Below are 55,536 nucleotides of genomic sequence, written 5' to 3'. Positions count from 1 at the left end.
CCGTGGTTTCGCCACGTTGTGGCTCAGCCGCGAACAAAAGAACAACGCCTTCAACGCCGAGATGATCCGCGAACTGATCATCGCCCTGGATCAGGTCCAGAGTGACACGAGCCTGCGTTTTCTGCTGGTGCGCGGGCGCGGCAAGCATTTCAGCGCCGGCGCCGATCTGGCCTGGATGCAGCAGTCGGCCGAACTCGACTATCACACCAACCTCGACGACGCCCGCGAGCTCGCAGAGCTGATGTACAACCTGGCCAAGCTGAAGATCCCGACCCTGGCGGTAGTGCAAGGCGCGGCCTTTGGCGGTGCGCTCGGCTTGATCAGTTGCTGCGACATGGCTATCGGTACTGACGATGCGCAGTTCTGTCTCTCGGAAGTGCGCATCGGCCTGGCGCCGGCGGTGATCAGTCCGTTCGTGGTCCAGGCCATCGGCGAGCGCGCGGCGCGGCGCTATGCCCTGACCGCCGAACGTTTCGGTGGGCAACGGGCACGGGAAATAGGCTTGCTTGCCGAAAGCTATCCGGCCGCCGAGCTTGAGCAACAGGTCGAGCTCTGGATCAACAACCTGCTGCTCAATAGCCCCTGCGCCATGCGCGCCAGCAAAGACTTGCTGCGCGAAGTCGGCCACGGTGCGCTGACCCCGGCACTGCGCCGCTACACCGAAAACGCCATTGCGCGGATCCGCGTCAGCCCCGAAGGTCAGGAAGGCCTGCGCGCCTTCCTGCAAAAACGTCCGCCAAGCTGGCAGCCCGACACGACCACCAAGGAGCCGCGTTGATGAGCGCCCCTCTTCTTACCACCCTGCTGGTGGCCAACCGCGGCGAAATCGCCTGCCGCGTGATGCGCACCGCCAAGGCCCTGGGCCTGACCACCGTTGCGGTGCACAGCGCCACCGACCGCGATGCACGGCACAGTCGCGAAGCCGATATCCGCGTCGACCTGGGCGGCAGCAAAGCCGCTGACAGCTACCTGCAGATCGACAAACTGATCGCCGCTGCCAACGCCAGCGGCGCCCAGGCCATTCACCCCGGTTACGGTTTCCTCTCGGAAAACGCCGGGTTCGCCCGCGCCATCGAAGCCGCGGGTTTGATCTTCCTCGGCCCGCCCGCGTCGGCCATCGACGCCATGGGTAGCAAATCCGCCGCCAAGGCCCTGATGGAAGCCGCTGGCGTGCCGTTGGTACCCGGTTACCACGGCGAAGCCCAGGATCTGGAAACCTTCCGTGACGCCTGCGAGCGCATCGGCTATCCAGTGCTGCTCAAGGCCACGGCCGGTGGCGGCGGTAAAGGCATGAAAGTGGTCGAGGATGTCAGCCAGCTGGCCGAAGCCCTGGCCTCGGCTCAGCGTGAAGCGCAATCCTCGTTCGGCAATTCGCAGATGCTGGTGGAGAAATACCTGCTCAAGCCTCGCCATGTGGAAATCCAGGTGTTCGCCGATCAGCATGGCAACTGCCTGTACCTCAACGAACGCGACTGCTCGATCCAGCGCCGCCACCAGAAAGTCGTCGAGGAAGCGCCGGCGCCGGGTCTGAGTCCCGAACTGCGCCAGGCCATGGGTGAGTCTGCCGTGCGCGCGGCTCAGGCGATTGGTTATGTCGGCGCGGGCACCGTGGAATTTTTGCTGGATTCGCGCGGCGAGTTCTTCTTCATGGAGATGAACACGCGCTTGCAGGTCGAGCATCCGGTCACCGAAGCCATTACTGGCCTCGACCTGGTGGCCTGGCAGATTCGCGTCGCTCAAGGCGAAGCGCTGCCAATGACTCAGGAACAGGTCCCGTTACGGGGCCACGCCATCGAAGTGCGGTTGTATGCCGAAGATCCGGGCAATGATTTCTTGCCGGCCACTGGCCGTCTTGATCTGTATCGCGAATCGGCAGCAGGCCCGGGACGTCGCGTCGACAGCGGCGTGGAAGAAGGTGACATTGTTTCGCCGTTTTACGACCCGATGCTCGGCAAGCTGATCGCCTGGGGCGAGAACCGTGAGCAGGCGCGTTTAAGGTTACTGAGCATGCTCGATGAGTTCGCCATCGGCGGGCTGAAAACCAACATCAGCTTCCTGCGACGTATCGTTGGCCACCCGGCCTTCGCGGCGGCGGAACTCGATACCGGGTTTATTCCGCGCTATCAGGAACAACTGCTGCCCGCACCGAACGAGCTGAACGATGAGTTCTGGCAAGCCGCGGCTCAAGCCTTTGCTCAAAGCCTGCCGGACACCGTGCGTGAAGATGACCGTAGTTCGCCGTGGGCGATTGCCAGCGGTTTGCGTTTCGGGTTGCCGGCACAAACCACCCTGCATTTGACTTGTGAGGGGCAGGACAAAGCGGTCACCCTGGACATTGCCGGCACTCGCTCTGCCGAGCTTTCGGGCGAGCAGTTACTGATCGAGCGCGACGGCCTGCGTCGCCAACATCGGGCAATACGCCATAGCGATACGCTCTATCTGCACTGGGAAGGCGATCTGCGCAGCATCAAGCCTTACGATCCGATTGTCGAGGTCGAGGCCAGCCACAGCCATCACGCTGGCCTCACAGCACCGATGAACGGCAGTATCGTGCGAGTGCTGGTGGAGGCCGGCCAAACCGTCGAAGCCGGCGCGCAATTGGTGGTACTGGAAGCCATGAAGATGGAACACAGCATTCGCGCACCCCATGCCGGAGTGATCAAAGCGCTGTATTGCCTGGAAGGCGAGATGGTCAGCGAAGGCAGTGCGTTGGTGGAATTGGAGGAGTAAGCGCGGTGAAGTGATCGGTCCGACGCGTTGCGCAGGACCGATCAGGCTAGAACTTCATCGTGGCTTGCATCACCACGCCGATGATTCGGCATTCATCGGTGTAGAGGGTTTTCGGATAAGTCGGGTTGAGCGGGACGAGATAACGTTGTCCGCTCTCCTCCATCAACTTGCGAAAGGTCGCTTCAGCGCTGCCCGGCCAGCGAGCAATAACCAGTTTGCCTGGCACCGCTTCAACGGCCGGATCGACCAGAATCAGCATATCTTGCGCAATACTGATGCCGCTCGGGGCGGTCATCGCGTCCCCGACCACTACCAGCCAGAACGCCGCGCCCCGAGCATGATAATCGGACAGCTCGTAGCGCCCGCTGGAATAGCCCGCAGGCTCAGTCTCGCGCGCTTCGCACGCACCTTGCCAATCACTGACCGGATAGCGGAAATACGGGTTGTACTTATCTGCCAGTGAAAGTTCGTAGCCCTCGTGCCCGCCCTCCTCATTATTCGAGTCTGAGGGTTCCTTGATTACCAGCGCCACTTCCAGAAACCCCAACCCCAGCTCCTGAAGAACACGGTTCATGTCTTCAATCTTGGGTTGGCGACGTTTGCTCAGCCAGTGGCCGACGCCGCCCTGGGACATTCCGAGGCGCTCTGCGAGTTTCTCTTGAGTGATCTTCAGATCACTCATTTTGGCCTTGACCAATTCGATCCATTTATCCATGGCCGGAACAATACTTTGTGTACTCGGGCTCTCAATACACATATTGTAGTATTTAAATTATCGTCACAAATACACTATGTACTAGTCTTGGATCTACTGACTTGACCCATCATTAGAGCACCCGCAATCATGATCAAACCCAGCAATGACTCGTCGGAAATGGAAACAGATGTCGCCTTCACCTCGTTCAAGGGCAACGCCGCAGCGCAGCGCGCCCTGGACTATTACTTGAAACCAGCTGTTTCAGAGTCCGAAGTCGAGGAAAAACTCTTTGATGTCAAACGCGGTATCAGCAGCGAAGAAGCCATGGTCCACGCCTCGGGCCTGTTGCGTTGCGCAGCGGCAACCGCTTATGAATCCGCGGAAAACCTCTGTGGCACACACCGCGATCTGGCGTTCTCGGTGGTGCATATGATTGATTTGGCCAAAGCCATGGTGGACAGATCGCTGGATGGAAACCTCGCCGATTGAATAGCGTAGCCGGCACCGTCAACGAAATGACGACGTGATGGATTCAATGCGCAGGCGCATTGGAGCGGACAGGAAAGAGATTTCCAATAAGGCGAGGGAAAACATTTGACTTGCAAATGATAATGATTATTATTGCATGCAGCTGGTCGCGAGATCAGTCGATAGCCCAAGAGACCTTAGGTCGGACTCCTGGAATATCTCCTCATCAGGCTAATCACGGTTTTTGACCCGGCTTTTGCCGGGTCTTTTTTTGCCAGTTTTTCTGGCTTGGCTTCAGGCTAATGAAGTCTGGGTACTGCGCTGTTCGAAGGCGGCGATGATATCAAAAGAACATCGCTTTGCAAGAGAGCCTTTCCCCGGCAACGCCGGGAAAATCCGCCAAAAATTAACACTTGAGAACCCACCACACAGTCACTAAGCTGCTGCTGCGTCAAGGACGACGCCCCCCCTTCTTTTTCCCGAAATTGCCCCCTGTTTCCTCCCCCCTTGCGTGTAAAGTAGCCGTCATAAAAATCATACCCAGGTATCCAGACTATGGCCGCGGTTCAAGGCTCATTTCAAATTACTGCCAACTTCGACAGCGGCAACATCCAGGTGCTGGACACCAGCAATCCGCTGCAAGTGCTGCTGGCTATCAAGCCAGACACTCGCAGCCCGCACTTCCAATGGTTCCACTTCAAAGCCAGCGGCCTGCATGTGGGTCAGGAACATTGGTTCCGTCTGAGCAACGCGAGCAAATCGTCCTATAACAAAGCATGGGACGGTTACCAGGCCGTCGCCTCCTACGATCACGTCAACTGGTTTCGTGTGCCGACGATTTTCGAGGGCGACACCTTGCGCTTCAGCCTTGAAGCCAGCGCAACGCATGCCTGGTTCGCGTATTTCGAGCCCTATAGCCGTGGACGCCACGACTGGTTGATCGAGCAGGCGCTGACCAAGGCCGGCACCGAGCTGCTTGCTACCGGCAAAAGCGTCGAAGGCCGCGACATTCAACTGTTGCGCAAAGGCTCCGGCGCCGAAGGTCAACGCAAGGTCTGGATCATCGCTCAACAGCACCCCGGCGAGCATATGGCCGAGTGGTTCATGGAAGGCGTGATCGAGCGCCTGCAGTTGCGTGAAGATCGCGCGATGAAAAAACTCCTGGCCAGCGCCGACCTCTACCTGGTGCCCAACATGAACCCGGATGGCGCTTTCCATGGCCATCTGCGGACCAACGCCATGGGCCAGGACCTCAATCGCGCCTGGCAGAGTGCGAGCCAGGAAATCAGCCCTGAAGTGTTCTTCGTTCAGCAGCAAATGGAAAAGTACGGTGTCGACCTGTTCCTCGATATCCACGGCGACGAAGAAATCCCCTATGTCTTTACCGCCGGCTGCGAAGGCAATCCTGGCTACACGCCACGGATCGAGAATCTCGAAAACCATTTCCGCAGCCACCTGAAACACCTGACCCGCGATTTTCAGACCACCCACGGTTACGCCCGTGACAAACCGGGCAAAGCCAATATGACTCTGGCCTGCAACAGCGTCGGCGAGAAATTCGATTGCCTGTCGTTGACCCTGGAAATGCCGTTCAAGGACAACAATGATGCGCCGAATGCGCTGACCGGTTGGTCGGGCAAGCGTTCAATGGACTTGGGTAAGGATGTATTGAGTACGATTGCGGATATGGTCGAAATATTGCGCTAAGCCTGCTTTTGGACTGCATGCCATCAACAGAGGGCTCGCAGTCCACTCACTCCACCGCCACCCGCCGACAATCCTCAGGCCCCAACAACCGCCCATCTTCAGCGCGCAACTCCAGGCGCCGCACCGGTTGCCCATTCTCTCGGTCGACCACTAGCGAATGCGGCTCCCCCGCCTCATAGAAAAACGCCTCGCCCCACTGCCGCAAACCGATGATCAGGTTGAACAGGCCTTTGCCCTTCTCCGTCAGCACGTACTCCTGATAAGCACTGCCGTCGGATGCCGGTACCACTTCGAAAATCCCGTGGGCCACGAGCGTACGCAAGCGCGCCGAGAGGATGTTCCTGGCCATGCCGAGGCTGCGCTGGAACTCTCCGAAGCGGCGAATGCCATCGAAGGCATCACGAATGATCAGTAACGACCACCAGTCGCCAATGGCGTCCAGTGAGCGGGCGACCGGGCACTCGGCGCCCGCAAGACTTGTGCGTTGGACCATGGTTGAACTCGCAGATCGAAGAACAGGAAAGTGGTTGCAATATAAAACCAGCCTCACTACCGTACAACTGGTTTTATTACGAAACTACTTTCCAGGAGTCAGGCATGGAGCTTGAATCACCGATCCGTCACCCTTCTACGCAGCCACGCCTGAACAGTGGCGTGGTGTTGCTGTTCGCCGTTGCCTGCGGGCTAGCGGTCGGCAATGTCTATTACGCGCAGCCTTTGCTTGATGCCATGGCTCAGGCCTTCGCCATGGACCCGGCAACCATTGGCATCGTCGTGACCCTGACCCAGGTCGGTTACGGGTTGGGCTTGCTGCTGTTGGTACCCCTGGGAGACTTGCTCAACCGCAGGCGTTTGATTGTCGGTCAGACGCTACTGTCGACACTCGCACTGGTAATGATCGCCCTCGCACCGAACAGTCTCTGGCTGCTGATCGGCATGGCGCTGACCGGCCTGTTGGCGGTGGTGACTCAAGTGCTGGTGGCCTATGCGGCGACCCTGGCGCTGCCGACTGAACGTGGCCGGGTGGTGGGCGTAGTCACCAGCGGCATCGTTATCGGCATCCTGCTGGCGCGCACGGTAGCGGGGAGCATGGCCGACCTTGCTGGTTGGCGTTCGGTCTATCTGCTTTCAGCGGGACTGACATTACTGATGGCCCTGTTGCTGTTTCGTGTGCTTCCGGGGAGCGAACACGCGAAGCCAGCCAGTTCCTATGTTCAGTTGATTGGCTCGGTATTTACCCTGTTCAAGGAAGAGAAAATCCTGCGTGATCGAGCGGTCATCGCCATGCTGATTTTCGCTGCGGGCACGGTGCTGTGGACCCCCATGGTCCTGCCCCTGAGCGCACCACCGCTGTCGCTGTCACACACCGAGATCGGCTTGTTCGGCCTCGCCGGTGCCTTTGGCGCGCTCGGCGCAGCACGCGCCGGACATCTGGCAGACCGCGGTCTGGCCCAATGGACCAGCGGCCTGGCACTTTCGCTGATGCTGGTCTCCTGGCTGGCCATCGCCTTCACTCAGTCATCATTGTGGGCACTGTTGCTCGGTGTGATTACGTTCGACCTGGGCTTGCAAGCGGTACACGTCACCAGCCAGAGCATGATCTACAGCGTGCGCCCCGAGGCCCAAAGCCGGTTGGCCGCGGGCTACATGCTGTTCTATTCGATCGGTAGCGCGTTGGGTTCGATCAGCTCAACAGCAATCTATGCCTGGTCAGGCTGGATCGGTGTTTGCCTGCTGGGTGCAGGGATCAACGCCGTGGCCTTGGGGTATTGGCTGTTGACCCTGAAAGGCGGCGTGTTCCAACAATGCGCCGCAGAGACCTGATGCGAGGAACAGCACACCTGCATAGCAGCTGGCGTAGCCTGCTCGCGTCAGGGTTCAGCTGTGATCCTTGCCGAATAACATGCTCTGCAATACCCCATCACGACGCACCCAACCATGGAACAGCGCCGCCGCCAGATGCAGCAGCACGGTCAAGAACAGCAGGTACGCCAGATAACCGTGGGCTTTGCGCAGGAAAGCAAAGGTCTGCGCATTGGCCGGCACTATCGACGGCAGTTGCAGCGAACTGCTAAGCATCACCGGATCACCGGCCGCCGAGATCATCGTCCAGCCTAACAGCGGCAGTATCAGCATCAAGGCGTACAGCAACACATGGGACGCCTTGGCCGCCAGCGCCTGCCATCCTGGCAGGTCAGCCGGCAGCGGTGGTTGCCGGGTCGAGAAGCGCACGGCCAGACGCACGATGACCAGCAGCAGAATCGCCACACCCAAAGGTTTGTGGATATGGATCAGCCATTCGTGACGCTCGGACACCGAGGCCACCATGCCCGCGCCGATAAACAGCATGGCGATGACCATCAGCGCCATCAGCCAGTGCAGCAGCCGCGCCAGGGGAGCGAAATGATTCGGTTGGGCGCTCATGGGTGCGACTCCTGTGTAGCGGCGGGCAATTGGCTGACTTCACTGGTGCGACGCAGATAGGACTTGGCGTACGCCGCAGAGCGGGCGGCCAGCAATGGGTCGTCGGAACCTTCGATGCCACTCGGCAAAATCAGCGGGTCGTAGTTGATGTCGCGGCACTCGCCGTTGCTTTGCGGCTGGGTGCTCTCAAGCACCAGCGTGCCGGCATTCAGTACTTTTCTATCGTTAGGCCAGGCTTTGCTGGCGTCATTGGCGGGATCACCGGGATTGGCCAGGGTGATGTTCAGCTGCCAACGCAACGGTCCGGCGGCCAGTCGCTGGACCAGATCTTTCTCTAGAAAATCACCGCCTTCAGGTGCGCTGGCTCCGGCCGCATCCTGACTCAGCGGTATCACGCCCCAACGCACGGCCTGACGCTGACCGGCAGCATTCACCAGATAAAACGCGTTGATACTGTTGTAGGTTTCGGTGGCATAGCTGGCCGACGGTTTAGCGGTCTTGACCCACTGCAGGAACGGCGCGGTTTCCGGATGCGCGGCAAAGAACGCCGCAGGGCCCGCAGGATTCGGCTTGCCGGTGGCCGGGTCCGGAGAACTGGCCTGTTGCAGTTGATAGAAGGCTTCGGGCGTGCCCACCGGGAACACCGGCATGCTGTTCATACCCGTGCGCCACTGTTGACCATTGGCCTGAGTGAAACGCAGCGCCAGACTACGGATCGGAACGCTGTTGTCCGGCGCATAAGGATTGCCGCCGGGCAACGCGAACCGCCCCACCACTGGCGTACGCGCCTCGCTGAACACCTGTGCGCTGGAAAACTCACGGACCTGGCCGCTGCTCTCGAAGTAACCGGCCACGCACACGCCTTTGGCGTGATTGCGCCGGAACCCCGGATGCGCTCCATTGTTTTTCTCCAGCACATCGACCAGCGCGTTGGGCGTCAGGCGCTGTGGGTCGAAGGTACCGTGAACATAGGCAAACGCCCCGGCAATACCCGCGACCACCACGGCAATACCCGCCAGGCGTACGGTCAGGCTCATGGCACTCAGCCCAGGCCTGATTGGCCGCGCAGGCGGCGGTGAGCGATCAACCATGAAAAACTCCAGGGCCGTGGGCCGCAGGTGAGAAGGATCAATCAGACGAAGCCCGGAAAGGTTTATTCCATCGCTCGGTATTTATTTTTACAGGCGTGGAATACCCTTCAATGCCGGGCGTCTTCCTAGTCCCAAGCGTAGTGACTAGCCAGCATTTCATGAACGATCTCGACGAACAGTTACGCGAACTCATCCCAAGGCTTCGGCGGTTTGCCGTGTCGTTGACCCGTAACCCGAGCAGCGCTGACGATCTGCTGCAATCGTGCCTTGAGCGAGCGCTGTCGAGTTGGGCCGATAAACGTCCCGAGGGCGATCTGCGTGCCTGGCTGTTCTCGATTCTCTATCGGCAGTTTCTCGACGCCCATCGGCGCTCGCGGCGCTATGCGCGGATGCTGGAATTCTTCACCGGCCGCGATGATGCACAGCCCTCGGTCGAACGCACGGTGATCGCCCAGTCGACCCTCCAGGCGTTCGATCGACTGACCGCCGAGCAGCGCGCGCTGCTGCTCTGGGTCTCGGTGGAAGGCTTGAGCTACAAGGAAGTCGCCGAGATTCTCGACGTTCCCACCGGCACCGTGATGTCTCGCCTGTCCCGCGCCCGCCAGGCCTTGCGCCAGTTCAGCGACGGCGAAATCACCAGCCCTTCTCTGCGGATACTCAAATGATCAGCATGCCCCCAAGCGTCAGCGACCTGCACGCCTACGTCGACCATCAGCTCAGCGATGCCGATCGGCGCCTGGTCGAGACTTATCTGGCGGCTCAGCCTGAAGTCGCGGCGCAAGTCGAAGCCTGGCAGCAGGATGCACAACAATTGCGCGCGGCATTGAGCGGCGCCTTGCAGCAACCGGCCAACCCGAATCTCGACCCGGCCGTTATTCGTCAGCGCCTCAAGCGTCAGTCGCGACGCAATCTGACCAGCGCCGCCGTGCTGTTGATCGCCGTCAGTGTGGGTGGGTTGAGCGGCTGGCAAGCACGGGAAATGACCATGGTCGGCGCACCACCGCCGATGACCGACGCCATGCAGGCGTACCGGATGTTCGCCCAGCAAGGCATCCTTCCAGCCGATTTTAAAGTGCAGGGCAACGGCGACATGCAATCCTGGCTAGACCGCTATTTCACCCAGGCCAACCGTATGCCCGACCTGCAGAACGCCGGATTCAAAGCGGTCAGCGGACGCTTGTTAAGCACCGAACAAGGGCCAGCGGCGATGGTGCTATATGAGGATCAGAATGGGCGGAAGGTCAGCTTCTACATTCGCCCACCGGGACCGAAAAACAACCTGCTGCCGCGAGGCAGTCGACGGGACGGCGAGTTGCAGGCCGAGTATTGGTCAGGTGCCGGATACAACTACGCGATGGTCAGCCCGGCGGATTCATCGGTCGCGCAGATGTTGCAGCAGACGATAAGGTTTTAAAGCCGCGATCTTTTGGGGCACCCAATGCTTCATTGACGGACACCAGCCTCCATCACTCCACCTGTCCAAATACCTGCGAAGGCCGGCGCAGCAGCGGGTCGAACGGGTTGATCCGCGGGCCGATCGCGGCGGCTTCGCGCTTGAGCATTTCCACCACTGTAGGCAGGCGGTCCGGCCCCAGTCGATCACTGATGGTCGCCACGCTCAAGGCCGCCACTGCCCGGCCTTCACGGTCGAGAATCGGCACCGCGACTCCGGCCATGCCCTGCAGTACGCCGGTGTTGCGCCCGGCATACCCGAGGCTGCGGACATTCTCGACTTCCGAGCGTAAAAACACCTCGTCATACAGATGGAAGTCCTTGAGGCGCGGCAGGTTGTAGCGGATCACCGTTTCGCGCTCGTCTTCGGGCAGGAAGGCGAGAATCGCCAGGCTGCCCTGACCTACGCCCAGCGCCACCCTTCCGCCGATATCCCCTGTAAAGGTCCGGATCGGAAATGGCCCTTCGCTGCGGTCCAGACAGATCGCGTCGAACCCGCTGCGCGCCAGCAAAAATAGCGAGTCGCCCAACGACGCCGACAGCCGCAACAACGCCGGGCGCACCAGTTCACGCAGATTGCCGGTGTTCCCGGCGCGGGCCGCCAGGGCGAAGAACTCCAGGCTCAGGCGATAGCGTTTGCTGCGCGCGTCCTGCTCGACCATGCCCTCCTCCATCAGGCTGCGCAGTAAACGGTGGGTGGTCGGCTGCGACAGACCGATACGCTGGGCCAATTGCGTGACCCGCTCACCACCCTGCGCAGTGTCACCCAGGCTGCGGAGCACGGCGAACAGTCTTGAGACCGCACCTACACCGACTTCATTTTTATTTTCGTTCCGCTCAGTGGAATTCATAACGATTTTTCTCGACGATAAATTTACTCACTGAATTAAATTGAAAATAGTCGTTCTTTCAGTGAAATAGGCCATTGAGCCCATCCTAGTCTTCGTCCTAATCTGCGTCCATACAGGGGCGATTCGAACAACAGCGGCAGCCGACTCAAATCGAGCGCCAACGCACCTGGTGGCCTGTGTGGCTAGTTCTGTTAGCCGTACAGGCCACTGACCTCTTTTCGTATCTGCCCATTACAAAAAAGCGCGCCTCGGTGCGCATAACAATCACAGGTGGAACGCAGTTATGGCCTTTGTGCAACTTGAAGGACTATGCAAACGCTATGGCGAGATCGATGCGGTCGTCGCCACACATCTCTCGGTGGAAAAAGGCGAATTCGTCTCGCTGCTCGGTCCCTCCGGTTGCGGCAAGACCACTACCCTGCAAATGATCGCCGGCTTCGTCGAAGTCACCCGCGGGCGGATCCTGCTCGACGGTCGCGACATCACCCACGCCAAACCCAGCAGCCGCGGCCTGGGCGTAGTGTTCCAGAGTTACGCGCTGTTCCCGCATATGAGCGTGCAGGACAACGTCGCCTTCGGCCTGCGCATGCGCAAGGTGCCGAGCGCCGAGGTGCAAAAACGTGTGGCCGCCGTGCTGCAACTGGTACGCCTGACCCAGCATGCCGAACGCTACCCACGGGAGCTGTCCGGTGGCCAGCGTCAGCGCGTCGCCTTGGCCCGGGCGCTGGTGATCGAGCCGCCGGTATTGCTGCTCGACGAACCGCTGTCCAACCTCGACGCCAACCTGCGCGAGGAGATGCAGTTCGAGATCCGCCGTATTCAGCGCGAAGTCGGCATCACTACGCTGATGGTCACCCACGATCAGGCCGAAGCGCTGTCCATCAGCGACCGCGTGGTGGTGATGCAGGCCGGGCGCATCACGCAGATCGACGAGCCCTACAAACTCTACGAACACCCGCGCACCGAGTTCATTTCCGGTTTTGTCGGCAAGGCCAATCTGCTGCCGGGCGAACGTGACAGCGCCGGTATCGCCCAGGTTCGAGGCAGTCGTGGCCAGGGCGAACTGACCTTGAGCCTGCGCCCGGAAAAAATCGATGTGTTGTCAGCAGGTGAAGGTCGTCTGCAAGGCAAACTCCTCAGCCGGTTCTTCCTCGGCAGCCAGTGGCTGTACCGCGTTGACACCGCCCTCGGCGAGATCACGGTAGTACGGCGCAACGACGGCTCGGCGCCCTTGGCCGAGGGCACTGCGGTCGGCCTGGACTGGTCGCCGGGACTGTTGCGGGTGCTCAGCGTCGACGAGGTGCCGGCATGATCCTGCTCGCGGCCATGAAACAAGGGCGCCATGGCTATCTGCTGTCCGCGCCGGCCCTGGCCTTGTACCTCGGTTTGCTGATCCTGCCGCTGGGTCTGAACCTGGTGCTGTCGTTCAACGTCTTCGACTACGGCAGCGGGATAAAAAACGACGCCTACACCCTCAAGCACTACAGCAGCCTGCTCAGTGACTCGTACTTCTACGAGATCTTCTTGCGGACCTTCTGGATCAGCGGCCTGACCACCCTGCTCTGCGTGCTGATCGGTGTACCCGAGGCCTACATCCTCAGCCGGATGGGCACGCCCTGGCGCTCGATTTTCCTGATTCTGATCCTCACTCCGCTGCTGATCTCGGTGGTGGTCCGGGCCTTCGGCTGGAGCTTGCTGCTGGGCGCCGACGGGCTGGTCAACCAGACCCTGCAAGCCCTCGGCGCCGCGCCGATGAAACTGCTCTACACGCCGTTCGCCGTGGTGATCGCACTGGTGCATGTGATGTTGCCGTTCATGATCATTCCGGTCTGGACCTCGCTGCAGAAACTTGACCCCGCCGCCGAGCAGGCCGCTCTTTCGCTGGGTGCCAGCCACGCCAGGGTCATGCGTCTGGTGGTATTGCCGCAGATCATGCCCGGCGTGCTGTCCGGCACCTTGATTGTCTTCGGCTTATCGGCCAGTTCCTTCGCCATCCCCGGTCTACTCGGCGGCCGGCGCCTGAAAATGGTCGCCACGCTGATCTATGACCAATACCTCTCGGAACTCAACTGGCCCATGGGCGCGGCGATTGCCATGGCGCTGCTGCTGATCAATCTGGCGATCATGCTCTCGTGGAACCGGATGATCGAAGGCCGCTACAAGAAGTCATTGGGATAATTCGACATGTCTAGAAACGGTCCTTTCGCCCTGTTGTTCCATGCCCTGGTGGTGCTGTTCATGCTCGCGCCGCTGGCGGTGGTCTGCCTCGTCGCCTTCACCCCGGAAAACACCCTGAGCCTGCCGACCACGGACTTTTCCCTGCGCTGGTTTCGCGCGGTGTTCGAGCGCGCGGACTTTGTCGACGCGTTCTACAACAGCCTGATTCTGGCGTTTTCGGCGGCGAGCCTGGCCACGCTGATCGCGGTGCCCGCCGCCCTGGCCATGACCCGTCATCAGTTTCCGGGACGGGACTTTCTCAATGGTTTGTTCCTCTCGCCGATCATCATTCCGCACCTGGTGCTGGGGGTGGCGCTGCTGCGGTTGTTCGCCTTGATGGGGGTCAATGGCAGTTTCAGCTGGCTGATCTTCGCCCACGTGCTGGTGATCACCCCCTATGTACTGCGTCTGGTGCTGGCGGCGGCCATCGGCCTGGACCGCAGCGCCGAACAGGCCGCCGAGTCCCTCGGTGCCGGGCGTTTCACGCTGTTTCGCCAGATCACCCTGCCGATGATCCTGCCCGGCGTCGCTGGCGGTTGGCTGCTGGCGTTCATCAACAGTTTCGACGAGGTCACGCTGTCGATCTTCGTCACCTCGCCGGCCACCCAGACCTTGCCGGTACGGATGTACGTGTACGCCACCGAATCCATCGATCCGATGATGGCGGCGGTGTCGGCACTGGTGATTACGCTGACCGCGCTGACCATGATTCTGCTCGACCGGGTCTACGGCCTGGATCGGGTTCTGGTGGGTAAACAATGAGGCTGCCATGGCTCTGCTGAAACGACTGGCCGAAGGCGACCGCCCGGCCCTGAACTTTACCCTCGATGGCCAACCGGCCAGCGGCTTGCTCGGCGACACCTTGCTGACCGCCGTCCTGACGAGCGGCGAACACCTGCGCGGCAGCGACTTCAGCGCCGAACCCCGCGCCGGGTTCTGCCTGATGGGCGCCTGTCAGGATTGCTGGGTTCGCTTGGGCGACGGCCGCCGGGTGCGCGCCTGCTCGACGCTGCTCGAAGCCGGGCAAAGCGTCAGCCGTGAACCGGGGCGCAGGTCATGAAGACGCCTGCTGTGGTCATCGTCGGTGCCGGTCCGGCGGGCATTCGTGCCGCGCAAACCCTGGTCGCCCATGGCCTGCGTCCTTGTCTGCTGGATGAGGCAACACGCGGCGGCGGGCAGATCTATCGGCGTCAGCCGGAAAACTTCAAACGCTCGGCAGCCATGCTCTATGGCTTTGAAGCGCGCAAGGCGATCGCCCTGCATGACACCCTCGACGGGCTGCGCGAACAGCTCGACTATCGCCCCGACACACTGGTCTGGAATGCCGAAGCCGGCGCCCTCGATACTCTGCGTCAGGGCCGCGCCGGACACATCGAATATTCCCGGGTGATCGTCGCCACCGGCGCCACCGACCGCATTCTGCCGGTGCCCGGCTGGACGCTGCCCGGGGTCTACAGCCTTGGTGCAGCGCAGATCGCGCTGAAGTTCCAGGGCTGCGCCATTGGTGAGCGTGTAGTGTTCGCTGGCAGCGGACCCTTGTTGTACCTGGTCGCCTACCAGTACGCCAAGGCTGGCGCCAAAGTGCTCGCGGTACTCGACAGTTCGCCCTTCAGCGCTCAGGTTCGGGCCCTGCCCGGCTTGCTCGGGCAACCGACGACCCTGGCCAAAGGCATCTATTACCGATCCTGGCTGACCGCTCACGGCATTGCGGTTCATCAAGGTGCAACCCTCGAACGAATCGACGGCGAGCGAGGGGTGCACTCCCTGACCTGGCGCAACGCCCAGGGTGAACGGCGTCTGGACTGTGACGCCGTGGCATTTGCCCATGGCCTGCGCAGCGAAACCCAGCTCGCCGATCTGCTGGGTTGCGAGTTCAGCTGGAACCCGTTGAACCGCGCCTGGCTACCGCAGCGCGACGCCAGCGGACGCAGCAGCATCGCCGAGGTCTACCTGGCCGGCGACAGTGCCGCAATCATGGGTGCCGAGGCAGCGGAAATGGCCGGCGAACGGGCCGCCCTGGCGGTACTGGAAGACATTGGTTACCCCATCGATCCGGAGCGCTCTGCCGACCTGGAAAAATCCCTGAAACGCATCGGCCGGTTCCGCGAAGGTCTGGAGCAGGCCTTCGTGTTTCCCGAACACTGGGCCAAGGGAGCCACGGATGAGCTGATGGTCTGCCGCTGCGAGGAGGTGCGCGCCGGTGAGTTGCGCAGCGTGGTCCGCGAAGGTCATTGGGAAATCAATCGGGTCAAGGCCCATTGCCGGGTTGGCATGGGCCGCTGTCAGGGCCGGATGTGCGGCGCGGCGGCGGCGGAAATCATCGCCCGGGAAAGCGGTCGCGAGTTGCACGCCATCGGCCGCTTGCGCGCGCAGGCGCCGATCAAGCCGCTGCCTTTCGGTCTGGAGGCAGAGCAATGAACGAAGTCGATGCGGTGATTATTGGCGGCGGTATCGTCGGCACCTCGGCAGCCCTGGCGCTTTGTCGCTCCGGGCGTAGCGTGGTGCTGCTGGAACGGGATTTCTGCGGCTCGCATTCCAGTGGCGTGAATTACGGCGGCGTACGCCGTCAGGGCCGCCCGCTCTCGCAATTGCCGCTGTCGCAACGGGCCCATGAAATCTGGGCCAGGCTACCGGAGTTGATCGGAATCGATGGCGAGTATCAGCGCAGCGGCCATCTCAAACTGGCCAGAAGCTTTCGCGACATGGTCGCCTTGCAGGATTACGCCGACAACAGCCGCGGCTTCGGCCTTGGGTTGCAGGTACTCGATCGCGGGCAATTGCGCGCGCGTTTCCCTTGGGTCGGCGATGTCGCGGTGGGCGCCTCGTTGTGCCCGGACGACGGCCATGCCAATCCGCGTCTGGTATCGCCAGCCTTTGCCCGTGCGGCACGGCAACTGGGCACACAGATTCATGAACAGAGCGCCGTCACTGACGTGTCTCATGACGGACAACGGTTTGAGGTCCGGACTGCAGGCGGGTTAAAAGTCCGCGCACCCTGGCTGCTCAATTGCGCCGGAGCTTGGGCCGACAGCCTCGCGGCGCAATTCGGCGAGCCAGTGCCAATGCATTCCGGCCACCCGGCAATGTTGGTCACCGAACCGCTACCAATGGTGATGGATGTCAGCACCGGGGTCGAAGGCGGCGGCATTTACGCCCGACAAGTTGCCCGGGGTAACTGCGTACTCGGTGGCGGCCAAGGCTTTGCGCTCGACACCGCACGGGCGCGGCCAGGACAAAGCGCGGTACTGGAGATTCTGCGTCAGGCCGTCGAGCTCTACCCGTTTCTCGAAGGTGCCCAGGCCATCCGAACCTGGAGCGGCACCGAAGGCTACTTGCCGGATCGCCAGCCGGTGATCGGCCCCAGTTCCACCCAGCCTGGTCTGTTGCACGCCTTCGGCTTTGCCGGGGCGGGCTTTCAGATCGGTCCTGCGGTCGGCGAGGTGCTGGCCGAAATGGTCTGCACCGGCGCTTCGTCAACACCGCTCGAAGCGTTTTCCATCACCCGGTTTCACTCCATCCCAGTTGTTTGATAGAGGAAGGTCGCGCCAATGAACCACGCCAAACGCAAAGCACTGATCGGATTGTCCTGCCTGCCCCTGACCGCTCTGCTCGCCGCCGCCCCGGCTCAGGCCGAGCCGACACTTTATCTGGGCATGAACGGCGGGACTATGGAGCGCCTGTATGCCGACAAGGTGCTGCCGCCCTTTGAGAAGACCAACAACGTCAAAGTGGTGATCGTCCCGGGCACCTCGGCTGACATTCTGGCCAAGGTCCAGGCCAGCAAGGACAACCCGCAGATGCACGTGATCTTCCTCGACGACGGCATCATGTACCGCGCCATCTCCATGGGCCTGTGCGACAAACTCCAGGACAGCGCGCCACTGGCGCAGATCCCGGCCAAGGGGCGGATCAAGGACCAGGCGGTGGCTGTCAGCCTGGGCGTCACCGGTCTTGCCTACAACACGCGAATGTTCAAGGAAAAGGGCTGGAACGCACCGACCTCGTGGATGGACATGGCCGACTCGCGGTTCAAGGACAAAGTGGTGTTCCAGTCTATGGCCTCATCGACCTTCGGCCTGCATGGATTCTTGATGTTCAACCGCATTCAGGGCGGCAGCGAGACCGATGTCGAACCCGGTTTCAAGGCTTGGCCAAATACGGTCGGGCGCAACGTGCTGGAGTACATTCCCAGCTCGGCAAAAATTTCCGAGATGCTGCAGACCGACGAAGCCGCGCTGTTCCCGTTGACCCCGACCCAGGTCACAGCGTTGAAACTGCGCGGTATGCCGGTGGAATATGCGCAACCCAAGGAAGGCGCGGTGGTGCTCAACGTCGCCGAATGCGCCATTGCCAATAACACTCAACCGGAACTGGCACAGAAACTCGCGGCCTTCCTGCTGACACCCGAAGCGCAAGCCGCGGCCCTTGAAGACGGCGACCAGATCCCGTCCAACCCCAACACCCCGACCACCGACAAGACCCGTGGTCAGGTCGAAGCGATGAAGCAGTATCTGCAAACGGCCATCGCCGTCGACTGGGATCAAGTCAACGAACGGCGCCCGGCGTGGAATGCCCGGTGGAACCGGAGTATCGAGCGCTAGGGGGCTCGGATACCAACAAAATCTAATGTGGGAGCGGGCTTGCTCGCGATGGACTCAAGGGCGGCGCGTTTATCCAGCAAACACGCGTTATCGTTAACGTCCATCGCGAGCAAGCTCGCTCCTACACCAATCTCAACGCCAACGCCTTGGCCTGACTGGCCACATCCGTCACCGCAGTACTTTCCCACCACATCCCGCGCAATGGCGGGCCCATGGTGAACAAGCGGTCGGCGACCTGCCCATTGGCATTGACCAGTGCGCCGCCCGCATCGGCGGCAATCCCCAATGCCAACGGTCCCGGTTGAATCAGACCGCGAGCCAGTAGTTGCTGCGGCAAGGGCCGGGCCACGCGGCGCCAGTCGTATTCGATCCCGCTGGAGTTGATCAGCGTCGCACCACTGACCAAGGTGGTGTGCACCTCTCCACGTCGACGAATGCGAATACTCACCTGGCCGTCAGCCGATGGCTCGAGGCCCTTGAATGACGCTGCCTGAATCCGCAAGCGCCCCTCGGCGTGCAAACGCTCCACCAGCTCGGCACTCAACGGCGGCGAACGGTGATGGTGACTCTCCCACCACGGCCGTACATGGCGCACGAACTGCCGGCGTTGCACATCGGTCGCCTGGCTCCACAAACGGCCGATATGCGCCCGCACGGTGTCCAGCGGCGCTTGCCAGTCGATACCGGCCGCCAGTGCCGCCTGGCAATGACGACGCACTTCGCGCAGCAACTGTTTCGGGCTGCGGATGCTGTGATCCTCGGCAAGAAAATCCACCCAGCCCGGGGGTTGGCGGCGGATATGGGGCAACAGTCCGTGCCGGGAAAACACCTCGATCGGCCCGCGATGCCCGGCCTGTTCCAGCGACACCACAGCATCGACCATGGTCAGCCCGGAGCCGATGATCAGCACCGTAGACTGCGGATCTAGTCGGGTCATGGCCGAAACATCCCAAGGGTCCACCGCTGCAGCATTCAAACCGCTGGATTCGGTTTGCGGCGTGCGTGCGGCCGGGAACATGCCCGTGGCCAGTACCGCGAACGCACCGCGCAGTTGCGTGCCGTCGCCGAGGGTCAACAGCGCCCCGGTTTCGTCCGTTTGCAGATCGACCACTTCCCCACGGACATGCTCGACGCTGGAGCCATTGCGCGCGCCAACAGCCTGCGCTTCGGCCAGTCGTTGCTGCACATACAGGCCAAAGATCCCCCGTGGCGGGAACAACTCGCTGACCGGCACCTGCTGCTGATCCGACTCCGGCCAGCCACCGGCAGCGATGAACTCGCTCAGCCATTGGGTCAGGTCATCGGCATTGTCCGGGTCGACGCTCATGCGCGCGGCATTGCCGTTCAAGGTATGTCCCAACTCGACCGCGCTGTAGGCCTCGCCCCGACCCAATTCAGCACGGGGCTCGATCACCAGCACCTGACGTTTGCCTGGCAGACGCAACAGCTGCGCCGCCAGCAACGCGCCACTCAAGCCACCGCCGACGATCAGAATGTCAGCGTTGCGGATGGCGTGGGTGGCCTGTCTTTTGGTTTCGCTCATGCCGTTCTCACTTGTCATTCGTCCCAAAATGGTAGTGGTTCCCGCCGCCCGAATCAGATCACCACATTGCGCACGAAACGCGCTGCCACCGGCCCATCGTTGCGGTAGGAGTGAGGCTGGTTACTGGCGAACATGAAGAACTCCCCGGCTTCAAGCGTGCGCGCCTGATCGCCGAGCATCAGCGTCAGGCAACCGTCGAACACATAGAGCTGCTCGCTCCAGCCCTCGGCATCCGGTTCGGACAGATACTGCTCGCCCGGTTCCAGCCGCCATTCCCACAACTCGACTTCACGGCTGGCCGTCGCCTTGGCCAGCAACACCGCTTTGCTGCCGGGGATTACCCCGGCCCAGGCCAGCTCATTGATGCGGCTCGAATCCCGGGCATCGGGGGCCTGGATCAGGTCGCTGAAAGCAACATCCAGGGCTTCGGCGACCCGATCCAGTGTCGTCAGGCTGACGTTCTTCTCGCCAGCTTCGATGGCCACCAGCATTCGTCGACTGACGCCGGATTTTTCCGCCAGCGCCGTCTGGCTCAACTGCGCGACATGTCGCAGGCGACGTACGTTCTGACTGACGTGTTGAAGGACGGAGGCGCGCTGCGCAGGATCTTTGTGCACTATATTGCTCACTTGACTGGATTGCGCAGTATACTGCCCAAATTCAGGCGCATTGTGCGTCCCACTCAGGTAGCGCGCAAGGCCATGACGTCGGTGAAATCCCCCCAATCATCTCCCCTGTTCTCGCGATTCAGCAAAGCTGAATGTGCGCTGGTACTGATTACCATGGTCTGGGGCGGGACATTTCTGCTGGTGCAAAATGCGATGACCGTCAGCGGCCCGATGTTTTTCGTCGGTTTGCGGTTCGCTGCGGCCGCAAGCATCGTGGCGCTGTTCTCGTACCGTAGCCTGCGCCATTTGACCCTGTTCGAGTTCAAGGCCGGCGCCTTCATCGGGATGGCGATCATGCTGGGTTACGGTCTGCAGACCGTGGGTTTACAGACCATTCCCAGCAGCCAGTCGGCCTTCATTACTGCGCTTTACGTCCCTTTTGTGCCGTTGCTGCAATGGTTGGTGTTCGGGCGTCGACCGGGATTGATGCCGAGCATTGGCATCATGCTGGCGTTCACCGGTCTGATGCTGCTTTCCGGCCCAAGTGGCGCATCGCTGAATTTCAGCCCGGGGGAAATTGCCACGTTGATCAGCACCATCGCGATCGCTGCCGAAATCATTTTGATCAGCACCTACGCCGGGCAGGTCGATGTTCGCCGGGTCACGGTTGTGCAACTGGCCATTACGTCGGTGCTGGCATTTCTGATGGTGGTGCCGACGCAGGAAGCCATTCCTGAATTTTCCTGGCTGCTGCTGATTAGCGCTTTGGGCCTGGGCGCGGCCAGTGCGGCGATTCAGCTGGCGATGAACTGGGCGCAAAAAAGCGTTTCACCGACCCGCGCGACATTGATCTATGCCGGTGAGCCGGTATGGGCCGGGATCGTCGGGCGCCTGGCGGGTGAACGGTTACCGGCGATTGCCTTGCTGGGTGCAGGGTTGATCGTGGCGGCGGTGATCGTCAGCGAGTTGAAGACCAAGGGCAATGGTGCGGCTGAGGCTGAGGCTGAGGAAGCATTGGAGCGAGAAACCCTGAGGTAACCTGGACCGCCAAAGATGATCGTTCCTACGCTCCGCGTGGGAACGATCGCAGACGGGGCGTCAACACGAGGAAAATCAGCGCTTTTGCACCTACCTTGTAGGATCCTGCCACAGCTTGGCAGTTGGTGATCCGGGGTACGGCACGTATGATCCTTCACAAACCTCCGCAGATTAGAAGCCTATGTCCCTGATAGTTCTACTGCTTTTGCCTTTTATCGGCAGCTTTCTGGCGGCCCTGCTGCCGCACAACGCGCGTAACACTGAATCCCTGCTGGCCGGTCTGGTTGCACTGATCGGCACGATACAAGTCGCCATGCTCTACCCGCAGATCGCCCACGGCGGCGTCATTCGCGAAGAATTCTTCTGGCTGCCCAGCCTGGGCTTGAATTTCGTCCTGCGCATGGATGGCTTTGCCTGGCTGTTTTCGATGCTGGTGCTCGGCATCGGCACGCTGGTATCGCTGTACGCGCGCTATTACATGTCACCGGAAGATCCGGTGCCGCGCTTCTTTGCGTTTTTCCTGGCGTTTATGGGCGCCATGCTCGGACTGGTGATCTCCGGCAATCTGATTCAAATCGTATTTTTCTGGGAACTGACCAGCCTGTTCTCGTTCCTGTTGATCGGCTATTGGCACCACCGCGCCGATGCCCGCCGTGGCGCCTATATGGCGTTGATGGTGACCGGCGCGGGTGGCCTGTGCCTGCTGGCGGGAGTCATGCTGCTCGGCCATGTCGTCGGCAGCTACGACCTGGACAAGGTGCTCGCTGCCGGTGACCTGATCCGCGCCCATGCCCTTTACCCGATTCTACTGCCCCTGATCCTGATCGGCGCCTTGAGCAAAAGCGCACAATTTCCCTTCCACTTCTGGCTTCCCCACGCCATGGCCGCACCGACACCGGTCTCGGCCTATCTGCACTCGGCAACCATGGTCAAAGCCGGGGTGTTTCTTCTCGCGCGGCTTTGGCCGTCACTTTCCGGCAGCGAAGAATGGTTCTATATCGTCGGCGGTGCCGGTGCCTGCACCCTGTTGCTGGGCGCCTACTGCGCAATGTTCCAGAACGATCTCAAAGGTCTGCTCGCCTACTCGACCATCAGCCACCTGGGTCTGATTACGCTGTTGCTGGGACTCAACAGCCCGCTGGCCGCCGTCGCGGCGGTGTTCCACATTCTCAACCACGCTACCTTCAAGGCCTCGCTGTTCATGGCCGCCGGTATCATCGACCATGAAAGCGGCACCCGCGACATCCGCAAGCTCAGCGGCTTGATCCGGCTGATTCCGTTCACTGCGACCCTGGCCATGGTCGCCAGCGCCTCGATGGCCGGCGTGCCGTTGCTCAACGGTTTCCTGTCAAAAGAGATGTTCTTCGCCGAGACCGTGTTCATTTCCGCCACTGCCTGGGTCGAAATGACTCTGCCGGTGATCGCCACCATCGCTGGCACGTTCAGCGTCGCCTATTCCCTGCGCTTCACCGTCGACGTGTTCTTCGGCCCAGCGGCCACTGACCTTCCCCACACCCCCCACGAACCGCCACGCTGGATGCGCGCGCCGGTCGAGTTGCTGGTATTCACTTGCCTGGTGGTGGGGATCTTCCCGGCTCAGGTGGTCGGCTCGCTGCTGGCAGCGGCCGCTCTGCCGGTGGTCGGCGGCACACTGCCCGAGTACAGCCTGGCCATCTGGCACGGCTGGAACGCGCCGATGATCATGAGCCTGATCGCCATGTCCGGCGGCATCGTGCTCTATCTGCTGTTGCGCAATCAGCTCAAGCGCGGGCGTTTCAACTACCCGCCGATCATCAATTACTTCAACGGCAAGCGGATGTTCGAGCGCAGCCTGGTGTTCATGATGCGCACGGCCCGGCGCATCGAGCGGCGGGTCAGCACCAAGCGCCTGCAAACCCAATTGTTCCTGCTGGTACTGATGGCGGTACTCGCCGGGTTGATCCCGATGCTCCACTACAGCCTGAACTGGGGTGACCGGCCGAAGATTGAGGGTTCGATCGTGTTCGTTGCCCTCTGGCTGCTGGCGATGGCCTGCGCCCTCGGCGCCGCCTGGCAAGCCAAGTATCACCGGCTCGCGGCCCTGACCATGGTCAGCGTCTGCGGCTTGATGACGTGCGTGACCTTCGTCTGGTTCTCGGCACCGGACCTGGCCTTGACCCAGCTGGTGGTCGAAGTGGTAACAACGGTGTTGATCCTTCTCGGTCTGCGCTGGTTGCCACGGCGGATCGAAGACGTCTCGCCATTGCCAGGCAGCCTGCCCAAGGCCCGCATTCGCCGTCTGCGCGACTTGCTGCTGTCGACGGTGGTCGGTGGCGGCATGGCGTTGTTGTCCTACGCCATGCTGACCCGTCAGACGCCCAACGATATCTCCTCGTTCTACCTCAGCCGCGCACTGCCGCAAGGTGGTGGCAGCAACGTGGTCAACGTAATGCTGGTGGACTTCCGCGGCTTCGACACCCTCGGCGAGATCACGGTGCTTGCGGCTGTAGCCCTGACCGTATTCGCCCTGCTGCGACGCTTCCGCCCGCCCAAGGAGAGCATGCAGTTGCCGGCTCAGCAGCGTTTGCTGGCACCCGACGTGGTGACCGATCTGGTCAACCCGCGCCACGCCAGCGACACCGCCCTGGGCTTCATGATGGTTCCGGCGGCGCTGGTGCGGTTGTTGCTGCCGATTGCCGTGGTGGTGTCGTTCTACCTGTTCATGCGCGGGCATAACCAACCGGGCGGCGGTTTCGTTGCCGGGCTGGTGATGTCGGTGGCGTTCATCCTGCAATACATGGTCGCCGGCACCCAATGGGTCGAGGCGCAGATGAGTCTACGGCCGGTGCGCTGGATGGGCACCGGACTGCTGTTCGCCACCGTCACCGGGCTGGGCGCGATGGCCGTCGGCTATCCGTTCCTGACCACCCACACCTGGCACCTCGGGCTGCCGATAGTGGGCGACATCCATATCGCCAGCGCGCTGTTCTTCGATATCGGCGTATACGCCGTGGTAGTCGGTTCGACGCTGCTGATCCTCACCGCCCTGGCTCACCAATCGGTGCGCGGCCATAAACCGGGCATCCAGGCCAAACCCATTGCCACGCCAGGAGCCATTTGATGGAAGCAGTCATCGCAATTGCCATTGGGGTTCTGGCAGCTTCCGGGGTCTGGCTGCTGCTACGCCCCCGGACCTTTCAGGTAGTGATGGGTCTGTGCCTGTTGTCCTACGGAGTCAATCTGTTCATTTTCAGCATGGGAAGCCTGTTTATCGGCAAGGAACCGATCATCAAGGACGGCGTGCCGCAGGACCTGCTGCACTACACCGATCCGCTGCCGCAAGCCCTGGTGCTGACCGCTATCGTCATCAGCTTCGCCATGACCGCACTGTTTCTGGTGGTGCTGTTGGCATCCCGGGGCCTGACCGGTACCGACCATGTGGATGGCCGGGAGCCTAAAGAATGAGCGGGATGCCCCATCTGATTGCTGCACCGATTCTGCTGCCGTTGCTGACAGCCGCCCTGATGCTGATGCTCGGTGAAAAACATCGACCACTCAAAGCCCGGATCAACCTGTTCTCGAGCATGCTTGGTCTGGGGATTTCGGTACTGCTGATGCAGTGGACCGAGCAAACAGGCGTGCCCGGTTCCATCGGTGTGTACCTGCCGGGCAACTGGCAGGTACCGTTTGGCATTGTGCTGGTGGTCGATCGCCTGTCGGCGCTGATGCTGGTGCTGACAGGAATCATCGGCGTCTGCGCCCTGTTGTTCGCCATGGCCCGCTGGGACAGCGCCGGGGCGAGTTTCCACGCGCTGTTCCAGATCCAGTTGATGGGCCTTTACGGCGCCTTCCTGACCGCTGACCTGTTCAACCTGTTCGTGTTCTTCGAAGTGCTGCTGGCAGCCTCCTACGGGTTGATGCTGCACGGTTCGGGTCGGGCACGAGTGTCGTCGGGCCTGCATTACATTTCGATCAACCTGCTTGCCTCCTCGCTGTTCCTGATTGGCGCGGCGCTGATCTACGGCGTCACCGGCACGCTGAACATGGCTGACCTGGCGCTGAAAATCCCGCTGGTGCCGCAGGCTGATCGCGGCCTGCTGCATGCCGGTGCGGCGATCCTCGCGGTAGCGTTCCTGGCCAAGGCTGGCATGTGGCCGCTGAATTTCTGGCTGGTGCCGGCCTACTCCTCGGCCAGCGCGCCGGTAGCGGCGATGTTCGCGATCATGACCAAGGTCGGCGTGTATACCTTGCTGCGCTTGTGGACCCTGCTGTTCTCCGGGCAAGCCGGTGCTTCGGCATACTTTGGCGGTGACTGGCTGGTCTACGGCGGTATGGCGACGATCGTCTGCGCGGCGCTGGCGATCCTCGCGGCGCAACGGCTGGAACGCATGGCGAGCCTGAGCATTTTGGTCTCGGCGGGGATTCTGCTGTCAGCCGTCGGTTTCGCCCAACCGAACCTCACGGCCGGCGCGCTGTTCTATCTGGTCAGCTCGACCCTGGCGTTGAGCGCGCTGTTCCTGCTGGCGGAACTGATCGAACGTTCGCGCTCAGCCCATGAAATGCCGCTGGACGATGAGATCGAAGCCTTGCCGAGACCGCTGGAGTCCTTGCAGCCGCCCAAAGGCACCAACCTCGATGACGATCAAAAAGCCGTGGTCGGTCAGGTGATTCCGTGGACCATGGCCTTTCTCGGCTTGAGCTTCATTGCCTGCGCCCTGCTGATCATCGGCATGCCGCCGCTGTCGGGGTTCATCGGCAAGCTCGGTTTACTCAGCGCCCTGCTCAACCCACTGGGCCTGGGCAACGCTGCCGACCAGCCAGTTTCGAATGCCGCCTGGGGTTTGCTGGCGCTGTTGATCCTTTCCGGACTGGCTTCACTGATCGCCTTCTCGCGGATGGGCATTCAACGCTTCTGGACACCCAAGGAGCGCCCGTCGCCACTGCTGCGACGCCTGGAATGCGTGCCGATCATTGCCTTGTTGGGCCTGAGCATCCTGCTGACGTTCAAGGCCGAACCGCTGCTGCGTTATACCCAGGCCGCTGCCGACACCCTGAATGACCCGCAGCAATACGTCATGGCGGTGCGAGGCACGCGCACAGTGCCGAGTCCCGAAGCCAAAGCTGCGCTGCCGGAGGTGCAACCATGAAGCGTCTGTTCCCTGCTCCATGGCTGTCGCTGGCGCTCTGGCTGTTGTGGCTGGTGCTGAACCTGTCTGTCAGCCCCGGCAACCTGCTGCTCGGTGCCGTGCTTGGCTTTGCCGCGCCGCTGATGATGAAACCCTTGCGGCCACTGCCGATCCGCGTTCGCCGGCCCGGGGTCATTGTGCGGTTGTTTTTCCTGGTCGGTCGCGATGTGCTGGTGTCCAACATCGCTGTCGCCTGGGGCGTGTTGAACGCCGGGCGCCGGGCGCCGCGCTCCAGGTTCATCAAGGTGCCACTGGAGCTGCGTGACGCCAATGGCCTGGCCGCGCTGTCGATGATTACCACGGTGATTCCCGGCACCGTTTGGTCGGAGCTGGCGCTGGACCGCAGCATTTTGCTGCTGCATGTATTCGATCTGGATAACGACGCGCAATTCATCCAGCACTTCAAGACGACTTATGAGCGTCCATTGATGGAGATCTTCGAATGAGTGCCCTGCTCTCGAATGCGGTTCTGCTGAGTCTGTTGCTTTTTTCCGTGGCCATGGCCCTGACCCTGATCCGTCTGTTCAAAGGCCCGTCGGCCCAGGACCGGGTTCTGGCACTGGACTATCTGTACATCCTCGCGATGCTGATGATGCTGGTGCTGGGTATCCGCTATGCCAGTGACACCTACTTCGAAGCGGCACTGCTGATTGCCCTGTTTGGCTTTGTCGGCTCGTTTGCGCTGGCGAAATTCCTGCTGCGTGGCGAGGTGATCGAATGAATCCTTTCAGCCAATTGCCACTCTGGATCGAGATTCCAGTGGCCATCCTCCTGGTGCTTGGCAGCCTGTTTGCCGTGATTGGTGCATTCGGTCTGCTACGGATGAAGGACTACTTCCAGCGCATGCACCCACCCGCCCTGGCGTCGACATTGGGTGCCTGGTGCGTGGCGCTGGCTTCGATCATCTATTTCTCGGCACTCAAGTCCGGCCCGGTACTGCACGCCTGGCTCATCCCGATTCTGCTGTCGATCACCATGCCGGTGACCACCTTGCTGCTGGCTCGGGCGGCGTTGTTCCGCAAGCGTATGGCTGGAGATGATGTGCCGGCGGAAGTGAGCAGTCGCAGAACCGAGGGTGGGAGCTGAGCGAAGTTGTGTCGCCTGACAGGCCGTCATCGCGGGCAAGTCGGATCGCCGCACCGCTCGCTCCTACAAGGGCCGCATAAAACCTGTAGGAGCGAGGCTTGCCCGCGAAAAATTCTGAAGCCGCCCATCAACCCCAGGCCACCGCCAGCAACCCAAAGCCCAACACCACGCACAGCGGTGAAAACGCCCAAGTGTCCAGCCGGGCAAACTTCGAACCACCGACTTGTTTGAAGAACCCCACCAGGTTGGAGTCGCCGATTGCACGAGCGAACATCACCAGCGCAATCGCGGTGATCGCCCATTGCAGCGACCAATGGGAAACCACTGACACAAACAACCCGACTCGCAGACAGACCAGCACCGCAATCACCGCCAACCCTGCGGCCACCAACAGTGTGCCGAGCGCAGAGGGTTTGAACGCCGGTATCAACTCCCCGCCAGACGTGCCCGGCACCTGCGGCACTGCCGCATCACTGCCGGTCCTGCCGCCTAGCGCCCAATACAGATGGATCAGGCTGATCAACGCAAAAATACCGGCAATCCCTTGAGCAACCAAAAGCGTCATGACCAGCCATCCTTTTCCAATCCCTTCACTTTAAAGCCGATGACACCTTGTCAGCCACATCCTTGGGCACCCACGCCTGCCACACATCTGGATGCGCCTTCATAAACGCTTCGGCGGCCTGACGTGGCGCCGTGTGTTTTTCGCTCATGCCGGCCAACGCCTTGTTCAAGGGATCGATAGGCAAATCGACCTTGGTAAAGAATTCGGTGAGTTGCGGGTATTGCTTGCGGAACGGCGTGGAGACGCCAATGGACAGCTTCGACGCCAGGGAGCGTGTTGGCTTGGGATTCGGGTTGTCGGCGTCGGTCAGGGTTTTCCACGCCTCGGCGTCGAACGGCGGCTCTTGCAGTTGAATCAGCTTGAAACGCCCCAGTAGCGGCGTGGGTGACCAGTAATAAAACAGCACCGGTTTGCCACGACGAATCGAGGAACTGATTTCTGCATCCAGCGCCGCGCCGGAGCCACTGCGAAAATTCACATAGCTGTCGGTCAGGCCATAAGCCTTGAGCTTCTGCTGGTTGACCACTTCCGAGGTCCAGCCGATCGGACTGTTGAGGAAGCGCCCTTTACCCGGACTTTCCGGATCACTGAAGACCTCCTTGTAACGCGGCAGATCGGACACGCTGCGCAAGTCCGGCGCCAAGGGCTTGATCCCTTTGGCCGGATCCCCCTTGACTACATACTCCGGAACCCACCAGCCTTCGGTCGCACCCTTGACCGTGTCGCCAAGGCTCGCCACCTTGCCCTCGGCCTCGGCCTTGACCCATACCGGGCTGCGTCCGGCCCACTCTTCGCCGATGACCTGAATGTCATTGTTGGCCAACGCAGTTTCCAGCGTGATGGTCGTGCCGGGAAGCATATCGGTAGGCAGTCCATACCCCTTCTCGACAATAATGCGCAGGATCTCGGTGATCAGGCTGCCGCTTTCCCAGTTCAGGTCAGCAAAATGAATGGGCGCCGGGGCAGCAGATACCGGGACGGACGCAGTCAACAAACCGAGTGTGGTCAATGTGCTGGCCAGCAGCACCCTAAATCCTTTCATGCTTTTGCACCTCGTGCTTTTCACAGCAACAGCAGGATGATCTTCCACAGGAAGACCGCAAGCCTCTCGTAATCAATCAACTGACTGTAGTAGAGGTTCCTGCATTCGAGGCATGACGGTTACGTTTCGCAGGATTCCTGCAAACGTTTTAACTCCCGTCGAACCATGCTGGCGTACTCCGCCGGGCGCAAGCTGTAGATCTCTGAGGCCACCCAACCCAACCAGGCACCTTGCAGAACGGCCTTCTGCGTGAACAGACGAAGGGCCTGCGCGCGAGCACTCTCAAGGTTCTGCCCATGAAAGTCGGCGCGGGTCAGCGTCATTACTCGCTGGCCTTGAACGTAAGCTCGCCCTTGCGCCATTTCGCCGCTTTGCCCGTCACCGCTTTCAAGGTCTTGGTCAATCCGCCTTCCAACTGCGCGTTGGCGGCAAACACCGTCACGACGGTTTGCCCTTCCTTGAACAGGATTGCGTGCCCATCGGCCGTGGTGACAAACGCATATTCGCCCAGACCATAGACCGTGAGCTTGATCTCGCGAAACTTGATTTCAAACTTGCCACCTTCACGGCTGGGCAATACCGCAGCCCTGAAATGGTCACCCACTTTGAGTTCCAGACGCGGTTTGTCATCGACGACCAATGCCGTTTCGGTATCGATCTCGGCGATGTAGATGCCTTCAGCGCTCTGTTCGGTGATATAGACGAAACGTGATTGAAACTGTTTGACCAGCTTTGCGCGCAAATCACCCAGCACGAACAAAGCGTGCATATCGAGATTACTTACTGCCAAGGAAACGTCCCCGAATCTAAAAATGACTCTGCCCGCACGAAAAGCAGACAGCACAAAAAGCCGCCACGTCGGTATTGTCACGACAATGACTAGCGCTCAAATCCCTGAACAACGTTAAACATCCCTTCAACACAAGGCAGGCGAAGCCCGGCACAGCGACGCTGACGCTGTCTCGCCATGCCGTCGTCAGACCTTGAAGAAAATCGCCCTTCCAGGCGCCAGAGAATACTGAACTATCAACTTCAGGGAGAAAACTCTTTAAAAAAGCACTCTTGCGGCCTATTGCCAGAAAAAATGCTTCAGATACACCTGAACCTCAAGCGTCGAAGACAATTCTAGAGCAGCTTCGGCACGCCGACCAGCGTTTGCCGGTGGTAGTCGTTTCGTCACACCGATGACTTAACTCAGCCGCCGGCAGGCAACAACTGCCATACTGGCCCAACCATTGAAAACCGGCCTGCGCGGCTGTACTTCAAAAACACAATAATTTCCAAGGGAAAGCGTTACGTGACGGAATTTGATATAGGCGAGTTTTTCATCCATGGCGAGGCCAGGGAAGTAGAAGGCGAGTTTCAGGCAGTGATCGTGATGCGCGCCAAACCGCCACTAACCACCGTTACCGTCCATCAGGTGGAAAAGGACCGCTGGTTCAAGACTTCAGACGTTGCCGAAACGGCCGCCAGACAGGCCGCCAAGTCTCTTAAAGCGGCCGTCGATGAAGGAGCGCTGAAGGCCTGATGCCTCCCTGACGTGCTCTGCCCTTGCACAGGCAAAGCACGACCACGTTCAAACAGGCGTCAGATCAGCTTGCGCTTGATCGCTTCGTCCAGCGTGCTTTGGGTCAGTTGTTTGATGACCGCATCGCCACGTTCATTGAAAGGCAATCCGACGATCAGCAGCAATTGCATCCAGGTCCTGGTGTTTTCCCGTTTGACGACTTTGCCAAGCACATTGCCGTCTTTGTCCTTGAAGACCGTTTCCAGCGTAAATGTATTGCTGAACGTCGTAGGGATGACGAAAAACGTAAACCCGGTCAAGTAAGCGCTGACCAGACTTCCTTGCTCGTTATTGGTCAAGTTGGCGGTCACGTACAGGTTAGAGTCGACCTGCTGTGTTGTTACCGCCTGAAACTTGCCGGACTCCTTGAAGGTTTCCAGCAGGTTTTTTTCCACTGCGATTTGATTGACACCACCCCCCGACAGCTCGCCATTGAACTGATTCTGGGTGGTAACGCGCAGATAAACGTCTGGTTTTGTCTGAGTCGTCCGGGCGGGTGGCCATTGATCGACCGGTGCCAGATCATGCTGAGAATAAGAGATGCAACCGGTCAGCGAGCTGCTGGCCAGCAGCATTACGGCCAGGAAAAATCTGTCCATGAGAGGCTCAGTTCGTCGAAGGATTGCGCAGTTGAGGAGTGGCACTTGCGAGCAACTGAGCGATCAGATCGCGCAGCTGAGTGGCGCCCAGGCGGGTATTGAAATAGTCGGAGTTCCACAGGCCGATGTTCTTGTCGAGCTTGAGCTGCTCGACGGACCTGGCCAGTTGCTTGCCATGACGGTCTTCAATGATCAACTCACCGGCCAGGTCGTATTTATCGACGTAAATCGGACCATTGGCCCAGATCCAGAGGGTCAGCGTAATCACAGATCCCGGGATGTAGGCCGGGTGCATGGTGCGTTTGCCTGCCAGGGACGTCAGATTGAATTTAAGGATGACGTCATCTTCTCCAGCCTTCACCGGAAACACGACGATCTTTTTGAAGTAGTCACTTTTCTCGACATACGCGCTGATCTGATCGGTCAACTGCTTGCTGCCAGCGGCACGCACATTGTCGTCCAGGCGTGGGGCGGAAATCACCACATCGCTGACCTGCGCACCACGATCCAGCGTGGTGGTGGCGCGATTGGCGGGTTCGCCGATCGGCCCCAATGGGGTGAAAGAGACACAGCCGGTCAACGATAGGCCGAGAACTACGGCCATCGCATAGAAAATACGCTTCACTGCTTACATCCTTTTTGGTTCTAAAGAGGATCAGGGGAGCGAAAAAGGCTTCACAGCGAGAGCGGCCGGAATCGATGCGCCGGCAATCATCGCCTCACCCACTGCGGGGGCGTTCGAGCGGATCAGGCCGGGGACGAGAATGAAACAGGCGAAGGGAGAACCCTCCATGGCGTGTAACAACTACATCCATGTGTACGCGACGACATTGGCAGCTCTATGACGCCAAAAACGCGGCGGCAGGTTAAAGCTTGCAGGAGGGATAAGCAATAGCCAATTGCCACTACTTACTTCGAAAGCACTGGCGCGAACAATTCAATGCAGGCTGCCGGTTTTTTCAACATTCAGTTGAGCCAGCCAGGCAGCCTTGCACTCCTCGGCCTCATCACGACTGGAAAACGCCGTGCCGCGCTGCTCGCCATTGAGCAGCACGACCCAGCAGACACTCTGCCCCAATGCCCGCAGGGTGGCCGGCACCCCACTGCCAATCATCACCGCGACATCGACTTTGCTCTGCATGAGGGCTCTCCGTTTTTTTCATTAGCTGCCTAACAGTATCGGCATGTTAATGACTTAACACGGAGGGAAATAGCTATCGCCCTGCACAGGTTTTTTGCATGCCGAGTAACAATCGCTTCATCAAACCTGTGGCGCGTTCTCGGGTTTGTAACCCAAGCGCAGTCCACCCCAATGCCGGCCCTTGACCATGATCGGCACCGACAGGTCATGCATCAACTCGCCGGTGTCGCGGGTATAGGTCTGCAGTAAAACCTCCTGCTGATGGCTGCCACAGCGGATCCCGGTTCTGTCCGCAAACTTTCGTTTGGTGCGGTTTTGCAGCGTATCGGCCTGCGCATCGCCGGTCAGCGGCTGGCTGAATAGCTTATTGTGGGTCGGCACGTAGCCCTGCTGGGTGCAGGCAATGGCAAACACCAGGCCTTCATGACGAGGCAGCAGTGGCTCCTGAATCGCCGGCAATACCTGATCGGTGTAGCGGTCAAAACGGGTCTGGTACTTGGTTGGCGTGGTATTGGGAATAGCCTGATAGCTGCGGTCGAACAGGTCATCCAGACTGACGCGCCGCTGTTCGATATCGGCTTCGAATTGCGCCGTGATCTGTCTCGCACCTTCCCGGGCGAGGTCATAGATCCGCTGGTGATAGTCGTCCAGCCCCACTTCAGCAAGACGTTCACTGATGGTCTCGGCCTGACCTTCCATCTGCACCGCCGCTTCAGCCAGACGCCGGGTCTGTTGATCGCTGGCAGCCAGGTCGCTGCGCATCTGTTCTACCGCGTGAAACAAACTGTCGAGCTGTTCGCGATTGGTTTGCGTACCTTTGGCGATGTCGCTCACCTGGCTCTCGACGCCCGCCGCCAGCCGGGCGATGTTCTGCAGAGACTGGCCGGTGTGTTCCACCTGCTCGACCCCGGTGTTCAGATCGCTGGACAACTGGCGAATCTGCTCTACCACTTGCGCCGTGCGCAGTTGAATATCGGCGACCATCACTCCGACCTCGTCGGTAGCGGTCGCGGTGCGCCCGGCCAGACCGCGAACTTCGTCGGCAACCACAGCAAAGCCTCGTCCGTGCTCACCCGCGCGCGCCGCTTCAATGGCCGCGTTCAGCGCCAACAGGTTGGTCTGGCTGGCGATCGACTGAATCACCAGCGTCACCCGCTGGATTTCTTCGCTGCGCACGCTCAGGGCTTCCATCAGTAGACGGCTGTCATTGGCACGCTGGCTGAGCTGATGCATGCGGGTAATGGATTCAGCGAGCACCAAACTTCCCTCGGCACTGCTCTGATGGGCCTCACTGGCCGCGTTCAGAGCTTGTCGACTGAGTTGTGAAGTGGCTTTCTCGGTGTCGATCATCACCTCGGCGCTGCTGACAATCCGCGCAGCAGCATCCAGCTGCGACTGCAGCTTGCCAGCCAGTTGCTTGACCGAAAAGGCCACGCCGGCGGCGGACAGTGCATTGTGACTGGTGGTATAGGAAAGATCGCGGGTCAACTCAGCGATCGCACTGCCGGTGTCCACACGGGTTGCATCGATGCCGGGTTGCGAACGCAGCCGGGGAAGCCAGATGCTCAGCACCACCAGCGGCAGGCAAAGGTAGAGCGACCAGCCGTCGAGTGCCATGCCACTGAGCACCAGCATCAGGACGATGCTTTGCACAGTGGGTGTCAGCCAGCGCAACCCGGCCTTGGGCATTGCCACAGATTGCGGCACTGCGCCAGCCAGAGATCCGTCTCTCGTCATGTTCGTCACCCCCACCGCTTCTATTTATTGTGTCTGCATTAAACGCCGGCACAAGGCCATTATCTATGGTCCCTTAGTCGGGGGGTGCAGCAGATCAATAGAAGTGCACAATGGGTGTCGAACATCGAACCTGTGGCCAGGGAGCAAGCCCCCTCGCCACAAAGGCCTGTCAGGCCTGGCGCTGGTGCTTGTCGATTTGCTCGTGACGTTCTTGAGCTTCGATGCAGTATTTGGTGGTCGGGCTGATCAGCAGGCGCTTGAGGCCGATTGCCTCGCCGCTGTCGTCGCACCAGCCGAAGGTGTCTTCAGCGATACGGCCCAGAGCCATTTCCAGCTGCGGCAGCATACGCTGGTCGCGATCGATGACGTTGACCAGCCAGTGGCGCTCTTCTTCGACGGACGCTGCGTCGGCAGGATCGGCAGGGGTGTCCAGGCTTTCAATGGCAATACGGCTCTGCTCGATACGCGCGTGGGTTTCGACCTTCATGGCCTGCAACAGCTCAGTGAAGAAAGCCAGTTGCTCGGCATTCATGTAGTCATCCGCCGGCATGGCCAGCAACTTTTCCTTTGTCATTGATTTCTCTATAAAAAATACGTGCATTAAGGCGAATAAGGGAGCGTTCCGGCCGACCTGTTCAGATCTTCGGAAAGGCGCCATACATTCCAAGCGCCACCCGGCACTCAATTTACGAGGGGCGGCAGTCTAAGGCCGGTTTGAGGGCTCAGCAACTGAAATGACAGCGAATTTGTCCAACAAAGCTTGAAAGTGCTCTATGGCAGGCTTTGCGGGCGGTAATCGGAGTGTGTTTATAGCAAGAAATTCAATCGGCCGGCTCTATATAGAAGACAAACGGCTATGCCACGCGGTCAGGCGTGGCGCAGATCACACTTTTGAGTCGCGATCAGAACACCGTTTCTACCTTCACCCCGCCAATGATTGCCGAGTCGACTTCGCGAACGCCACCGGGATCACGCACGTACTGCAGGTTCGGCCGCACCGTCAGCCAGTTGGTGACATGAAAGCCGTAATACACCTCGGCGCTGTATTCGCTGTTTTGCAACGGAATGCTCGCCGGGTCGTTGAAATCGGTCGCGCCGTTGACCTGGTTCTGCAGTTCTGCCCGCTTACGGAAATCGCTGTTGGTGTGGACGCGCGCCAGGCCGAAGCCGATTGCGTCCTTGGGCCGCGAGTCGAACGGCCCGGTGTAGACCAATCCCGCCTGGACGAAGTTGTCGACCTGATTGGTGTCCTTGTCGTGCAGCGTCAGGTTGGCGAACAGCGACAGACCGCGACTGGCATCACCGCCGTGACTGGTGATCTGCTGCTGCGCCACCAGCCAGTAGCCGGATTTGCCGCTGTGGGATCGAAATTCACCGCCGGTCAAAGGTTGCGGCTGGCCGTTGACGTCCTTGAGCACATCGTTGGCGTTGGCGGTGCTGTAGTAGTAGCCGACGCGGTACTCGCCCGGTAGCCCCTGGACTTTAGGCGACCAGACCAGCTCCACCGGGAATATCGTGCCTTTGGTACCGCTGCCGTCAAGTTTGAAGCCGTTGCCGACCTCCAGGTTCGACGGATTCTGGTTATAGGCGCCGACCTGCACGAAGACTTCGGGATTGAGGCTGTACTTGACCCGTCCGGCCCATTGGCTGACTGGCCAGTTGAACCAGATGCTGCCGGCCCAGTTGCCGACCTGGGAGCCGCAGAAGGTCAGGCTCTGGAAATCGCAGGGGAAGCTGTTGAAGTCCTCGCCCGGACCAAAGCGGCCGACCTTCACGTCCAGTGCGCCATCCTCCAGGAAGCCCTTGCTCAACCACAGTTGCGTCAGGCGCCAGGTCTGGCCACGACCGAAGACTTCCTGGGACGAGGTGTAGCCACCGACTCGTGGGTCGGTGATCCGGTCGTTGGTCAGGCTGCGGCCGTCGCGCTCAGTGATCGCGACCTTGAACAGCGCGTTTTCCAGGCCCATGGCCTTTTGCAGGTCGACTTTCAGGCCAAACACGAACTGCTCGGTCCAGCGTGCAGTCTTGTCATTGTTGAAGCCGCCCTTGAGGTTGCTGGCGAACTCCCCACCGTGCTCTAGCTGGAAGTCATAGCCCTTGTCCAGCAAGTCGGTACGCAGACCGCCCCAGTCACCGGTCAGCCATTTGGAGTCAGCCGAGAATGCCTCCGCCGCATGGCTCTGGCCGACGCAGCCCAAGGCCGCCAGCAGCAGGCAGGGTGAGAAGTATTTTGTGTTTCTAACGCCCATGGCAAAGCTCCCCTTTATTGTTATCAGGATGTTTTTATCAACGTTGAGAGATGTCTTATTGCGCGTTAACCGTAGGAGCAGCCGGTCGACGCTCGATTGCTCGCGATGAACGATAACGCGGTGTGACAGACGAACCGAGTTGGTCGAGCGCGACCCCGGCCCATCACGAGCAATCGAGCGTCGACCGGCTGCTCCTACAGAACGGGGACCAGAACAGGCCCCCGCTTTTTACCAGCCGGATTCAGCGTTTGAGTTTGCGCTTGTTGCGGTATTGGTCGATGACCACTGCGACCACGATGATCAGGCCTTTGATGATGTCCTGAATGTAGGCATCGACCCCCACGAAGGTGAAGCCGCTGGCCATGACCCCGAGGATCAGTGCGCCAATCACCGTGCCAGTGATGCGCCCTACTCCGCCGGCCAGGCTGGTGCCACCGATGACCGCCGCGGCAATCGCATCCAGCTCGTAGGACATGCCCATCCCCGCCTGCCCGGTCGCGGCGCGGGCCGAAGCCACCACGCCAGCCAACCCGGCCAGCAGCCCGGCGATGCTGTAGACAATCACCAGATGGCGCTTGACGTTGATCCCCGAGGTCCGCGCCGCCTGCATGTTGCCGCCGATGGCGTAGGTGTATTTGCCGTACTTGGTGTAGCGCAGGGCGATATGGAAGATCACCGCCACCACCAGAAAGATGATCACCGGCATCGCGCCGTGACCGATGGCCGTGTACGAATCGGAGAGCATGCTCACCGGCTGCCCCTCGGTGTAATAGCGCGCCAGACCGCGAGCCGAGACCATCATGCCGAGGGTGGCAATAAAGGGTGGAATCCCGGTGATGGCAATGATGCTGCCGTTGATCGCCCCCGCCAGCAGCCCGACCCCGAGCCCGGCGATCACCGGGATCCACACTGGCAAGTCAGTCAGCGATGGAAAGACTGCCCGGGCAAAGTCCGAGGTCTGCGCCAGACTGGCAGCGATCATCGCCGACAACGCCAGCACCGATCCGGAGGACAGGTCGATGCCCGTGGTAATGATCACCTGAGTCACGCCGATCGCCAGCAAGCCAATGATCGACACCTGCAGAATCATCAGCACCAAACGTTGCGAGTTCATCAAAAAGCTTTGGTCGCGAACGATCCAGCCAAACATTTCGAAGACCAGCCCGATGCCGATCAGCACCAGGAAAATGCTCAGCTCGGTCGGAAGCCGCCGGCGCGTCTTGACCGACGCTGCCGCGGGTTTGTTTTCCAGTATCGCGTTCATAGCCACTCACCCTTCTATAGCGTTGCCGGCAACGAGCACCCTCGTCACCCACAGCAAACCGTTTAAATGCATTGAACCGTCAATGAACCACGGACATTCCGGAAGCCAGTTGCATGACCCGCTCCTGGGTCGCTTCGCTGCGATCGAGGGTGCCCATCAGGTCGCCCTCGTGCATGACCATGACCCGGTCGCTCATGCCGAGCACTTCCGGCAGTTCCGAAGAAATCATGATCACCGCCATGCCTTCGCTGGCGAGGCAGGAAATCAATCGGTAGATCTCGGCTTTGGCGCCAACGTCGATGCCGCGGGTTGGCTCGTCGAGAATCAGGATTCGCGGATTGGTCATCAGCCAACGAGCCAGCAAGGCTTTCTGTTGATTGCCGCCGGACAAGGTGTCGATGCACTGCTCCAGCGACGGAGTCTTCACCCGCAGTTTCTTGCACATGTCTTCGCACAGGGCGCGCAGGGCTTTCTGCTGGATAAAGCCGTTGCCGACGTAATGCGGCAGCACCGCCATCTCCATGTTTTCCAGCACTGACAGGCACGGGAACAAGCCGCTGAGCTTGCGATCCTCGGTCAACAACGCAAAGCCCTTTTCGATGGCCATGTGCGGATCGCTGATGCGCACCGGCTGACCGTCGAGCCTGATTTCACCACCGTCGCTGGGGGTGATACCGAAAATCGCTTCGGCGACATTGGTTCGCCCCGACCCCATCAGCCCGGCGATGCCGAGAATCTCACCGGCATGCAGGTCGAACGACACGTCCTTGAAAACACCGTCCAGACGCAAGTCACGCACCGACATCAACAGATCGCCGATTGGCTTCTCGCGAACCGGGAACAACTGGCTCAATTCACGGCCGACCATCATCGAGATCAGGCTGTCGCCATCCATACTGTCGGCCCGTTGCAGGCCGATGTAGGCGCCGTCGCGGAACACCGCCACTTCATCGGCGATGCTGAACACCTCATTCATTTTGTGAGTGATATAGATGATGCCCTTACCCTGAGCCTTGAGGTCGGCAATGATCGAGAACAGGTGGGCGACTTCCTTATCGGTAATCGCCGACGTCGGTTCGTCCATGATCAGGATGTCGGAGTCGTAGGACACTGCTTTGGCGATCTCGACCATCTGCCGCTCGGCGATGCTCAGGTTACCGACCTGCTCCTCCGGATCGAGGTTGATCCGCAGCCGCTCCAGCAGTTTCGCCGTACACCGATGCATTTCCCGGTGATCGATCATGTGCAAGCCGTTGAGCTGCTCGCGGCCGATCCAGATGTTCTCGGCAATGCTCATGTGCGGCATCAGGTTGAGTTCCTGGTGGATCATCGCGATCCCGGCCTGCAGCGCTGCAAGCGGTGTCTCGAAGGTCACTGGTTTACCGCGCAGGCGCAGTTCACCAGCGTCCGGCTGGTAGATGCCGGCAATGATTTTCATCAGGGTCGATTTGCCTGCGCCGTTCTCGCCCATCAAGGCCAGTACAGAACCCGGACGCACGCGCAGTTGTACATCGGACAAGGCCACCACACCGGGAAAGCCCTTGCTGACGTTGATGATCTCCAGCAGGTACGGCTCATCGACAAGTGTCGCAGTTGGCTGGATACCCACCAACGGGGTGCTCGAAGCAGTCGCTGAAGCGAACATGATCAGGTACTCCATCAGCAAGGTCGCCGTAGCCACCTTGCGTGCTTATTGTTGTTATTGAACGGACCGGCTATTTGAACTGATCGACGTTGTCCGGGGTGATCAAACGGTAAGGTACCCACACGGCCTGCTCCACCGGCTCGTTCCTGGCCATCTTCACCGCCGCATCGATGGAGCCTACGGCCTGGCCTTTGGCGTCCTGGAACACCGATACCGCCAGATCGCCTTTCTTCACCGCGCGCAGGCCGTCGGGCGTACCGTCCACACCTGCGATCAGCACACTACCCTTTTCCACCCCGGCCTGCTTGAGGGCCATGGAAGCGCCGATGGCCATCTCGTCGTTGTTGGAGACGATGGCGTCGAATTTACGGCCCTGGGTCAGCCAGTCGTTCACCAGGGTCATGCCTTTGTCCCGCGACCAGGTGCCGGTCTGCTCCTGATCGATCTTGATGTTCGGGTACCTGGCCAGCACCTCTTTGACGCCTTTGGTGCGGTTGGTGGTGGAGTTGTTGGCCAGGTCGCCCAGCAGAATCACGATGTCACCTTTGCCATTCATTTTTTCGGCCAGGTACTGCATCTGCATCTGTCCGGCTTCCAGGTCGTTGGACGCTACAGTGATCACGCCCTTGGGCAGCTTCAGGTCATCCGGACGGCGGTTGACGTAGACCAGCGGAATCCCGGCTTTGACCGCCGCTTCAGTGATCTTTTTGGTTGCCGCGGTATCCACCGGGTTGACCACGATGGCATCGACTTTCTGGCTGATGAAGCTTTCAACCTGGCTCAGCTGCTTGACCACGTCGCTGCGGGCGTCTTCGAATTGCAGCTTCACGCCATCGGGCATGGACCTGGCTTTCTGGTCCATGGATTCACGCAGGTAAGTCAGCCAGGTGTCATCGAACTGCGACATGCTCACGCCAATCTTCATGTCAGCGAGGGCAGCACCGCTGGCAAGCATCAGGGACAAGGCAAGCGAGGTAAAACGGATCTTGGTCTTCATGAAACTCTGTCTCCACATTCTTGTTGGTTTTATGGATAAAGCGTTGGACCGGGATCAACTGACCTGCGCAGACAAACGAACGATCGGCGCGCCGGGAATGCAGCACACCAACGCGCCCTTGCGCTCGACGCACAGGAGTCTGGAAAGAGAAAGGGGCATGGACAGGCGCGGACCGCGAAGCAGATCGCGGGGCATGTGGAACGCGGTACGTAAAACTCGCAGAGCAGTGCTGAAGGTTTTCATCGACGGTACCTGTTTGTTTTTGTTGGTTCGTCCTCCACTGCTTCAAGTGGCTTGAGGCAGATCGGAACGTTGATAGTCGGCAACCTGGAAATGACTTTATTGGAAAATAATTTCTATATCAACTGATTTTAGAATTTTATTCTGATTTTATTCCATCGATGGAAACGGCACCCAGTTCGACCACTTGATGCCGTTGCGAACTGAGGCGCGCAGCGTCTAGAACACGGGTGCTCGCCAGTGCATCGCGAGGGTCGACCGGCAGCGGGCCAGCGCTCTGCAACGCCTCTTGCAGCTGTAAATAGAACTGGTTCCAGCAGCCACGCTCAGAGGGAATCCGCTCGCGCTCTTCACCTTGCTCGAACCACCCCCAGCGCCGATGCTCTTCAACGCCCCAGCGCTCGCCCTCGGATTTGGGCGACAGACCGGCCAGCGCAGCGGCCTCCTGCCCGTCCAGCCCCTCGACGGTGTAGCAACCCGCTGTGCCGGTGACCCGAAAACGCGGTGCCGGGTTGTTCTGCAGACAGCTGCCCGACAAATGTGAAATCACCCCGTTGGTGTGGGTCAGCGAAACGAAGAAGCCGCTATCCAATACTTGCGTTTGATTGGCGTATTGCAGTTCGGCGTAAACCCGCGCCACCGGCCCGAACAGTTGCATGGCCTGATCCACCAGATGGCTGCCAAGATCGCGCAGGAAACCACCGCCACTGCCGTTGCCCACTGATTGCGGCGCATAGCGCTCAATCCGTGATTCGAAACGGGTGACCTGCCCCAGCGCACCGGCCTCCAGAAGTTTGCGCACCGTCAGAAAGTCCGAATCCCAGCGACGGTTTTGATAGACGCTCAGTGGAACCTTTTGCCGTTCGGCAGCCGCGATCAGCGCGGCTGCTTGCTGCGCGTCGGCGGCAAAGGGTTTGTCGCTGACCACCGCCACACCGTGTTCGATAGCTTGCAGCACTAACGCCGGACGCCCTTGCAGGGTGGTCGAAATCACCAGCACATCGACCCCGGCTTCAACCAACTGGCCAATAGAGTCGAAAGCCGCAACGCCGGGATAGTCCGTTGCCAACAATAGCCGTCGTTCGGCCGAGCGGGTCACCACGCCGACGAAGGTTGCGGCGGGCAAACTGCTGATCAGCGGAGCATGAAAAAAACGACCGCCATGGCCGTAACCGACAAGTCCGATTCGCATAAGGTTTTCCTTAATGATGAAGGTGGTCTGCGTAGCAGCTGGCGAGCCCGCGAGCCTGCGTTCGGTTGCGCAGCAGCCGTAAAACCTGCAATCGCGGTGCATCAGGCACACCGAGTTTGATGGACTACGACCGCTTCGCGCTCGAACGCAGCCTCGCGGGCTCGCCAGCTGCTACGGAGACTCGTGCTTAGCGGCAGAGTTCGCTTTTGACCCGCTCCAGCATCATCCGGTTGGACTCATCCGGCCGGTCTTCCCAGGCGAACACCGAGACCGTGGCAATGCCGTCGAACTTGATCTCGCGCAGGGTGCTGAAAAACGCCTCCCAGTCCACTTCGCCCTGACCGATGTCCAGGTGCTGATGCACGGTGGCGGTTACGCCCGGCGGGTTGACGATGTAGCGCAGGCCCGACGAGGCTTTGTGGTTGTAGGTGTCGGCGATGATCAAGTGGGTCAGCTTATCGCCGGCGTACTTGAGCATCGAGGCGATGTCGCCTTTGCCGTCGTCGTAGAAGAAGGTGTGCGGCGCTGCGTAGAGGTAGTTGATCCAGTCGCGATCCAGACCGCGAATGATGTCTACCGATTCGTTGTTGCGTTCGCAGAAGTCATAAGGGTGCGCCTGAATATCGAGCTTGATGCCTTCACGCTCGAACACCGGCATCAGCTCGTCCATGGAGCGCATGAACTGGTTCTCACAAACCAGCGGGTTGTCCGATTGTCCGGTGAACTCGGTATTGACCAGCTCGCAGTCCATTTCCACGGCGATCTGGATCGCGCGCTTCCAGTTGCGCAATGCCGCCTGGCGCAAGCCTTCGTCGGCAGCGGCCCAGTGGTACATCGGCAACAGCGAGGAGAGCTTCACACCTGTGTCGCTGAGGGCCTTGCGAAATTCCTTGATCCGCGCCTTGTCGACTCGTGGCGCCTTGTAGAACGGCAGGAAATCTTCCCGAGGAGACAGTTCGATATGTTCGTAGCCAAGCTCGGCAACCTTGTCGACCATCTTGCCCAGGGACAGGTTGCGGTACATGTAGGGATCTAGTGCGATGCGCATAATTTTTCTCCTTCACCAGCTGCTTGATCGTTCCCACGCTCTGCGTGGGAATGCCGCCTTGGACGCTCCGCGTCCGTCGCCAGATGACGCAGAGCGTCACGGGATGCATTCCCACGCGGAGCGTGGGAACGATCGGTCAGCCGTAAAACTTCGGACGGTCAGGCAGCGCGACTTTGACGATCGTCCCGCTCTGCTGTGCTGCAACGCAGGCATCCGCCGCCACCGCCGCCGCAAAGCCATCCCAGGCCGACGGCCCGCCTACTTGCCCGGCCCGTACGCCGTCGATAAACGCCTGCAACTCGACGTCATACGCGGCGATAAAGCGATCCTTCCAGTCCATCAAAATCGCATTGGAGAGTTTGGCGCCGCTGCGCAGTTGCACCTGGGATGGCTCAGGCAGTTTGGCAATACCGGTCTCGCCGACCACTTCGCACTGGATGTCATAGCCGTACTGGCAATTGACGAAAATCTCGACGTCGATGCGGGTGCCCTTGGCGGTTTCCAGCAGCACGATCTGCGGGTCCTTCAAGTGAGCGTGGGCCTTGCTGGTCTTGCGCGGGAACACCACCTGGACCGACACATAATCATCGGCCAGCAGCCAGCGCAGCACGTCCAGTTCATGGATCAGCGTGTCGGTGATCGCCATGTCTGTCTTGTAGTTCTCGCCCACGCTCGGGTTGCGGTGCGCGCAATGCAGCATCAGCGGTTCACCGATCTGGCCGCTGTCGATCACCGCCTTGAGTGCCCGATAGCCCTGATCGTACGGGCGCATGAAACCGACCTGCACCAGACGCTTGCCATGGGCCACTTCGGCCTCGACGATCTTGCGGCAGCCTTCGGCGGTCACCGCCAGCGGCTTCTCGCAGAACACCGGTTTGCCGGCGGCAATCGCCGCGAGTACGAACTCTTCATGGCTCGGGCCCCAGGACGTGACCAAAATCGCTTCGACTTCCGGCGCCTTGATCAGCGCATGGCCATCGGGGTAGACCTCGGCGGTCAGTTTCAAGTCGGCGACAACCTTGGCCGCCTGCTCAAGATTGATATCGGTAACGGCCACCACCTGGCTGTTGAGCAGGGTCTGGCTGCAACGACGGATATGGTCCTGACCGATGGCACCGGTGCCGATGACGCCGATCCGCAACGAATTAGAAAGCAAAGACATGTCTGTTCTCCATTGGAATGTTTGTTGTTGTATCCAGAGCAATCAGTACTGACGGGCCTTGGCCAGTCGTTCATTCAGGGTTTTGGCTACCGCATCGGTGCGTGCGCTGGTGGAGACTTGCGCCACGCCAACGCGCCACCAGGACAGGTATTTGTGAATCATTGTTTTGGGCAGAACCTTGATATCGATCAGTGTCGACACCGTCTGCAAACGGGCATCGGCCAGCGCCGCCTGCAGCTCTTCAACCGTGTTCACTTTGTAGGTTTTGCAGCCATAGGCCGCCGCGCTCATGGCGTAATCCACCGGCACAAAACCACCATCGAGCTTGCCGGTAGCAGGGTTGCGGAAACGGAACTCGGTGCCGAAGCTGTCCATGCCGTGTTCCATCTGCAAATTGTTGATGCAGCCGAAGGTCATGTTGTCGAGCAGGATCACGTTGATCTTGCGTCGCTCCTGGATCGAGGTGACCAGCTCCGAATGCAGCATCAGGTACGAGCCGTCACCCACCAGCGCATAGACTTCGCGTTCAGGCTCGGCGAGCTTCACGCCCAGCGCGGCATTCACCTCGTAACCCATGCAGGAATAGCCGTACTCGACGTGATAGGTGTTCACGCCCTTGCTGCGCCAGCTGCGTTGCAGGTCACCGGGCAGGCTGCCGGCGGCGGCAACGATCACCGCGTCACCGGGCAAAGTTTCATTCAGCACGCCGAGCACCCGGCTTTGGGTCAGGCACGAGCCCGTCAGCTCGATGAACTCGCGCAGTACCGCCGGGTCCATGTGGTCGTTGATTTCCGGGACGAAGTCCTGAGTCTGGTATTGGACCTGATAAACACGGTCGACCTCGGCGTCCAGTTGCGCCTTGGCCTGGCGCGGTTGATCGCCCCACGCGGAGCGATAACCGGTTAGCGCCAACGCATCGGACAAGGCTTGCAGGCCGGATTTAGCGTCGGCCAGCAACTGCACGCCGTCGAGTTTCAGCGCATCGCAGGGGCTGATGTTCAGGTTGAGAAATTGCACCTCGGGATGCTGGAACAGTGATTTCGACGAGGTGGTGAAGTCGGTGTATCGGGTGCCGATGCCGATAATCAGATCAGCCCCCCTGGCCAGCAGATTTGCCGCCAGGCAACCGGTTTCGCCAATACCGCCGACGTTCAGCGGATGGGCTGAAACCACCGCGCTCTTACCGGCCTGGGTTTCCGCGAACGGGATATCGAAACGCTCGGCAAAGGCCTGCAACGCCGCATTGGCGCCTGAGTATTTGACCCCGCCGCCGCAGATAATCAGCGGTGTGCGCTTGCCTTTGAGCAAGGCCAGGGCATCACCGAGCATCGCTTCGGTAGCCAGTCGGCGGTCGATGCGGTGTACGCGTTTTTGCAGGAAATAATCCGGGTAATCGTAAGCCTCGCCCTGCACGTCCTGGGGCAAGGCCAGGGTCACCGCGCCGGTTTCCGCCGGATCGGTGAGCACCCGCATGGCGTGGATCGCTGCGCTCATCAGCTGCTCGGGGCGGTTGATCCGGTCCCAGTATTTGCTCACGGCCTTGAACGCATCGTTGGTGCTGATGCTCAGGTCGTGGAACTGTTCGATCTGCTGCAGTACCGGATCCGGTTGGCGGCTGGCGTAGACATCGCCGGGTAACAACAGCAACGGAATACGGTTGGCAGTCGCTGTTGCCGCAGCGGTGAGCATGTTCGCAGCGCCCGGCCCGACCGAAGAAGTGCAGGCGTAGATCTTGCGCCGCAGGTGTTGCTTGGCGAAACCGATGGCCGCGTGGGCCATGCCCTGTTCGTTGCGGCCCTGATGCACCACCAGCTCGCCGCTGTCCTGCTCCAGTGCCTGGCCAAGGCCCAACACGTTGCCGTGACCGAAAATGGTAAATATCCCGGCGACGAATTTACTCTCGACTCCATCCACCTCGACGTACTGGTTATCGAGGAATTTCACCAGGGCCTGGGCCATGGTCAGTCTTGTAGTAGTCATGCTTGCACCTTGTGTGAATGCAAATCCAGAGATTGACCGGGATCAAGTGTGGGAGCGGGCTTGCTCGCGATGTCGATGTACCAGACGCCACCGTGTCGCGCCCATCGCGAGCAAGCCCGCTCCCACATTAGATCCGGGCAATCCATTAACCGTGTCAGGCCAGCGCGTGCTTCAAATGCTCCATGCTCGCGCCAATCGCCTGCTGGATATCCGCCAGCCCATGCACGCTTTCGGCAAACGGTTCGAACGACAGGTAGCCCTTGTAGCCGGTGCTGAGCAAGGTATCGATCTGCGCGGCATTGCCTAAAATGTCCGCCTCGCCCACCAGCACCCGATGACCGTCGCGAATGGTCGCCAGCGGTGCTTGTGCATCCTCGACACCGGAGATGTGCACCAGCCCGGTCAGCTCGGGGAAGAATTCATGCTCGCAGGCCAAGTGATGGTGAAAGGTGTCATGCACCAGGCGGAAAACATCCAGCCCGCCAATCGCCTTGATCGCATCCACCGCCGTGCGTTTGCGCCGCAGTGAACACTCCTCAAAACCCAGCGGTTCGATAAAGCCGAGAATCCCGTACTCGCGCAGGATCGGCGCCAGTTCGCTCAGTGCCGTGCGCAACCCGGCGTTGCGCTCTGCCTCTGTGCGCGGATCGGCACGATCATTGAGCGGGCACATGACCAATCCTTCTGCACCGCAGTCGCGGGCATAGGCGGCGAGCTCGAGGGTTTGCGCCCGGCGTTCGTCGTTCCACACATCGAACGGATACAGCGCGTTGATCGACAGCACCTTGATCCCTTGGGCCGCGCACAACTCACGGACCCGAGCCGGCGGCGTACCGTCTTCGATCTCGACACCTTTGAGGTCGTTGCGGATCTCGATGGCATCGGCTTTCAAGGTCACCGCCAGGTCAATGAAGTCCGGCAGTGACAAACGTGGGGCAACCATACGATTCAGGGCGAAACGCAGGGGCTGGCTCATTTTTCTTATTCTCCGCATTGAAGGTTATGCATTCGGGGTAAACGCTGAATTACTTGGCAGTCGGCATGCTGAATTCCGGGCCTTTGGCGATGCTGTCAGGCCAGCGCTGCATCACGCTTTTGTAGCGGCTGTAGAAACGGATGCCTTCTTCGCCGTAGGCATGGTGGTCGCCGAACAGCGAGCGCTTCCAGCCGCCGAAGGAATGCCAGGCCATCGGTACCGGAATCGGTACGTTGATGCCGACCATGCCGACCTTGATGCTGCGCGCGAACGCCCGGGCGATGCCGCCATCGCTGGTGAAGCAGGACACGCCGTTGCCAAACTCGTGAGCGTTGATCAGTGCCACAGCGCTGGCGAAATCCGCGACCCGGACAATGCCCAGTACCGGACCGAAGATTTCCTGCTGGTAGATGCTCATTTCGGTCGTGACCTTGTCGAACAGCGTCGCGCCGACAAAGAAACCGTTCTCTGCACCCGGCACTTTGAAGTGTCGACCGTCGACAATCAGTTGCGCGCCCTGGGCCACACCCTCGTCGATAAAACCTTCGACCTTGGCCTTGTGCTCGGCAGTGACCAGCGGCCCCATGTCGCTGTCGCCCTGCATGCCGTTGCCGACCTTGAGCTGGTCGATGCGTGGCAGCAGCTTTTCGATCAGCCTGTCAGCGACATCGCCCACCGCCACGGCAATCGAAATCGCCATGCAGCGCTCACCGGCCGAACCATACGCAGCACCGATCAACGCGTCGGCGGCTTGATCCAGATCCGCGTCGGGCATGACGATCATGTGGTTCTTGGCCCCACCCAGCGCCTGCACGCGCTTGCCACGCGCGGTGGCTTGCTGGTGGATGTACTCGGCGATCGGCGTCGAACCGACAAAGGAAATCGCCTCGACGTCCGGGTGTTGCAGCAAACCATCGACCGCGCTCTTGTCGCCCTGAACGACGTTGAACACGCCGTCCGGCAGACCGGCCTCGGTCAGCAGGCGCGCCATCAGCAAACTGGCCGAAGGGTCGCGCTCCGACGGCTTGAGGATGAAACAGTTACCGGTCACCAGCGCGATCGGGATCATCCACAACGGCACCATCACCGGAAAGTTGAACGGGGTGACGCCGGCGCAGACGCCCAGCGGCTGACGCAGGTTCCAGTTATCAATGCCGCCGCCGATGTTGTCGCTGAACTCGGTCTTGAGCAGGCTCGGCGCACCGCAGGCGTACTCGACGATCTCGATGCCGCGAGTGACCTCGCCTTTGGCATCGGAAAAGACTTTGCCGTGTTCGCGGCTGATGATTTCCGCCAGCTCATTGTGATGACGATCCAGCAGTTCCTTGAACTTGAACATCACTCGTGAGCGACGCAAGGACGATTGTTCGGACCAGGCCGGGAACGCCTTCAAGGCCGACGCGACGGCTTCGTCGATGGTCTTCTGGCTGGCCAGTCCGACCCGTGCCTGAACGCTGCCAGTGGCCGGGTTGAAGACATTGCTGAAGCGTTCGCTGCCACTGTCCTGCACCTGGCCGTTGATGTAATGACCGATTACCTGGGCGTCACTCATTGTTCTTGTTCTCCGTCTGAAAATTAAAAGCGCAGTAAGGCCTACAGATCCAGCAGCCAGCTGTGCTGCGGGTCGTTATGGAATTGCCAGACGCGTTTGGGCCCGGCCATCACGTTCAGGTAATACGACTCGTAACCGTAGGGCACGCTGACCGGGTGATAGCCCTTGGGTACCACCACCAAATCACTGTTTTCCACGGCCATGGCCTGGTCGATGCTGCGGTCGTCGGTGTAGACCCGCTGAAACACAAAGCCCTGGGGCGGGTTGATCTGGTGGTAATAGGTCTCTTCGAGAAAGCTCTGGTGCGGCAAGTCGTCGGTGTCGTGCTTGTGCGGCGGGTAGCTCGACGAATGCCCGGAAGGCGTACGCACCTCCACCACCAGCAGCGAATGGGCCGGCTCGGTGTCTGGCAGGATGTCGCAGACATAACGGGTGTTGGCGCCTTTGCCGCGCACGCTGCGCTTCATGTTCTGCGGTTTGATCAGCCGTGGGCCGAGGCCGTTGGTGGTCGAACCGGGGGCGGCGCAGACGGCGATCTGCACATCGCTCAAGGCGACCACTTGCGCCTGACTCTGCGGTGGCAAGTAGGCGGCGAACGGAGACTTGTCCTCGAACACCGACTGCCGGTCGCCGATGTTGTCCCAATTGAACGCACCCTGCCCCGGCGCTTCGCCCTGAATCGTGACCCGACCACTGAGCAGCACCAGACATAGTTCTTTATCACCAGCGCGGACCGGCAGGGTTTCGCCAAGGCTCAAGCGGTAGGCGGCGAACCCGACGTACTCCAGCTCACCGGCGCCCAGCTCGACCATGGTCTGGCCGTGCGCCTTGCTTTTGACCAAAAGACTCATTTTCCAGCGCTCCGGTTAGATACGGCGGCATTGAGCAGACCACGCAGCGTGTCGTAACCCTTTTTCGCGTAGACATAACTCGGCGCAACGGCCGGATCCTGCTCGGCCTCGACCACCAGCCAGCCGTGATAATCGGCGGCCAGCAGCACGTCGAGCAGCGCGGCAAAGTCGATATCGCCGTCGCCGGGCACGGTAAAGGTGCCGTTGATGATGCAGTCCGGGAAACTCCAGAGGTTGTTGCGCGCCAGCTGCACCACCGGTTTGCGCACGTCCTTGAAATGCACATGGCAAACGCGGTCGATATGTTTGCGCAGCACCTCAAGGGGTTCCCCGCCGCCCATGTAGCAGTGACCCGAATCGAACAGCAGGCCGACTTCGCTGCCGGTCAGGCTCATCAGCGTGTCGATGTCCGTCGGCGATTCGACGTAGGCACCCATATGGTGGTGGTACGCCAGGCGCACGCCCTGGGACAAGGTGAAACGCGCCAGCTCCGTGAGCTTGTCGGCGTACTCCTGCCAGGCCTGTTCGGTATGCAATCGCGGGCGCTCGACCAGTGGAATGCGCTGGCCCTGAATCGAGTCGGCGACTTCGCCGTAGACCAGCACCTTCGCGCCGTTCCTGGCCAATAGCTCGACGTGACTGCCGATGGCGTCGATTTCCTCGGCCACCGAACGCCGGGCCAGACGGCTGGAGTACCAGCCGGAGACCAGCGCCAGGTCGTAGGGCCGCAGCACATCGCCGACACCTTTGGCGTCTTTGGGAAACTTGCCGTTGAGCTCGAAACCTTCGTAGCCGATCTCCTTGCCCTCGCTCAAGGCAGTGCTCAGCGGCGTTTCACCGCCCAGCGATGGCAGGTCGTCGTTGCTCCAGGAAATCGGGTTGATGCCAATTCGGATTGCGGGCATGGCTGCACCTTTTATTGTTTTTACATTAACCATTGAATGTGGCGCAGAACCCTGTGGGAGCGAGCTTGCTCGCGATAGCGGTATGACAATCACATTGATGTTGAATGTGCCGCCGTCATCGCGAGCAAGCTCGCTCCCACAGGTCCAGTGTCCACACACAAATCAGTTTCAAGCGCGAGCAGCGCGCCAGGCCTCGATCAATTCGACAAAGGTGCCCTGCACCCGCTGGATCAGCGCTTCATCATCGATTTCACCGGCCATCCAGGCCCGGCTGGGTTCCTGAAAAATCGTCCGGCCGACAGCAAAGCCACGGCAGGTCTTGCTCTGACTGGCCTGCTGAAAACCTTCGGCAAGGGCTGCGGCCGGCGCATTCAGGCCCAACAGCACCACGCCCCGGCAGTAAGGGTCGCGCTCTTGAATCAGTGCATCGAGTTGCTCCCATTCGGCTGCACTTTGCGCTTCGATCTTCCACCAGGCCGGGAAGATGCCGAGGTTGTACAGGCGCTTGATGGCGCGATAGAGCACGTCCGGATGAGGCGAGGGATGATCTTTGGGCGGGATGATTTCCAGCAGCAATTCATGGCCGCTGACTTGCGCCGCCTGATACAGGCCCTTGATTTGCGCTTCCTGTTCCAGACGCAGCATCGGCTCGTCGTCAGGATGGAATTGCACCAGGCATTTGATGATCTGCTCCTGAGGCCAGGCGATCAGGTTGCTGCCGATCGAACGACCGTGCTCGAAAGCCAATGGCCGCGAACCCTGGACTTCCACCGGACGCGCGACCCACCAGCCGCGACCGGTGGCGGCGTTCAACGAATCCTGACCAAAGCGCTGATCGGCCAACAGCCCGACATCCGCTTCAATGCCTTGCTTGCGCAAATCGGCCTCGACCCGCTCCACGGCTTTGATGAACAACTGCTTGAGTTGGCCAATGCTGTTGAGGTCACGGCCGCCCTTTTGCGCCAGTTCGACCAGTTGCCCGCGATGGTCGAAGGCGAAGATAAACAGTTGCTTCCAGGCTTTGCGCGGCACACTGACCTGGTGCAGGCGTTGCAGCACCACGTCCTGATCGGGTCGGGTAATCGGCACCGGGCTGTTGAACAGGTAATCCAGTTCGGCAGGGGTCGGCATCGCCGGGGCACAGGCATGCCGCGACACCACCAGACCGCCGCAGGCATTGGCCAACTGGCAGCAACGCTCGTCGTTCGCATCCTCCAGCCAACCGCTGAGGAAGCCCGACATAAAGGCATCGCCGGCCCCAAGCACGTTGAGTACTTCGACCCGCACACCGGGATAGATCGCGCCGTCTTCGAGACGCACCGGGATCACCCCGTGAATCACCGTGCAACCTTGCGGACCAAGCTTGACCACCAGGGTTGCGGCAGTCAGCGAACGCACCGTGCGTAGCGCAGTGAGCAGGTCTTCGCTGCCGCCGGCAATCAGAAACTCTTCTTCAGTGCCGACAATCAGGTCAAAGCCGGGGAGAATTTTCTGCACATGCTGGCTGACCTTCTGGTCGGCGACGAAACGGGTTTCGCCGTCAGCCTTGCCGGCCAGGCCCCAGAGCACCGGGCGGTAGTCGATGTCGAGAACCCGTTTGACGTTGTGCTTGCGGGCATATTCCAGCGCCTGGATGCTCGCCTTGTACACGCCGTCCGTGGAGAAATGCGTGCCGGTGATCAGCAAGGCTTTGCTGGACGCGATGAAGGATTCCTGGATGTCTTCAGCGCGCAACGCCATGTCGGCGCAGTTTTCGCGGTAGAAAACCAGGGGAAAGGTTTCGCGGTCCTTGAGACCCAGCAAAACCATGGCGGTCAAGCGTTCAGGATCGATTTTGATACCGCTGATGTCGCAGCCTTCGCGGGCCAGGGACTCGAGCAGAAAACGACCCATATGGTCGTCCCCTACCCGGCTCAACATCGCCGATTTAAGGCCCAGGCGTGCGGTACCAAAGGCGATGTTCGCCGATGACCCCCCCAGGTATTTGGCGAAACTGCTGACATCCTCCAGCCGCGCACCCACTTGCTGTGCGTAGAGGTCGACGCCAAGGCGCCCGAGGCAGATCAGATCCAATTGACGCCCACTGGCAAAACGAGTCTGGCCCATGCTGGCTCCTGTTATTTTTATCAGCCTGCGTTCGCCGCTGTGGAGGCGCCGAACACTCTTGGTGTGGGGCCAGACTAAAACGTCTCGCGGCGCCAATCAATATTTATTCTATAAATTTTTTACATGGAATATTTTTTCCAATAAGCTTTTCCAGGACTGATCCAGACACAGTGGATCGATTCAGCAATCCATCACTTGACTTCACACTCAAGATTTTATTTGCGCCTACCCTGTAGACTGCGCACAGCCAACCTATTGTCGAGGGCCGGCATTCACTAGCCGTCCCTATAAGAACAAGCCAGAAGGATTTTTTATGTCCCGCACCGATCAGCCGGCTACGCCCGAGAGTCCGCCCGAGAGCGACCTCCTCAGCCCCCCGATCAATGCCGAGCGTCTGCTGCAGCTGATCACCGACGAATACGAAAGCCTGCCGCGCCAGCTCAAACGCATCGCCAGCTACATGAGCCAGCAAAGCGACAGGATCATGGTCGACCGCATCAGCGACATTGCTCGTGAATGCGAAGTGCATCCCTCGGCCATCGTGCGCTTCTCCCAGCGCTTCGGCTTCAGTGGCTTCAGTGAGATGCAGGCGCTGTTTCGCGAGGCCTACACCCACAAAACCACGCCGGTGCAGAACTACCAGCAGCGCATTCGCAGCATGATCGCCAACAAGTCGCAGAAAGCCAGCGGCGGCGATCTGGCGCGCGAATGCGTCAACGCCACGCTGTCAGGCATCGAGCGTCTGGGCCTGGAACTGGACGACCAGGCGTTCGACAAAGCCGTGGATCTGGTGGTGAATGCGGACAATATCTACGTCGTCGGCGTGCGTCGTTCATTCGCGGTGGCCGATTACCTGGTCTACAACCTGCAACACACCAACAAACGTATTCACCTGGTCTCGGGGCTGGGCGGCAGTTATCGCGAACAGATGCGCAGCGTGCGCGCCAACGACCTGGTGATCGCCATCAGCTTCACGCCGTACGGCAAGGAAACCCAGCACTGCCTGCGTATCGCCCAGCTGCATCAGGCGAAAACCCTGATCATCACCGACAGCAACCTTTCGCCCCTGGCCAAGCGGGCCAATACGGTGCTGCTGGTCAATGAGGGCAGCTCGTTCGCCTTCCGCTCGCTGAGTGCGACCTTGTGCTTGTGTCAGGCGCTGTTTATCGCCGTGGCCTATCGACTGGAATTGAAGGTCGATGAAATTCACGAGCAGGTGGGGTTTGAGGATTAGCGCAAGCTGACTTACTTCGCGTGGTGAGTGTGGGCCTGTAATGAACCCGGAACCCCGGTACGCACCAGCCCGCCCTTCTCGATCCAGCTCAGGGTTTGCTGATAGGCCCGTTGCAGCAACTGATCGGTCTGGCTGAAGTCGAACACCGAAATCCCCAAAGGGCACAGCGGCGCGACCACATGGATGTCGGCCCGCGGCGAATACAGCTCAATGTCCCGCACCAGTTGCCCCATGCTCATCAGGTTCAGGGTATGTAGCGCCAGCGCCACCAGACCGGCCGGCGGGCGCGGACAGGCGCAACCGAACCCGGTTGGCACCACCACGACACGTGTCGCCCCAAGAGATACCGCACTGGCGATCGGCGTGTTGCTGGCCACGCCGCCATCAACCAGCCATTTGTCGCCGATTTGCACGCAAGGAAACACCAGAGGGATAGCCGCGCTGGCCAGCAAGGCCTGTTCGGCACTGCCGCTCGACAGCAGTTCTTCGGCGCCAGTGAGCAGGTTGGTGGTGACGATATACAGGGGCAGCTCGGTGTCTTCGATCAACGTGACCGGCAGCGCGCGGCGCACCAAATGCTCCAGCGCCGAAGACTGCAGCAAAAAACCTCGATGCCGCAGGATCGCGGCCAGGGTATCGATCAGCGAGAACGGAAACACATCTCCCTTGTGCAAGCCTCGCCAGAAGTCCGCCAGCTCGGCGACGCCCCGGGCATTGGGTTTGGCCGCGAAATACGCGCCATTGATGGCCCCCACCGACGCGCCGATCACCAGATCGAAAGAAACTCCGGCCTCGACCAGCGCCCGCAACATGCCGACCTGAACAGCCCCCAGACTGCCGCCGCCGGCCAGGACCAGCGCAGTTTTAATGGCGGACATTTCAGGCCTCCTGCTTCAACTCAGCCCATGGATTAGCAAGCATAGCTGGCGAATGGGCACCCAACCCGGGCATAAACTTCCTGTTCAAGAGGATGGTAAACCCTGAAGGTTTACCGCTAAATTAGCCCCCGTCATCGCACCGTTGCTCATCACAAGGAGCTGTACATGAAGCTGATCGGAATGCTGGATTCACCTTACGTTCGACGCGTCGCCATTACCCTGAAATGCCTGGATATCCCGTTCGAACATGCGTCGATATCGGTGTTCCGGGGGTTCGACGAATTCCAGCGGATCAATCCGGTGGTCAAGGCTCCGACGCTGGTTCTGGGCGACGGCGAAGTGCTGATGGACTCGAACTTGATCATCGAGTATCTGGAGGCGTTGGCCGGCCCCGGCAACAGCCTGATGCCCGCCGACCTGAAGCAGCGCCTGCGTTCCCTGCGGCTGATAGGGCTGGCAATGGCAGCCAACGAGAAATCGGTTCAGATCTATTACGAGAGGAACCTGCGACCTGCCGAGAAACAACATGCGCCGTGGCTGGAGCGTGTTCATGGGCAGTTGCTGGCGGCGTATTCAGAGCTGGAACGAGAGCTGCTCAGACAGCCGCTGAAAATGGACGGCTCGATCGCTCAGGACGGCATCACCCTCGCCGTCGCCTGGAGCTTTACCCAACTGGTGATCGCCGACCAGGTCGACGTTGCGCAGTTCCCACTGGTCAGTCGTTTCACGGCATATGCCGAGCAACTCGAGGCGTTCATCTCGACTCCGGCTACCTGAAGCAGGACTTCTGATCGTTCCCACGCGCAGCAAAGGAATGCCGCCATGGACGCTCCGCGTCCGCCTTCGGCTGTGACGCAGAGCGTCACGGGATGCGTTACCACGCGGAGCGTGGGAACGATCTGACATGCGTGGGAACGATCTGAAACAA

Annotated in this window: 55 protein-coding genes (1 of these 55 only partly in view); 24 read left to right on the top strand and 31 right to left on the bottom strand. The window is 60.3% G+C overall.

The window, feature by feature from the left end; translation table 11 throughout:
* On the top strand, window positions 1–778 hold the 3' portion of the coding sequence (locus AC07UI_RS28490; protein WP_494995640.1) for a gamma-carboxygeranoyl-CoA hydratase. The gene continues 38 nt to the left of window position 1, outside the view; only the last 778 of its 816 coding nucleotides appear in the window; the start codon falls outside the window, past its left edge; its stop codon occupies window positions 776–778.
* On the top strand, window positions 778–2,730 hold the full coding sequence (locus AC07UI_RS28485; protein WP_494995639.1) for an acetyl-CoA carboxylase biotin carboxylase subunit: 1,953 nt from the start codon (window positions 778–780) through the stop codon (window positions 2,728–2,730). The genes AC07UI_RS28490 and AC07UI_RS28485 overlap by 1 nt, the downstream gene beginning before the upstream one ends.
* 46 nt (window positions 2,731–2,776) lie before the next feature.
* On the opposite strand, the gene AC07UI_RS28480 is transcribed toward AC07UI_RS28485, so the two are convergent.
* Window positions 2,777–3,445: a LexA family protein gene (locus AC07UI_RS28480; RefSeq protein ID WP_494995638.1), complete on the bottom strand. Its 669-nt coding sequence runs from the start codon at window positions 3,443–3,445 to the stop codon at window positions 2,777–2,779.
* A gap of 129 nt (window positions 3,446–3,574) precedes the next feature.
* Between AC07UI_RS28480 and AC07UI_RS28475 the strand changes: the two genes are divergently transcribed.
* Window positions 3,575–3,916, top strand: coding sequence for a DUF6124 family protein (locus AC07UI_RS28475; protein WP_494995637.1), 342 nt, complete (start codon window positions 3,575–3,577; stop codon window positions 3,914–3,916).
* Window positions 3,917–4,450: 534 nt separating this feature from the next.
* Window positions 4,451–5,602, top strand: coding sequence for a M14 family metallopeptidase (locus AC07UI_RS28470; protein ID WP_494995636.1), 1,152 nt, complete (start codon window positions 4,451–4,453; stop codon window positions 5,600–5,602).
* A gap of 46 nt (window positions 5,603–5,648) precedes the next feature.
* On the opposite strand, the gene AC07UI_RS28465 is transcribed toward AC07UI_RS28470, so the two are convergent.
* Window positions 5,649–6,095, bottom strand: a complete 447-nt coding sequence (locus tag AC07UI_RS28465; RefSeq protein ID WP_494995635.1) for a winged helix-turn-helix transcriptional regulator — start codon at window positions 6,093–6,095, stop codon at window positions 5,649–5,651.
* Window positions 6,096–6,199: 104 nt separating this feature from the next.
* Between AC07UI_RS28465 and AC07UI_RS28460 the strand changes: the two genes are divergently transcribed.
* The gene (locus AC07UI_RS28460) at window positions 6,200–7,426 is read left to right on the top strand and encodes an MFS transporter (protein WP_494995634.1); all 1,227 of its coding nucleotides are present in this window, start codon (window positions 6,200–6,202) and stop codon (window positions 7,424–7,426) included.
* 54 nt (window positions 7,427–7,480) lie between these two features.
* On the opposite strand, the gene AC07UI_RS28455 is transcribed toward AC07UI_RS28460, so the two are convergent.
* Together AC07UI_RS28455 and AC07UI_RS28450 are read right to left on the bottom strand one after the other, a co-directional pair.
* Entirely contained in the window at window positions 7,481–8,026 is a 546-nt protein-coding gene (locus AC07UI_RS28455; protein ID WP_494995633.1) for a cytochrome b, read from the bottom strand.
* Complete coding sequence (locus tag AC07UI_RS28450) at window positions 8,023–9,117, bottom strand: catalase family peroxidase (RefSeq protein ID WP_494995632.1); 1,095 nt, start codon at window positions 9,115–9,117, stop codon at window positions 8,023–8,025. Before AC07UI_RS28450 ends, AC07UI_RS28455 begins: the two co-directional genes overlap by 4 nt.
* A 158-nt stretch (window positions 9,118–9,275) precedes the next feature.
* Between AC07UI_RS28450 and AC07UI_RS28445 the strand changes: the two genes are divergently transcribed.
* Window positions 9,276–9,782: a sigma-70 family RNA polymerase sigma factor gene (locus tag AC07UI_RS28445; protein ID WP_494995631.1), complete on the top strand. Its 507-nt coding sequence runs from the start codon at window positions 9,276–9,278 to the stop codon at window positions 9,780–9,782.
* Complete coding sequence (locus AC07UI_RS28440) at window positions 9,779–10,531, top strand: anti-sigma factor family protein (protein ID WP_494995630.1); 753 nt, start codon at window positions 9,779–9,781, stop codon at window positions 10,529–10,531. Before AC07UI_RS28445 ends, AC07UI_RS28440 begins: the two co-directional genes overlap by 4 nt.
* Window positions 10,532–10,583: 52 nt before the next feature.
* Here AC07UI_RS28440 and AC07UI_RS28435 read toward each other — a convergent pair whose 3' ends face one another.
* A complete protein-coding gene (locus tag AC07UI_RS28435) occupies window positions 10,584–11,420 on the bottom strand; it encodes an IclR family transcriptional regulator (protein ID WP_494995629.1) in 837 nt (278 codons plus the stop codon).
* Between the two features lie 283 nt (window positions 11,421–11,703).
* On the opposite strand from AC07UI_RS28435, the gene AC07UI_RS28430 reads away from it, so the two are divergent.
* From AC07UI_RS28430 to AC07UI_RS28400, 7 genes are read left to right on the top strand one after another with little or no spacing between them, the layout of a single operon-like run.
* Window positions 11,704–12,732, top strand: coding sequence for an ABC transporter ATP-binding protein (locus tag AC07UI_RS28430; RefSeq protein ID WP_494995628.1), 1,029 nt, complete (start codon window positions 11,704–11,706; stop codon window positions 12,730–12,732).
* Window positions 12,729–13,598 carry an ABC transporter permease gene (locus tag AC07UI_RS28425; RefSeq protein WP_494995627.1) on the top strand — a complete coding sequence of 290 codons (870 nt, stop codon included), beginning with the start codon at window positions 12,729–12,731 and terminating at the stop codon, window positions 13,596–13,598. The genes AC07UI_RS28430 and AC07UI_RS28425 overlap by 4 nt, the downstream gene beginning before the upstream one ends.
* Window positions 13,599–13,604: 6 nt before the next feature.
* Window positions 13,605–14,399, top strand: a complete 795-nt coding sequence (locus AC07UI_RS28420; RefSeq protein WP_494995626.1) for an ABC transporter permease — start codon at window positions 13,605–13,607, stop codon at window positions 14,397–14,399.
* A 7-nt stretch (window positions 14,400–14,406) separates the two neighbouring features.
* Window positions 14,407–14,697 carry a (2Fe-2S)-binding protein gene (locus AC07UI_RS28415; RefSeq protein ID WP_494995625.1) on the top strand — a complete coding sequence of 97 codons (291 nt, stop codon included), beginning with the start codon at window positions 14,407–14,409 and terminating at the stop codon, window positions 14,695–14,697.
* Window positions 14,694–16,055, top strand: coding sequence for an FAD/NAD(P)-dependent oxidoreductase (locus AC07UI_RS28410; RefSeq protein ID WP_494995624.1), 1,362 nt, complete (start codon window positions 14,694–14,696; stop codon window positions 16,053–16,055). The genes AC07UI_RS28415 and AC07UI_RS28410 overlap by 4 nt, the downstream gene beginning before the upstream one ends.
* Window positions 16,052–17,167: an NAD(P)/FAD-dependent oxidoreductase gene (locus AC07UI_RS28405; RefSeq protein WP_494995623.1), complete on the top strand. Its 1,116-nt coding sequence runs from the start codon at window positions 16,052–16,054 to the stop codon at window positions 17,165–17,167. Before AC07UI_RS28410 ends, AC07UI_RS28405 begins: the two co-directional genes overlap by 4 nt.
* 18 nt (window positions 17,168–17,185) lie before the next feature.
* Window positions 17,186–18,238, top strand: a complete 1,053-nt coding sequence (locus tag AC07UI_RS28400) for an ABC transporter substrate-binding protein (protein WP_494995622.1) — start codon at window positions 17,186–17,188, stop codon at window positions 18,236–18,238.
* 121 nt (window positions 18,239–18,359) lie between these two features.
* Here AC07UI_RS28400 and AC07UI_RS28395 read toward each other — a convergent pair whose 3' ends face one another.
* Both AC07UI_RS28395 and AC07UI_RS28390 read right to left on the bottom strand, forming a co-directional pair.
* Window positions 18,360–19,781, bottom strand: coding sequence for an FAD/NAD(P)-binding protein (locus tag AC07UI_RS28395; RefSeq protein ID WP_494995621.1), 1,422 nt, complete (start codon window positions 19,779–19,781; stop codon window positions 18,360–18,362).
* Window positions 19,782–19,834: 53 nt separating this feature from the next.
* Entirely contained in the window at window positions 19,835–20,398 is a 564-nt protein-coding gene (locus AC07UI_RS28390; protein ID WP_494995620.1) for a helix-turn-helix domain-containing protein, read from the bottom strand.
* Between AC07UI_RS28390 and AC07UI_RS28385 the strand changes: the two genes are divergently transcribed.
* The 7 genes from AC07UI_RS28385 to AC07UI_RS28355 all read left to right on the top strand — a co-directional run bounded on the left by AC07UI_RS28385 (window position 20,393) and on the right by AC07UI_RS28355 (window position 27,678).
* Window positions 20,393–21,427 (top strand): DMT family transporter, encoded by a 1,035-nt coding sequence (locus AC07UI_RS28385; protein WP_494995619.1) that lies wholly within the window; start codon window positions 20,393–20,395, stop codon window positions 21,425–21,427. The two genes, AC07UI_RS28390 and AC07UI_RS28385, sit on opposite strands and share 6 nt — an antisense overlap.
* A 181-nt stretch (window positions 21,428–21,608) precedes the next feature.
* Complete coding sequence (locus tag AC07UI_RS28380; RefSeq protein WP_494995618.1) at window positions 21,609–24,527, top strand: monovalent cation/H+ antiporter subunit A; 2,919 nt, start codon at window positions 21,609–21,611, stop codon at window positions 24,525–24,527.
* Window positions 24,527–24,871 carry a Na+/H+ antiporter subunit C gene (locus AC07UI_RS28375; RefSeq protein WP_494995617.1) on the top strand — a complete coding sequence of 115 codons (345 nt, stop codon included), beginning with the start codon at window positions 24,527–24,529 and terminating at the stop codon, window positions 24,869–24,871. Before AC07UI_RS28380 ends, AC07UI_RS28375 begins: the two co-directional genes overlap by 1 nt.
* Window positions 24,868–26,553: a monovalent cation/H+ antiporter subunit D gene (locus AC07UI_RS28370; protein ID WP_494995616.1), complete on the top strand. Its 1,686-nt coding sequence runs from the start codon at window positions 24,868–24,870 to the stop codon at window positions 26,551–26,553. The genes AC07UI_RS28375 and AC07UI_RS28370 overlap by 4 nt, the downstream gene beginning before the upstream one ends.
* The gene (locus tag AC07UI_RS28365; protein WP_494995615.1) at window positions 26,550–27,038 is read left to right on the top strand and encodes a Na+/H+ antiporter subunit E; all 489 of its coding nucleotides are present in this window, start codon (window positions 26,550–26,552) and stop codon (window positions 27,036–27,038) included. Before AC07UI_RS28370 ends, AC07UI_RS28365 begins: the two co-directional genes overlap by 4 nt.
* Window positions 27,035–27,313, top strand: a complete 279-nt coding sequence (locus AC07UI_RS28360; RefSeq protein WP_494995614.1) for a K+/H+ antiporter subunit F — start codon at window positions 27,035–27,037, stop codon at window positions 27,311–27,313. The genes AC07UI_RS28365 and AC07UI_RS28360 overlap by 4 nt, the downstream gene beginning before the upstream one ends.
* The gene (locus AC07UI_RS28355; protein WP_494995613.1) at window positions 27,310–27,678 is read left to right on the top strand and encodes a Na+/H+ antiporter subunit G; all 369 of its coding nucleotides are present in this window, start codon (window positions 27,310–27,312) and stop codon (window positions 27,676–27,678) included. The genes AC07UI_RS28360 and AC07UI_RS28355 overlap by 4 nt, the downstream gene beginning before the upstream one ends.
* A 127-nt stretch (window positions 27,679–27,805) precedes the next feature.
* On the opposite strand, the gene AC07UI_RS28350 is transcribed toward AC07UI_RS28355, so the two are convergent.
* The 4 genes from AC07UI_RS28350 to AC07UI_RS28335 form a co-directional block, all read right to left on the bottom strand.
* Window positions 27,806–28,243 (bottom strand): DUF3995 domain-containing protein, encoded by a 438-nt coding sequence (locus AC07UI_RS28350; RefSeq protein ID WP_494995612.1) that lies wholly within the window; start codon window positions 28,241–28,243, stop codon window positions 27,806–27,808.
* A gap of 25 nt (window positions 28,244–28,268) precedes the next feature.
* Window positions 28,269–29,285, bottom strand: coding sequence for an ABC transporter substrate-binding protein (locus tag AC07UI_RS28345; RefSeq protein ID WP_494995611.1), 1,017 nt, complete (start codon window positions 29,283–29,285; stop codon window positions 28,269–28,271).
* A gap of 119 nt (window positions 29,286–29,404) precedes the next feature.
* On the bottom strand, window positions 29,405–29,608 hold the full coding sequence (locus AC07UI_RS28340) for a hypothetical protein (RefSeq protein WP_494995610.1): 204 nt from the start codon (window positions 29,606–29,608) through the stop codon (window positions 29,405–29,407).
* Window positions 29,608–30,075: a hypothetical protein gene (locus AC07UI_RS28335; protein WP_494995609.1), complete on the bottom strand. Its 468-nt coding sequence runs from the start codon at window positions 30,073–30,075 to the stop codon at window positions 29,608–29,610. The genes AC07UI_RS28340 and AC07UI_RS28335 overlap by 1 nt, the downstream gene beginning before the upstream one ends.
* Window positions 30,076–30,582: 507 nt before the next feature.
* Between AC07UI_RS28335 and AC07UI_RS28330 the strand changes: the two genes are divergently transcribed.
* Complete coding sequence (locus tag AC07UI_RS28330; protein WP_494995608.1) at window positions 30,583–30,813, top strand: hypothetical protein; 231 nt, start codon at window positions 30,583–30,585, stop codon at window positions 30,811–30,813.
* 59 nt (window positions 30,814–30,872) lie between these two features.
* Here the strand turns inward: AC07UI_RS28330 and AC07UI_RS28325 are convergent, their stop codons facing one another.
* From AC07UI_RS28325 to AC07UI_RS28235, 19 genes are all read right to left on the bottom strand, one after another.
* A complete protein-coding gene (locus AC07UI_RS28325; RefSeq protein WP_494995607.1) occupies window positions 30,873–31,451 on the bottom strand; it encodes a hypothetical protein in 579 nt (192 codons plus the stop codon).
* Window positions 31,452–31,458: 7 nt separating this feature from the next.
* Window positions 31,459–32,076 carry a hypothetical protein gene (locus AC07UI_RS28320; protein ID WP_494995606.1) on the bottom strand — a complete coding sequence of 206 codons (618 nt, stop codon included), beginning with the start codon at window positions 32,074–32,076 and terminating at the stop codon, window positions 31,459–31,461.
* Between the two features lie 312 nt (window positions 32,077–32,388).
* Window positions 32,389–32,592, bottom strand: a complete 204-nt coding sequence (locus AC07UI_RS28315; RefSeq protein WP_494995605.1) for a hypothetical protein — start codon at window positions 32,590–32,592, stop codon at window positions 32,389–32,391.
* A gap of 120 nt (window positions 32,593–32,712) precedes the next feature.
* Window positions 32,713–34,329 (bottom strand): methyl-accepting chemotaxis protein, encoded by a 1,617-nt coding sequence (locus AC07UI_RS28310; protein ID WP_494995604.1) that lies wholly within the window; start codon window positions 34,327–34,329, stop codon window positions 32,713–32,715.
* Window positions 34,330–34,498: 169 nt separating this feature from the next.
* Window positions 34,499–34,903 (bottom strand): TraR/DksA family transcriptional regulator, encoded by a 405-nt coding sequence (locus tag AC07UI_RS28305; RefSeq protein ID WP_150644317.1) that lies wholly within the window; start codon window positions 34,901–34,903, stop codon window positions 34,499–34,501.
* 328 nt (window positions 34,904–35,231) lie between these two features.
* Window positions 35,232–36,578: a carbohydrate porin gene (locus AC07UI_RS28300; RefSeq protein ID WP_494995603.1), complete on the bottom strand. Its 1,347-nt coding sequence runs from the start codon at window positions 36,576–36,578 to the stop codon at window positions 35,232–35,234.
* A gap of 241 nt (window positions 36,579–36,819) precedes the next feature.
* Window positions 36,820–37,842 (bottom strand): ABC transporter permease, encoded by a 1,023-nt coding sequence (locus tag AC07UI_RS28295; RefSeq protein ID WP_494995602.1) that lies wholly within the window; start codon window positions 37,840–37,842, stop codon window positions 36,820–36,822.
* A 79-nt stretch (window positions 37,843–37,921) separates the two neighbouring features.
* Entirely contained in the window at window positions 37,922–39,487 is a 1,566-nt protein-coding gene (locus AC07UI_RS28290; protein ID WP_494995601.1) for a sugar ABC transporter ATP-binding protein, read from the bottom strand.
* Between the two features lie 70 nt (window positions 39,488–39,557).
* Window positions 39,558–40,484 (bottom strand): sugar ABC transporter substrate-binding protein, encoded by a 927-nt coding sequence (locus tag AC07UI_RS28285; RefSeq protein ID WP_494995600.1) that lies wholly within the window; start codon window positions 40,482–40,484, stop codon window positions 39,558–39,560.
* A 54-nt stretch (window positions 40,485–40,538) separates the two neighbouring features.
* Window positions 40,539–40,727 (bottom strand): hypothetical protein, encoded by a 189-nt coding sequence (locus AC07UI_RS28280; RefSeq protein ID WP_494995599.1) that lies wholly within the window; start codon window positions 40,725–40,727, stop codon window positions 40,539–40,541.
* A gap of 136 nt (window positions 40,728–40,863) precedes the next feature.
* Window positions 40,864–41,916 carry a Gfo/Idh/MocA family protein gene (locus AC07UI_RS28275; protein ID WP_494995598.1) on the bottom strand — a complete coding sequence of 351 codons (1,053 nt, stop codon included), beginning with the start codon at window positions 41,914–41,916 and terminating at the stop codon, window positions 40,864–40,866.
* 187 nt (window positions 41,917–42,103) lie between these two features.
* Window positions 42,104–42,964: a sugar phosphate isomerase/epimerase family protein gene (locus tag AC07UI_RS28270; protein ID WP_494995597.1), complete on the bottom strand. Its 861-nt coding sequence runs from the start codon at window positions 42,962–42,964 to the stop codon at window positions 42,104–42,106.
* A gap of 136 nt (window positions 42,965–43,100) precedes the next feature.
* Complete coding sequence (iolG, locus tag AC07UI_RS28265) at window positions 43,101–44,126, bottom strand: bifunctional inositol 2-dehydrogenase/D-chiro-inositol 1-dehydrogenase (RefSeq protein ID WP_494995596.1); 1,026 nt, start codon at window positions 44,124–44,126, stop codon at window positions 43,101–43,103.
* A gap of 42 nt (window positions 44,127–44,168) precedes the next feature.
* Window positions 44,169–46,106: a 3D-(3,5/4)-trihydroxycyclohexane-1,2-dione acylhydrolase (decyclizing) gene (iolD, locus tag AC07UI_RS28260; protein ID WP_494995595.1), complete on the bottom strand. Its 1,938-nt coding sequence runs from the start codon at window positions 46,104–46,106 to the stop codon at window positions 44,169–44,171.
* A 154-nt stretch (window positions 46,107–46,260) separates the two neighbouring features.
* Window positions 46,261–47,082, bottom strand: a complete 822-nt coding sequence (locus tag AC07UI_RS28255) for a TIM barrel protein (RefSeq protein ID WP_494995594.1) — start codon at window positions 47,080–47,082, stop codon at window positions 46,261–46,263.
* Window positions 47,083–47,131: 49 nt separating this feature from the next.
* Complete coding sequence (locus AC07UI_RS28250; protein ID WP_494995593.1) at window positions 47,132–48,634, bottom strand: CoA-acylating methylmalonate-semialdehyde dehydrogenase; 1,503 nt, start codon at window positions 48,632–48,634, stop codon at window positions 47,132–47,134.
* Window positions 48,635–48,675: 41 nt separating this feature from the next.
* The gene (iolB, locus tag AC07UI_RS28245) at window positions 48,676–49,485 is read right to left on the bottom strand and encodes a 5-deoxy-glucuronate isomerase (protein ID WP_494995592.1); all 810 of its coding nucleotides are present in this window, start codon (window positions 49,483–49,485) and stop codon (window positions 48,676–48,678) included.
* Entirely contained in the window at window positions 49,482–50,390 is a 909-nt protein-coding gene (gene iolE, locus AC07UI_RS28240) for a myo-inosose-2 dehydratase (RefSeq protein ID WP_494995591.1), read from the bottom strand. The genes iolB and iolE overlap by 4 nt, the downstream gene beginning before the upstream one ends.
* A 168-nt stretch (window positions 50,391–50,558) precedes the next feature.
* Window positions 50,559–52,496: a bifunctional 5-dehydro-2-deoxygluconokinase/5-dehydro-2-deoxyphosphogluconate aldolase gene (locus AC07UI_RS28235; RefSeq protein ID WP_494995590.1), complete on the bottom strand. Its 1,938-nt coding sequence runs from the start codon at window positions 52,494–52,496 to the stop codon at window positions 50,559–50,561.
* Between the two features lie 313 nt (window positions 52,497–52,809).
* On the opposite strand from AC07UI_RS28235, the gene AC07UI_RS28230 reads away from it, so the two are divergent.
* A complete protein-coding gene (locus AC07UI_RS28230; protein WP_494995589.1) occupies window positions 52,810–53,730 on the top strand; it encodes a MurR/RpiR family transcriptional regulator in 921 nt (306 codons plus the stop codon).
* An 11-nt stretch (window positions 53,731–53,741) separates the two neighbouring features.
* Here the strand turns inward: AC07UI_RS28230 and AC07UI_RS28225 are convergent, their stop codons facing one another.
* Window positions 53,742–54,608: a patatin-like phospholipase family protein gene (locus AC07UI_RS28225; protein WP_494995588.1), complete on the bottom strand. Its 867-nt coding sequence runs from the start codon at window positions 54,606–54,608 to the stop codon at window positions 53,742–53,744.
* Between the two features lie 165 nt (window positions 54,609–54,773).
* Here AC07UI_RS28225 and AC07UI_RS28220 point away from each other — a divergent pair, with 165 nt between their 5' ends.
* Window positions 54,774–55,385, top strand: coding sequence for a glutathione S-transferase (locus AC07UI_RS28220; RefSeq protein WP_494995587.1), 612 nt, complete (start codon window positions 54,774–54,776; stop codon window positions 55,383–55,385).
* Window positions 55,386–55,536: the final 151 nt, after the last annotated feature.

It is taken from the genome of Pseudomonas sp. GW821-FHT04C07 (assembly GCF_059420325.1).
The sequence above is the reverse complement of the archived record's forward strand: the minus strand, read 5'-3'. Positions and strand labels throughout refer to the sequence as shown.

What these genes read in the sequence shown, in the direction of transcription:
- AC07UI_RS28485 (WP_494995639.1), top strand. Translation starts at nt 778, where the DNA reads ATGAGCGCCCCTCTTCTTACCACCCTGCTGGTGGCCAACCGCGGCGAA.
- AC07UI_RS28480 (WP_494995638.1), bottom strand. Translation starts at nt 3,445, where the DNA reads ATGGATAAATGGATCGAATTGGTCAAGGCCAAAATGAGTGATCTGAAG.
- AC07UI_RS28475 (WP_494995637.1), top strand. Translation starts at nt 3,575, where the DNA reads ATGATCAAACCCAGCAATGACTCGTCGGAAATGGAAACAGATGTCGCC.
- AC07UI_RS28470 (WP_494995636.1), top strand. Translation starts at nt 4,451, where the DNA reads ATGGCCGCGGTTCAAGGCTCATTTCAAATTACTGCCAACTTCGACAGC.
- AC07UI_RS28465 (WP_494995635.1), bottom strand. Translation starts at nt 6,095, where the DNA reads ATGGTCCAACGCACAAGTCTTGCGGGCGCCGAGTGCCCGGTCGCCCGC.
- AC07UI_RS28460 (WP_494995634.1), top strand. Translation starts at nt 6,200, where the DNA reads ATGGAGCTTGAATCACCGATCCGTCACCCTTCTACGCAGCCACGCCTG.
- AC07UI_RS28455 (WP_494995633.1), bottom strand. Translation starts at nt 8,026, where the DNA reads ATGAGCGCCCAACCGAATCATTTCGCTCCCCTGGCGCGGCTGCTGCAC.
- AC07UI_RS28450 (WP_494995632.1), bottom strand. Translation starts at nt 9,117, where the DNA reads ATGGTTGATCGCTCACCGCCGCCTGCGCGGCCAATCAGGCCTGGGCTG.
- AC07UI_RS28445 (WP_494995631.1), top strand. Translation starts at nt 9,276, where the DNA reads ATGAACGATCTCGACGAACAGTTACGCGAACTCATCCCAAGGCTTCGG.
- AC07UI_RS28440 (WP_494995630.1), top strand. Translation starts at nt 9,779, where the DNA reads ATGATCAGCATGCCCCCAAGCGTCAGCGACCTGCACGCCTACGTCGAC.
- AC07UI_RS28435 (WP_494995629.1), bottom strand. Translation starts at nt 11,420, where the DNA reads ATGAATTCCACTGAGCGGAACGAAAATAAAAATGAAGTCGGTGTAGGT.
- AC07UI_RS28430 (WP_494995628.1), top strand. Translation starts at nt 11,704, where the DNA reads ATGGCCTTTGTGCAACTTGAAGGACTATGCAAACGCTATGGCGAGATC.
- AC07UI_RS28425 (WP_494995627.1), top strand. Translation starts at nt 12,729, where the DNA reads ATGATCCTGCTCGCGGCCATGAAACAAGGGCGCCATGGCTATCTGCTG.
- AC07UI_RS28420 (WP_494995626.1), top strand. Translation starts at nt 13,605, where the DNA reads ATGTCTAGAAACGGTCCTTTCGCCCTGTTGTTCCATGCCCTGGTGGTG.
- AC07UI_RS28415 (WP_494995625.1), top strand. Translation starts at nt 14,407, where the DNA reads ATGGCTCTGCTGAAACGACTGGCCGAAGGCGACCGCCCGGCCCTGAAC.
- AC07UI_RS28410 (WP_494995624.1), top strand. Translation starts at nt 14,694, where the DNA reads ATGAAGACGCCTGCTGTGGTCATCGTCGGTGCCGGTCCGGCGGGCATT.
- AC07UI_RS28405 (WP_494995623.1), top strand. Translation starts at nt 16,052, where the DNA reads ATGAACGAAGTCGATGCGGTGATTATTGGCGGCGGTATCGTCGGCACC.
- AC07UI_RS28400 (WP_494995622.1), top strand. Translation starts at nt 17,186, where the DNA reads ATGAACCACGCCAAACGCAAAGCACTGATCGGATTGTCCTGCCTGCCC.
- AC07UI_RS28395 (WP_494995621.1), bottom strand. Translation starts at nt 19,781, where the DNA reads ATGAGCGAAACCAAAAGACAGGCCACCCACGCCATCCGCAACGCTGAC.
- AC07UI_RS28380 (WP_494995618.1), top strand. Translation starts at nt 21,609, where the DNA reads ATGTCCCTGATAGTTCTACTGCTTTTGCCTTTTATCGGCAGCTTTCTG.
- AC07UI_RS28375 (WP_494995617.1), top strand. Translation starts at nt 24,527, where the DNA reads ATGGAAGCAGTCATCGCAATTGCCATTGGGGTTCTGGCAGCTTCCGGG.
- AC07UI_RS28370 (WP_494995616.1), top strand. Translation starts at nt 24,868, where the DNA reads ATGAGCGGGATGCCCCATCTGATTGCTGCACCGATTCTGCTGCCGTTG.
- AC07UI_RS28365 (WP_494995615.1), top strand. Translation starts at nt 26,550, where the DNA reads ATGAAGCGTCTGTTCCCTGCTCCATGGCTGTCGCTGGCGCTCTGGCTG.
- AC07UI_RS28360 (WP_494995614.1), top strand. Translation starts at nt 27,035, where the DNA reads ATGAGTGCCCTGCTCTCGAATGCGGTTCTGCTGAGTCTGTTGCTTTTT.
- AC07UI_RS28355 (WP_494995613.1), top strand. Translation starts at nt 27,310, where the DNA reads ATGAATCCTTTCAGCCAATTGCCACTCTGGATCGAGATTCCAGTGGCC.
- AC07UI_RS28350 (WP_494995612.1), bottom strand. Translation starts at nt 28,243, where the DNA reads ATGACGCTTTTGGTTGCTCAAGGGATTGCCGGTATTTTTGCGTTGATC.
- AC07UI_RS28345 (WP_494995611.1), bottom strand. Translation starts at nt 29,285, where the DNA reads ATGAAAGGATTTAGGGTGCTGCTGGCCAGCACATTGACCACACTCGGT.
- AC07UI_RS28340 (WP_494995610.1), bottom strand. Translation starts at nt 29,608, where the DNA reads ATGACGCTGACCCGCGCCGACTTTCATGGGCAGAACCTTGAGAGTGCT.
- AC07UI_RS28325 (WP_494995607.1), bottom strand. Translation starts at nt 31,451, where the DNA reads ATGGACAGATTTTTCCTGGCCGTAATGCTGCTGGCCAGCAGCTCGCTG.
- AC07UI_RS28315 (WP_494995605.1), bottom strand. Translation starts at nt 32,592, where the DNA reads ATGCAGAGCAAAGTCGATGTCGCGGTGATGATTGGCAGTGGGGTGCCG.
- AC07UI_RS28310 (WP_494995604.1), bottom strand. Translation starts at nt 34,329, where the DNA reads ATGACGAGAGACGGATCTCTGGCTGGCGCAGTGCCGCAATCTGTGGCA.
- AC07UI_RS28305 (WP_150644317.1), bottom strand. Translation starts at nt 34,903, where the DNA reads ATGACAAAGGAAAAGTTGCTGGCCATGCCGGCGGATGACTACATGAAT.
- AC07UI_RS28300 (WP_494995603.1), bottom strand. Translation starts at nt 36,578, where the DNA reads ATGGGCGTTAGAAACACAAAATACTTCTCACCCTGCCTGCTGCTGGCG.
- AC07UI_RS28295 (WP_494995602.1), bottom strand. Translation starts at nt 37,842, where the DNA reads ATGAACGCGATACTGGAAAACAAACCCGCGGCAGCGTCGGTCAAGACG.
- AC07UI_RS28290 (WP_494995601.1), bottom strand. Translation starts at nt 39,487, where the DNA reads ATGTTCGCTTCAGCGACTGCTTCGAGCACCCCGTTGGTGGGTATCCAG.
- AC07UI_RS28285 (WP_494995600.1), bottom strand. Translation starts at nt 40,484, where the DNA reads ATGAAGACCAAGATCCGTTTTACCTCGCTTGCCTTGTCCCTGATGCTT.
- AC07UI_RS28280 (WP_494995599.1), bottom strand. Translation starts at nt 40,727, where the DNA reads ATGAAAACCTTCAGCACTGCTCTGCGAGTTTTACGTACCGCGTTCCAC.
- AC07UI_RS28275 (WP_494995598.1), bottom strand. Translation starts at nt 41,916, where the DNA reads ATGCGAATCGGACTTGTCGGTTACGGCCATGGCGGTCGTTTTTTTCAT.
- AC07UI_RS28270 (WP_494995597.1), bottom strand. Translation starts at nt 42,964, where the DNA reads ATGCGCATCGCACTAGATCCCTACATGTACCGCAACCTGTCCCTGGGC.
- iolG (WP_494995596.1), bottom strand. Translation starts at nt 44,126, where the DNA reads ATGTCTTTGCTTTCTAATTCGTTGCGGATCGGCGTCATCGGCACCGGT.
- iolD (WP_494995595.1), bottom strand. Translation starts at nt 46,106, where the DNA reads ATGACTACTACAAGACTGACCATGGCCCAGGCCCTGGTGAAATTCCTC.
- AC07UI_RS28255 (WP_494995594.1), bottom strand. Translation starts at nt 47,082, where the DNA reads ATGAGCCAGCCCCTGCGTTTCGCCCTGAATCGTATGGTTGCCCCACGT.
- AC07UI_RS28250 (WP_494995593.1), bottom strand. Translation starts at nt 48,634, where the DNA reads ATGAGTGACGCCCAGGTAATCGGTCATTACATCAACGGCCAGGTGCAG.
- iolB (WP_494995592.1), bottom strand. Translation starts at nt 49,485, where the DNA reads ATGAGTCTTTTGGTCAAAAGCAAGGCGCACGGCCAGACCATGGTCGAG.
- iolE (WP_494995591.1), bottom strand. Translation starts at nt 50,390, where the DNA reads ATGCCCGCAATCCGAATTGGCATCAACCCGATTTCCTGGAGCAACGAC.
- AC07UI_RS28235 (WP_494995590.1), bottom strand. Translation starts at nt 52,496, where the DNA reads ATGGGCCAGACTCGTTTTGCCAGTGGGCGTCAATTGGATCTGATCTGC.
- AC07UI_RS28230 (WP_494995589.1), top strand. Translation starts at nt 52,810, where the DNA reads ATGTCCCGCACCGATCAGCCGGCTACGCCCGAGAGTCCGCCCGAGAGC.
- AC07UI_RS28225 (WP_494995588.1), bottom strand. Translation starts at nt 54,608, where the DNA reads ATGTCCGCCATTAAAACTGCGCTGGTCCTGGCCGGCGGCGGCAGTCTG.
- AC07UI_RS28220 (WP_494995587.1), top strand. Translation starts at nt 54,774, where the DNA reads ATGAAGCTGATCGGAATGCTGGATTCACCTTACGTTCGACGCGTCGCC.